51 protein-coding genes (1 of these 51 cut by a window edge) are annotated in these 57,671 nt (G+C 43.3%); 29 read left to right on the top strand and 22 right to left on the bottom strand.

All coding sequences use genetic code 11. The features are described from left to right. The 5 genes in view from NBH07_RS09075 to NBH07_RS09055 are tightly spaced (at most 21 nt apart) and all read right to left on the bottom strand, a layout consistent with a single transcriptional unit that may run on beyond the window. On the bottom strand, positions 1-419 hold the 5' portion of the coding sequence (locus tag NBH07_RS09075; RefSeq protein WP_005860469.1) for an MBL fold metallo-hydrolase. The gene continues 412 nt to the left of window position 1, outside the view; only the first 419 of its 831 coding nucleotides appear in the window; it begins with the start codon at positions 417-419; its stop codon lies off the left edge, out of view. 21 nt (positions 420-440) lie between these two features. After that, complete coding sequence (locus NBH07_RS09070) at positions 441-1,043, bottom strand: LOG family protein (protein WP_005860467.1); 603 nt, start codon at positions 1,041-1,043, stop codon at positions 441-443. 6 nt (positions 1,044-1,049) lie between these two features. Beyond that, positions 1,050-1,796: a TIGR02757 family protein gene (locus tag NBH07_RS09065; protein WP_005860465.1), complete on the bottom strand. Its 747-nt coding sequence runs from the start codon at positions 1,794-1,796 to the stop codon at positions 1,050-1,052. A 1-nt stretch (position 1,797) separates the two neighbouring features. Continuing rightward, positions 1,798-2,505, bottom strand: coding sequence for a DNA alkylation repair protein (locus NBH07_RS09060; RefSeq protein WP_005860462.1), 708 nt, complete (start codon positions 2,503-2,505; stop codon positions 1,798-1,800). Next, complete coding sequence (locus NBH07_RS09055; protein WP_005860460.1) at positions 2,502-3,461, bottom strand: 2-hydroxyacid dehydrogenase family protein; 960 nt, start codon at positions 3,459-3,461, stop codon at positions 2,502-2,504. Before NBH07_RS09055 ends, NBH07_RS09060 begins: the two co-directional genes overlap by 4 nt. Before the next feature lie 84 nt (positions 3,462-3,545). On the opposite strand from NBH07_RS09055, the gene NBH07_RS09050 reads away from it, so the two are divergent. The 4 genes from NBH07_RS09050 (at position 3,546) to NBH07_RS09035 (ending at position 6,348) form a co-directional block, all read left to right on the top strand. After that, on the top strand, positions 3,546-4,775 hold the full coding sequence (locus NBH07_RS09050) for a spore maturation protein (protein ID WP_250833501.1): 1,230 nt from the start codon (positions 3,546-3,548) through the stop codon (positions 4,773-4,775). A 90-nt stretch (positions 4,776-4,865) separates the two neighbouring features. Then, complete coding sequence (gene ybeY, locus NBH07_RS09045; RefSeq protein WP_005860456.1) at positions 4,866-5,294, top strand: rRNA maturation RNase YbeY; 429 nt, start codon at positions 4,866-4,868, stop codon at positions 5,292-5,294. A gap of 53 nt (positions 5,295-5,347) precedes the next feature. Beyond that, positions 5,348-6,154 (top strand): KilA-N domain-containing protein, encoded by an 807-nt coding sequence (locus tag NBH07_RS09040; protein ID WP_005860454.1) that lies wholly within the window; start codon positions 5,348-5,350, stop codon positions 6,152-6,154. Positions 6,155-6,174: 20 nt separating this feature from the next. Next, positions 6,175-6,348, top strand: a complete 174-nt coding sequence (locus NBH07_RS09035; protein WP_009275490.1) for a hypothetical protein — start codon at positions 6,175-6,177, stop codon at positions 6,346-6,348. Here NBH07_RS09035 and NBH07_RS09030 read toward each other — a convergent pair. Together NBH07_RS09030 and NBH07_RS09025 are read right to left on the bottom strand one after the other, a co-directional pair. Then, positions 6,321-6,959, bottom strand: coding sequence for a porin family protein (locus NBH07_RS09030; protein ID WP_008778909.1), 639 nt, complete (start codon positions 6,957-6,959; stop codon positions 6,321-6,323). The two genes, NBH07_RS09035 and NBH07_RS09030, sit on opposite strands and share 28 nt — an antisense overlap. Before the next feature lie 145 nt (positions 6,960-7,104). Continuing rightward, a complete protein-coding gene (locus tag NBH07_RS09025; RefSeq protein WP_156682763.1) occupies positions 7,105-8,253 on the bottom strand; it encodes a metallophosphoesterase in 1,149 nt (382 codons plus the stop codon). Positions 8,254-8,371: 118 nt separating this feature from the next. On the opposite strand from NBH07_RS09025, the gene mnmG reads away from it, so the two are divergent. Genes mnmG through deoC form a run of 6 tightly spaced genes read left to right on the top strand, consistent with a single transcriptional unit; the run spans position 8,372 to position 15,510 of the window. Continuing rightward, positions 8,372-10,249 (top strand): tRNA uridine-5-carboxymethylaminomethyl(34) synthesis enzyme MnmG, encoded by a 1,878-nt coding sequence (mnmG, locus tag NBH07_RS09020; RefSeq protein WP_009016523.1) that lies wholly within the window; start codon positions 8,372-8,374, stop codon positions 10,247-10,249. Between the two features lie 44 nt (positions 10,250-10,293). Next, positions 10,294-11,931, top strand: a complete 1,638-nt coding sequence (gene ade, locus NBH07_RS09015) for an adenine deaminase (protein ID WP_005860444.1) — start codon at positions 10,294-10,296, stop codon at positions 11,929-11,931. Further along, complete coding sequence (uvrC, locus tag NBH07_RS09010) at positions 11,928-13,763, top strand: excinuclease ABC subunit UvrC (RefSeq protein ID WP_005860442.1); 1,836 nt, start codon at positions 11,928-11,930, stop codon at positions 13,761-13,763. The genes ade and uvrC overlap by 4 nt, the downstream gene beginning before the upstream one ends. 16 nt (positions 13,764-13,779) lie before the next feature. After that, positions 13,780-14,232 (top strand): D-aminoacyl-tRNA deacylase, encoded by a 453-nt coding sequence (gene dtd, locus NBH07_RS09005; protein WP_005860440.1) that lies wholly within the window; start codon positions 13,780-13,782, stop codon positions 14,230-14,232. Positions 14,233-14,234: 2 nt separating this feature from the next. Continuing rightward, a complete protein-coding gene (locus NBH07_RS09000; protein WP_008778912.1) occupies positions 14,235-14,567 on the top strand; it encodes a nucleotide pyrophosphohydrolase in 333 nt (110 codons plus the stop codon). A 4-nt stretch (positions 14,568-14,571) separates the two neighbouring features. Continuing rightward, positions 14,572-15,510, top strand: coding sequence for a deoxyribose-phosphate aldolase (gene deoC / locus NBH07_RS08995; protein WP_008778913.1), 939 nt, complete (start codon positions 14,572-14,574; stop codon positions 15,508-15,510). A gap of 191 nt (positions 15,511-15,701) precedes the next feature. Here the strand turns inward: deoC and NBH07_RS08990 are convergent, their stop codons facing one another. Further along, a complete protein-coding gene (locus tag NBH07_RS08990) occupies positions 15,702-16,676 on the bottom strand; it encodes a polyprenyl synthetase family protein (protein WP_009016525.1) in 975 nt (324 codons plus the stop codon). Between the two features lie 101 nt (positions 16,677-16,777). Here NBH07_RS08990 and polA point away from each other — a divergent pair, with 101 nt between their 5' ends. From polA to NBH07_RS08970, 4 genes are all read left to right on the top strand, one after another. After that, a complete protein-coding gene (gene polA / locus NBH07_RS08985; RefSeq protein WP_039848501.1) occupies positions 16,778-19,543 on the top strand; it encodes a DNA polymerase I in 2,766 nt (921 codons plus the stop codon). 210 nt (positions 19,544-19,753) lie between these two features. Then, on the top strand, positions 19,754-20,902 hold the full coding sequence (araJ, locus tag NBH07_RS08980) for an MFS transporter AraJ (RefSeq protein ID WP_005860430.1): 1,149 nt from the start codon (positions 19,754-19,756) through the stop codon (positions 20,900-20,902). Between the two features lie 206 nt (positions 20,903-21,108). Then, on the top strand, positions 21,109-22,212 hold the full coding sequence (ychF, locus tag NBH07_RS08975) for a redox-regulated ATPase YchF (RefSeq protein ID WP_005860429.1): 1,104 nt from the start codon (positions 21,109-21,111) through the stop codon (positions 22,210-22,212). A gap of 95 nt (positions 22,213-22,307) precedes the next feature. After that, positions 22,308-23,222: a TolB family protein gene (locus NBH07_RS08970; protein WP_005860427.1), complete on the top strand. Its 915-nt coding sequence runs from the start codon at positions 22,308-22,310 to the stop codon at positions 23,220-23,222. Here the strand turns inward: NBH07_RS08970 and NBH07_RS08965 are convergent. Beyond that, positions 23,214-24,359: an AraC family transcriptional regulator gene (locus tag NBH07_RS08965; protein WP_005860425.1), complete on the bottom strand. Its 1,146-nt coding sequence runs from the start codon at positions 24,357-24,359 to the stop codon at positions 23,214-23,216. The two genes, NBH07_RS08970 and NBH07_RS08965, sit on opposite strands and share 9 nt — an antisense overlap. 204 nt (positions 24,360-24,563) lie before the next feature. On the opposite strand from NBH07_RS08965, the gene NBH07_RS08960 reads away from it, so the two are divergent. From NBH07_RS08960 to NBH07_RS08930, 7 genes are all read left to right on the top strand, one after another. Beyond that, positions 24,564-25,532, top strand: a complete 969-nt coding sequence (locus NBH07_RS08960; RefSeq protein ID WP_005860423.1) for a fimbrillin family protein — start codon at positions 24,564-24,566, stop codon at positions 25,530-25,532. A 502-nt stretch (positions 25,533-26,034) separates the two neighbouring features. Further along, a complete protein-coding gene (locus NBH07_RS08955) occupies positions 26,035-26,982 on the top strand; it encodes a fimbrillin family protein (protein ID WP_008778918.1) in 948 nt (315 codons plus the stop codon). A 211-nt stretch (positions 26,983-27,193) separates the two neighbouring features. Then, the gene (locus NBH07_RS08950; RefSeq protein WP_029257165.1) at positions 27,194-27,649 is read left to right on the top strand and encodes a DUF4252 domain-containing protein; all 456 of its coding nucleotides are present in this window, start codon (positions 27,194-27,196) and stop codon (positions 27,647-27,649) included. An 11-nt stretch (positions 27,650-27,660) separates the two neighbouring features. Further along, positions 27,661-28,173, top strand: coding sequence for a GFO_1088 family ECF-type sigma factor (locus tag NBH07_RS08945; RefSeq protein ID WP_005860415.1), 513 nt, complete (start codon positions 27,661-27,663; stop codon positions 28,171-28,173). Continuing rightward, complete coding sequence (locus NBH07_RS08940) at positions 28,166-28,558, top strand: diguanylate cyclase family protein (protein ID WP_005860413.1); 393 nt, start codon at positions 28,166-28,168, stop codon at positions 28,556-28,558. The genes NBH07_RS08945 and NBH07_RS08940 overlap by 8 nt, the downstream gene beginning before the upstream one ends. A 4-nt stretch (positions 28,559-28,562) precedes the next feature. Further along, a complete protein-coding gene (locus NBH07_RS08935) occupies positions 28,563-29,027 on the top strand; it encodes a DUF4252 domain-containing protein (protein ID WP_005860412.1) in 465 nt (154 codons plus the stop codon). 75 nt (positions 29,028-29,102) lie between these two features. Continuing rightward, positions 29,103-30,269: a DUF4934 domain-containing protein gene (locus tag NBH07_RS08930; protein ID WP_009016530.1), complete on the top strand. Its 1,167-nt coding sequence runs from the start codon at positions 29,103-29,105 to the stop codon at positions 30,267-30,269. A gap of 35 nt (positions 30,270-30,304) precedes the next feature. Here NBH07_RS08930 and mutS read toward each other — a convergent pair whose 3' ends face one another. The 9 genes from mutS to NBH07_RS08890 form a co-directional block, all read right to left on the bottom strand. Then, a complete protein-coding gene (gene mutS / locus NBH07_RS08925; protein ID WP_154397964.1) occupies positions 30,305-32,890 on the bottom strand; it encodes a DNA mismatch repair protein MutS in 2,586 nt (861 codons plus the stop codon). Positions 32,891-32,975: 85 nt separating this feature from the next. Then, positions 32,976-33,632, bottom strand: coding sequence for a fructose-6-phosphate aldolase (gene fsa, locus NBH07_RS08920; protein WP_005860406.1), 657 nt, complete (start codon positions 33,630-33,632; stop codon positions 32,976-32,978). A gap of 203 nt (positions 33,633-33,835) precedes the next feature. Continuing rightward, a complete protein-coding gene (locus NBH07_RS08915; protein WP_009016532.1) occupies positions 33,836-34,987 on the bottom strand; it encodes a hypothetical protein in 1,152 nt (383 codons plus the stop codon). 1 nt (position 34,988) lies between these two features. Then, positions 34,989-36,260: a DNA cytosine methyltransferase gene (locus NBH07_RS08910; protein ID WP_009275478.1), complete on the bottom strand. Its 1,272-nt coding sequence runs from the start codon at positions 36,258-36,260 to the stop codon at positions 34,989-34,991. Positions 36,261-36,596: 336 nt separating this feature from the next. Continuing rightward, positions 36,597-37,223, bottom strand: coding sequence for a hypothetical protein (locus NBH07_RS08905; RefSeq protein ID WP_005860400.1), 627 nt, complete (start codon positions 37,221-37,223; stop codon positions 36,597-36,599). A 6-nt stretch (positions 37,224-37,229) separates the two neighbouring features. Beyond that, the gene (locus NBH07_RS08900) at positions 37,230-38,165 is read right to left on the bottom strand and encodes a DUF4848 domain-containing protein (RefSeq protein ID WP_259021457.1); all 936 of its coding nucleotides are present in this window, start codon (positions 38,163-38,165) and stop codon (positions 37,230-37,232) included. Positions 38,166-38,177: 12 nt separating this feature from the next. Further along, positions 38,178-38,303, bottom strand: coding sequence for a hypothetical protein (locus NBH07_RS22465; RefSeq protein ID WP_259021370.1), 126 nt, complete (start codon positions 38,301-38,303; stop codon positions 38,178-38,180). Between the two features lie 20 nt (positions 38,304-38,323). Continuing rightward, positions 38,324-38,686, bottom strand: a complete 363-nt coding sequence (locus NBH07_RS08895; protein WP_005860396.1) for a DUF3244 domain-containing protein — start codon at positions 38,684-38,686, stop codon at positions 38,324-38,326. A gap of 182 nt (positions 38,687-38,868) precedes the next feature. Continuing rightward, complete coding sequence (locus NBH07_RS08890; RefSeq protein WP_005860394.1) at positions 38,869-40,578, bottom strand: tetratricopeptide repeat protein; 1,710 nt, start codon at positions 40,576-40,578, stop codon at positions 38,869-38,871. Between the two features lie 406 nt (positions 40,579-40,984). On the opposite strand from NBH07_RS08890, the gene NBH07_RS08885 reads away from it, so the two are divergent. The 8 genes from NBH07_RS08885 (at position 40,985) to NBH07_RS08850 (ending at position 50,581) form a co-directional block, all read left to right on the top strand. After that, complete coding sequence (locus tag NBH07_RS08885) at positions 40,985-41,548, top strand: ORF6N domain-containing protein (RefSeq protein WP_009016534.1); 564 nt, start codon at positions 40,985-40,987, stop codon at positions 41,546-41,548. Positions 41,549-41,572: 24 nt separating this feature from the next. Further along, the gene (locus NBH07_RS08880) at positions 41,573-42,136 is read left to right on the top strand and encodes an ORF6N domain-containing protein (protein ID WP_009016535.1); all 564 of its coding nucleotides are present in this window, start codon (positions 41,573-41,575) and stop codon (positions 42,134-42,136) included. Positions 42,137-42,160: 24 nt separating this feature from the next. After that, on the top strand, positions 42,161-42,718 hold the full coding sequence (locus tag NBH07_RS08875) for an ORF6N domain-containing protein (protein ID WP_008773200.1): 558 nt from the start codon (positions 42,161-42,163) through the stop codon (positions 42,716-42,718). A gap of 89 nt (positions 42,719-42,807) precedes the next feature. Next, the gene (leuS, locus tag NBH07_RS08870) at positions 42,808-45,648 is read left to right on the top strand and encodes a leucine--tRNA ligase (RefSeq protein WP_005860388.1); all 2,841 of its coding nucleotides are present in this window, start codon (positions 42,808-42,810) and stop codon (positions 45,646-45,648) included. Next, on the top strand, positions 45,645-46,523 hold the full coding sequence (locus NBH07_RS08865) for a YitT family protein (RefSeq protein ID WP_005860386.1): 879 nt from the start codon (positions 45,645-45,647) through the stop codon (positions 46,521-46,523). Before leuS ends, NBH07_RS08865 begins: the two co-directional genes overlap by 4 nt. Positions 46,524-46,610: 87 nt before the next feature. Beyond that, positions 46,611-47,192, top strand: a complete 582-nt coding sequence (locus NBH07_RS08860; RefSeq protein WP_009016536.1) for a non-canonical purine NTP diphosphatase — start codon at positions 46,611-46,613, stop codon at positions 47,190-47,192. 1 nt (position 47,193) lies between these two features. Further along, positions 47,194-49,524, top strand: coding sequence for a type IX secretion system anionic LPS delivery protein PorZ (gene porZ / locus NBH07_RS08855; protein ID WP_005860382.1), 2,331 nt, complete (start codon positions 47,194-47,196; stop codon positions 49,522-49,524). Between the two features lie 4 nt (positions 49,525-49,528). Then, positions 49,529-50,581 (top strand): acyltransferase family protein, encoded by a 1,053-nt coding sequence (locus NBH07_RS08850; protein WP_009016537.1) that lies wholly within the window; start codon positions 49,529-49,531, stop codon positions 50,579-50,581. Here the strand turns inward: NBH07_RS08850 and NBH07_RS08845 are convergent. The 4 genes from NBH07_RS08845 to nadA form a co-directional block, all read right to left on the bottom strand. After that, positions 50,565-51,524 carry a hypothetical protein gene (locus tag NBH07_RS08845; protein ID WP_224201859.1) on the bottom strand — a complete coding sequence of 320 codons (960 nt, stop codon included), beginning with the start codon at positions 51,522-51,524 and terminating at the stop codon, positions 50,565-50,567. The two genes, NBH07_RS08850 and NBH07_RS08845, sit on opposite strands and share 17 nt — an antisense overlap. Positions 51,525-51,559: 35 nt before the next feature. Then, a complete protein-coding gene (locus tag NBH07_RS08840) occupies positions 51,560-53,002 on the bottom strand; it encodes an MBOAT family O-acyltransferase (protein WP_250833499.1) in 1,443 nt (480 codons plus the stop codon). A gap of 21 nt (positions 53,003-53,023) precedes the next feature. Next, positions 53,024-55,444, bottom strand: coding sequence for a TonB-dependent receptor (locus tag NBH07_RS08835; protein WP_009275473.1), 2,421 nt, complete (start codon positions 55,442-55,444; stop codon positions 53,024-53,026). Between the two features lie 581 nt (positions 55,445-56,025). Continuing rightward, positions 56,026-57,012 (bottom strand): quinolinate synthase NadA, encoded by a 987-nt coding sequence (gene nadA, locus NBH07_RS08830; RefSeq protein WP_008773192.1) that lies wholly within the window; start codon positions 57,010-57,012, stop codon positions 56,026-56,028. Positions 57,013-57,671 lie beyond the last annotated feature (659 nt).

Genomic DNA, 57,671 nt, shown 5'->3' with positions numbered 1-57,671 from the left:
GTGAGGAAACAGACCTTGCCTTTATAATTCGGCATAAATTCCGGTATACCTATCGTATCAGCCGGATTGATATAAATCTCCGGGAAATAATCGATAGCCGAGCCTGTATGGTCCGGATGCACATGCGTGGCGACCAGCGTAACCGGCTTGTCCGTGATGGAAGCCACTAGCTTATCCAAATCCTTGATCTTTGTTCCTGCATCAATCAAGATCGCTTTCGTTTCTCCCTCGACCAGATACAGGCTCTCGTTCGCCATTAAATGACCTGTTCCAAACCATGTATGCTCATCAATCTGATGGAAAATCACATCTTCATTCCTAAGCACTTCCTTCTCCTCGATACCCGCCGTCTGTGCCTGGCAGAACAAAGCGATCCTTGACAGGAGCAACAACATCATTAATAAACCTAGTTTTTTCATTATCATATTCATTTTTAAGATTTAAATCGCCGCGATCTTCCGAAGGCTTGCGTCCCATTTCGGCTCGGCGTAGATGAGACGGATAGCTTCTTCCGGCGTGTCGGCTACCGCCCACATCTTGGCGTGCTGGGGACGCATGAAATTCTCGTTCATGGCGTTCCTCAAAAGTTCCAACAAGGGATCATAGTAATGATTAATATTGAGGATTACGATCGGATTGAGGTAGAGACCGAGTTGTTTCCAAGTGATGATCTCCAGAAGTTCCTCTAATGTACCGCATCCACCGGGAAGGGCGATCACCGCATCCGAGAGGTTTGCCATGAGCTGTTTACGCTCGTGCATCGTCTCGACCTCAATCAACTCGGTCAAGCCTTTATGATACCAATCCTGCTCCACCATAAAATGGGGGATAACGCCCGTTACCGTTCCACCAGCCGCTAACGCAGCGTCGGAGACAGTGCACATCAAACCGATATTCCCGGCACCATTGACTACCCGTAGTTTTCGCTCTCCCAAAAGACACCCCAATTCCTTGGCGGCGTCAAAATAAATCGGGGGAATCTTCGTGCTGGACGCGCAATACACGCAAACAGACGAGATGTTATTTATCTTCTTTTCTTCCATATCTTTTTATTCTTGATTTATATCGTAGCCAAATAAGGCGAAATCCCCCAGACAAGGATCATCGGGGAAGACTTTCGCCAATGCGTCCGTTATCTCACGGGCCGTACGAAGGGTAGCGGTTTTTTGGCCTGTCAAGCCCAAGCGCAAGGAGATCTGGTGCACATGCGTATCCAACGGGATGATTAATTGGCGGGGATGCACGGCTGTTCTCCAGATACCGAGATCGACGATACCATCCGTACGCACCATCCAACGCAAGAACATCGCCAGACGCTTACAAGCGGAAGTCCCGTGCAAGACCGGAATGCCATTGAGATCAGCAAAAAGTTGTTGCAACCGCAAGATAGGATCTTCGCAAGGACCGGCGGCGGCCATAGCGTCTTCCATACAGTCGTAGGTATCGTATATATCCTTTAGGCGACAACAAAGGAGATGCAGATCATGATAGGTATAAAAACGGTAAAAGGTATCCCGCCTGCGAACCGGGCGGTTCCGTAGGGGAGCGAAAGAAGTCTCTCCGGTACGGATAAACTCGTAAGGACTTTCGCCCATCAGCCGGTGTAGCTCTTCCGCTTTTTGGAGAATATGCGCCCTGCGACCGTAAGAGATCCACGCCGTCAGGAAAGCCGATATCTCAATATCCCGTTTCTCCGTAAACCGATGGGGGAATCGAACCGGATCATCCTTGATAAACGATTCCGTATTGTACGTTTTCGCCCATTCACGAAGTAAAGAGATGGTCTTTGTATCCATGTTATTTCTTCTTTAGAAAATATTGCCGCTCGGGTTCCGGATAATGCTCGATAGCGTAACGAAGCGCCGTACGAGGAAGACGAGTAGCGTTGCGTTCCAAGAAATCGGTAAGCGTCTGCCGCTCCTTTTTGCCGACCTCACGCAGCATCCACCCAACCGCCTTATGCATCAAATCGTGTTTATGACCGATCAACCGTTCGGATAACTCCAAGGTATCCCCAAAATCATTCCGACGGATAAATGCCCACGTAGAGACGATCGAGATCCGTTGTTCCCATAAATTCTCGCTTTCCGCCAAACGGTAGAGGAGGGAACGATCTTTGTCCACCAAATATTCGCCGACGATATCCCGACAGGTCAAATCTACCAAATCCCAGTTATTGCAACGCCGCATATTCTTCAGATAGAATCGGAAGATGGCTTCCCGCTCTTCCGGCATCGCTTTCCGATCCTGGAAACGATAGACCAAAATCAGCAAGGCACATAGACGTGCCTCATGCCACGGACTATCCAGCAACAGCTGCAGCTCATCGAAAGGAGTCGCCTTATTAGCCTTCGCTATGCTGCGGGTTTGCGGGACAACCACTCCGAGAAACTGATCGCCCTCGCCATATTGACCGGGACCAGTCTTGAAAAAGCGGCTCAAATGAACCGCCTTCTCGGGTGTACCGACCGACTGTAGCTCGGATAGGATAAACGCCGCCGTCATGGCCGGAGTACCCGTGATACGGGACGGTCGCCCTCCAAGAAACCGATCACGTTGTTGCATACCGTGCGTGCCATAATGATACGGGTTTCCATCGTCTGGGTGCCGATATGAGGGGTTAATACCACGTTGTCCATTTCCAATAACTCGGGGAGAGGATAGTCTCCAAACTCGAATACATCCAAACCGGCACCATGAATCGTACCTTCTCGCAAGGCTTTTACCAAGGCATGCTCGTCCACCAACGGGCCACGGGCCGTGTTGATCAGGATGGCGGAAGGCTTCATCTGCTTGAACTCTTCCTCGCCGAGGATATGGTAAGTATCGGGGGTATAAGGGGCGTTCAAGGATACGAAATCGGCTTTCGCCAGAAGCTCTTCCTTGGAGACGTAGGTAACATTCAATTTGGTCTCGTCCTCGATGCAAAGCTGACGGCGATTGTGGTAGATCACATCCATGCCCAAAGCATTCGCCCGTTTCGCCAAGGCCTTGCCGATACGTCCCATACCGATAATGCCCAAGGTCTGTCCGGTAACCGGCATACCGAGGTTCTCCAGTACACCGACCTTCATGTCCTTACCAAGCGTACGCAGCTTACGATCACATTCCGTGATACGCCGGGCGGTATCCAGCATCAAGCCTAAAGCGATATTGGCGGTAGGGGCCGTGACAGGATCAGGCGTATTCGCCACCGTCAAGCCTTTCTCGAGGGCGTAGGCCACATCGATATTATTATAACCAACGGCGTAGTTAGCGATCAGCCGCAATTTCGACGCATGGTCGATCAACTCTTTGTTTACCGGGAAATCGAACATGGAGCAGAGCACATCGTACTCCGGTATCATCTCGAAAACCTCCTCATACGTAAAATCTCTTCCTTCGGGAAAGGTTACCTCGTACTTACTTTCCAACTCGGTAAATCCCTCGCGGAACATGTCGTATGTCACTAATATCTTCATCTTGGATCTATTTGTTATTCAAAAAGCAAAAATACAAATCAATTGGCAATTAATTCCTAAATTTGTGACCAATATATATTTATTATGGTACTAAACTATATTTTGATCGCTTTCTTCTTGATCGCTTTCGTCGTGGCCGTAGGTAAACTGGTCATTGGTGGGGATACCGCCGTTTTTACCGAGATTATCAACGCTTCTTTCGCTTCGGCCAAGACGGGTTTCGAGATTTCGTTAGGATTAACGGGGATCTTGTCGCTTTGGCTGGGCATCATGAAGATCGGTGAGAAGGGGGGGGTGATACAAGCGTTCGCACGATTGGCGGCTCCCGTATTCAGCAAGCTTTTTCCGGATATCCCAAGAGACCATCCCGTGACCGGTTCTATCTTCATGAACCTATCGGCAAATTTACTGGGACTGGATAATGCCGCCACGCCAATGGGATTGAAAGCCATGCAACAGTTACAGGAATTAAACCCGAATAAAGAATCCGCCAGCAACTCCATGGTGATGTTCTTATGCATCAATGCCTCGGGACTGACCTTGATCCCGATCACCATCATGATGTACCGGGCGCAGTTAGGAGCGGCGAATCCATCAGACGTATTCCTGCCGATCATGCTCGCTACATTCACATCAACCTTAGTCGCTATTTTAGCGGTTTGCGTACGGCAGAAGATCAATATCCTCCAACGGAACCTAGTCCTGTTTTTCGGGGGACTGGGATTATTTATCGGAGGCCTGGTATGGCTATTTAACTCGATGGAACAGGAGCAAGTTTCCTTGTATTCGACTTTATTCGCCAACACGCTTCTTTTTACCATTATCTGCGGATTTATCATCAGCGGCATGCGTAAAAAGATCAATGTATATGATGCTTTTATAGAAGGGGCGAAAGAAGGTTTCCAGACTGCTATAACGATTATTCCTTATCTGGTAGCTATCCTAGTAGGTATCGGTGTCTTCCGGGCTTCCGGAGCGATGGATTTCATCATACAAGGCGTTCGTTTCGGCATTGCTTCGATAGGGCTCAACACGGATTTCGTGGAAGCGCTACCTACCATGTTGATGAAACCGTTAAGCGGGAGCGGGGCTAGGGGCATGATGCTGGACGCCATGAACACGTATGGAGCGGACTCTTTCGTCGGTCGCCTGTCATCCATCGTTCAGGGCTCTTGCGATACGACATTCTATGTAGTTGCTCTTTACTACGGTAGCGTAGGTATCCGTAATACCCGCTATACGGTGCAATGCGCCTTGTTAGCGGATCTGGCCGGGGCGATAGCGGCGATAGCGATGGCTTACCTGTTCTTTTAACATTCTATACAATCAATAGATTTGAAATGAATCTATTTAAAATCTATTGATTACATTTGTAACGAAATTTCAATACGATAAATAGACCTTATGGCAATAGCATATTACGCCGAGGATATCCAGCTCCCGGCAATCAAGAAAAAAGCGGTCAGCGGATGGATCAAGGCGGTAGCCGAGACCTACGGGAAGAAGACAGGCGATATCAGTTACATCTTCTGCTCGGACGAGAAGATCTTGGAGGTAAACCGCCAATATCTCCAACACGATTATTACACGGATATCATCACCTTTGATTATACGGAAGGAAATAAGATCTCGGGTGACCTGTTCATCAGCCTCGATACGGTCAGGACAAACGCCGAGACATTCCACACGGATTATAACGAGGAACTCCACCGTACCATCATCCACGGCATCCTGCACCTTTGCGGTATCAACGACAAAGGCCCCGGCGAGCGGGAGATCATGGAGGAGAACGAGAACAGAGCGTTAGCGATCTTGCCGGAGGAATGTCGGTAAAGAGATGTTAACCAGAAACAAATTTATACTACAAATCTTATCTGAAGAAAATTATGGAGAAAATCACAGTCCAAAATACAAGTGTCATGATCATATCTATAAATAAGAATGACTATATCTCACTTACCGACATCGCAAAGTACAAAAGCGATGATCCGACAGCAGTAATTGGCAATTGGATGCGTAATCGTAATACCATTGAATATTTAGGTATATGGGAAAGTTTATATAATCCTAATTTTAAACCCCTCGAATTCGAGGGGTTTAAAAAGGAAGCAGGGTTAAATGCTTTTACCCTTTCTCCACAAAAATGGATAAATACAACAGCGGCAATTGGTATTATCTCCAAATCCGGAAGATATGGAGGCACCTTTGCTCATAAGGATATAGCTTTCAAATTCGCAAGTTGGATCTCTGTTGAATTTGAATTATATATCGTTAAAGAGTTTCAACGCCTAAAAGAAGAGGAACAGAAACAAATCGGCTGGACTGCCAAACGAGAACTCTCCAAAATAAACTATCACATCCATACCGACGCTATCAAGCATAATCTCATCCCCATAGAGTTAACCCCGCAACAGGTAAGCTTTATATACGCAAACGAAGCCGATATTCTTAATGTCGCTCTATTCGGCACAACCGCTAAACAATGGCGGGAAGCCAATCCCGAATTAAAAGGTAACATTCGTGACTATGCGACTATTAATGAACTTATCTGTTTATCGAATATGGAAAGCCTGAATGCTGTATTTATTGATGAAGGACTTACCCAGCGTGAACGACTAATAAAGCTTAATCAAATAGCGATCCAGCAAATGAAGATATTAGAGGCGGTTGAGAGCAGACTATTGTTGAAATAAATAAAAATAATACAGACAACATGAAAACAGAAGACATACCTTACGATTACACGTATTGCTACGCCACGGACGAGCAATGCCCGAAAGCAGTCCATTGCCTGTGTAGCCATGCCGCAAGGCTGAACGAGGAACAAGCGATCTCTCTTAATTCACGATTTACTGGAGATCAGAAACGCCATCCTAGATTGAATTGAATAACCCCATTATGATCTTTTCCCCTAAAATGATTGCTTCCACCGAATGAGTATTCCGGCTCCTTAAAGAAATGAGTACATCCTAAATTATAATTGGCGGAGATAACTAATCCCATGTCAAAGGTATAGCCAAGCCCCATCGAAACAGAGAAATCACAATTTCGGATCTCTTCTTTTTTATCACCGGAAAAATCGTACTCGCTCTGGTGCACCGGAGTAGGAGCCGAGACGAAAATATAATTCGAAGCTTTCGCCCTTACATTAAAGCCAACTTGTGGGCCCGCGAAAAGATGGAATCCCCGATACAAATAAAATTTAGCGTAAACAGGAATATTTAAATAATCCGCCTTTAGCCGGGCTGTCTCGCCTTTAGCGTTTTCCTGTTGATAACCTTGCATAGAATAATAAACACCCGGTTCTAAAGCAAACAGTTTACTAAAACGTATTTCCTCCGCCACACCAATATTTAACCCCGGACGCATATCCGCAAAACTTTCCGGATAAGTATTTGCCAAATTCAAGCCAATCCTAGGAATAAAATGGAACTCTTGAGCATCGGCTTGCGACAAAGAGAAAACAAACAAGATAAACAGTAATACAACTTTTTTCATAACTCCTACATTTAAAACATATCTATATTTATAGATGATTTAAGATACATAAAAGTTGCACTCCCTATCTCATTACTTCACATTAGGGGAGGCACTTCTTCCTCCACCATGATGGTAGCAGCCGTGACAGCTCAAGCACCAAATATTACTCGGTTAATAACGGCTCTTGTTTTCCGGAATCATATACGACAAACATAGAACCGTCTTTCTCGATCATGACACCACGGCCTCGTTCCTTCTCCTTGTTTTCTTGATTATCGACATTCACGGCAATCACTTTATAATGATAGAAAGTCGTGATATCATCGAAAATAGTATGACCTACAAAGATGCGGTTCACATTATATTTCTCTAATATTTTCCGCAAATCATCCCGATCTAACGGGTGATACTTATCTGCGCCACGTACCATACCCCGATACCAGATCGGTCCATACGTAGCGAACATAAAAGAAAGATCGGAGCCTTTATCTGCATTACGTTCTTTTTTCGTTAAGAAGAGGCCATCGCTCACGATCTCATTCACGGTAGGGATATCGTAATTCCGGTCTAAAAACTCCTTGCTCAACCCAGCATGGACAAACAGGTTATCTCCGACCACCTGTATCGAGTTACGAGTTTTCAACCAATGTCCTAACTCGCTTTTCTGCCAAAGCTCCGGATAGGTCATTCCTAAAGTATCCGCCAATTGAGTATATTTCTTCTTCGTATATCGCAAATCATTTCCCAGAACCATAGTCTCATGATTTCCGATTAAGAAAGTCACTTTTCCACCGGCATCTTCCGCTTCTTTCTCCAACTTGTAGATCAACCAATAGATAGGGAGTACATCCACGCCCCGGTCAAAGACGTCACCGATTATCACCAATTGGTTAGTCCCAAAAATCCAATTATAGTCCGCATCGATCACTTTTCCCGCCTTTAACAGGGAGGCGAAACAAGACCAGTTCGCATGTGGATCTGAAAGAACAAACGTCTTCTCCGGTTGCACATCTTTCCATTTCGGACGAGAGACGGAGTGTATGGTTACCGGAAACAATCTCTCTCCGTTATCGGAAAACACCTCGAAGGAAAAGGAGGTAGGTATACTTTTATAATGCTTATCCAATAACCGGCCTTTCCCATCTACAGATATCGCACGCATACTACCATCATCGGCTTTCAATAGATAGGGACCATCGATCGATAACTTCTCGATCGCTTGACGAGGTTTCTTATCTTTCCCACAAACCGGACTGAAGCAAGAGGTCAGTAAAACCAGAAAAACAAGGATACGGCATTGAATAGAATTCATAGCAGCTTAAATCTTTAGTTCATTAAACCTGAAAACAATGTATGTATTTATTATACAAATATAAACGAATTCTTTCACGAACACTCACTATCTTCGCGTAAAATAAAAGGGAATAAAAATGACTTTCAATTACGACGTAATAGTAGTAGGCGCAGGACATGCCGGCTGTGAAGCCGCCGCCGCCGCGGCGAATCTAGGATCAAAGACGCTTTTGATCACGATGGACATGAACAAGATCGCCCAGATGAGTTGTAACCCGGCAGTCGGGGGAATCGCCAAAGGACAGATCGTACGAGAGATCGATGCGCTAGGCGGATATATGGGAATCGTGACCGACCAGACCGCTATCCAATTCCGTATGTTAAACCGTAGCAAAGGACCGGCCATGTGGAGCCCGCGTGCCCAAAGCGACCGTGCCCGTTTTATCGATTGCTGGCGGGGCATACTGGAGAATATGCTGAATCTATCCATCTGGCAGGATATGGTTCAAGAACTGATTATCGAGCATGGACAAGTCTGCGGCGTCCGTACGGGAATGAATGTCGTATTCCGTGCCGGAGCGGTGGTGCTTACGAACGGGACCTTCCTAAACGGCCTGCTTCATATCGGAAGAACCCAGATACGGGGCGGACGTATCGCCGAGCCTGCGGCGACCGGACTTACCGAGCAACTTGTCTCTTTAGGTATCCAAACAGATCGCATGAAAACCGGAACACCGGTCCGTATCGATGGCCGGAGCGTTCACTTCGATGAAATGGAGGAACAACCGGGGGAAAACGATTTCCATAAGTTCTCTTACATGGATACCAGTCATCGTAAATTAAAACAATTGAGTTGCTGGACTACCTTTACGAACGAGGCTTGCCACGATATATTACGGGAAGGTCTCCCCGACTCTCCTCTTTATAATGGACAGATCAAAAGTATCGGTCCCCGTTATTGTCCCAGCATCGAAACGAAAATCGTGACGTTCGCCGACAAGACGCAGCATCAACTATTCCTAGAGCCGGAAGGCGAGGCCACGCAAGAATATTACCTAAATGGCTTCTCCTCTTCCCTACCCTTGGATATCCAGCTTCGTGCGCTCCAAGCGATCCCCGCTTTCCGTGACGTGCAAATCTATCGTCCCGGATATGCGATTGAATACGATTTCTTCGACCCGACTCAGCTAAGACATAATTTGGAGACCAAACAAATCCGTAATCTTTTCTTTGCCGGACAGATCAACGGAACTACCGGATACGAGGAAGCCGGCGGACAAGGTTTGGTAGCGGGTATCAACGCCCACATCAATTGCCACGGCGGACAACCTTTTATCCTCGGAAGAGACGAGGCTTATATCGGTGTCCTTATCGACGATTTGGTAACCAAAGGCGTGGACGAGCCTTATCGTATGTTCACCTCTCGTGCGGAATACCGCATCTTACTACGCCAAGACGACGCGGATATGCGACTCACCGAGAAATCCTACCAAATGGGATTGGCCAAACAAGACCGCTACGATTTACTGCGAGAGAAAAAAGAGAGCCGTGACGCTATCATTCGTTTTGCGGAGACCTACTCCGTAAAGCCTCAATATATAAACAGCGGTTTGGAGAAACTGGGTACAGCCCCCCTATCCCATGGTTGCAAATTATTCGATGTCGTACTCCGTCCGCAGACTACATTGGAAAACCTCGCAGATCTAGTTCCGGCCCTTCGTGCGGAGCTGGACAAAGTCCCGGCCTCCCGTAAGGAAGAGATCATCGAGGCCGCTGAGATATTGATTAAGTATAGCGGCTACATCAAGCGAGAACAAATCATAGCGGATAAGATAAACCGTTTAGAGAATATCCGGATCAAGGGTAAATTCGATTACAACTCGATCCAGTCTTTATCTACGGAAGCCCGCCAGAAATTGACCCGGATAGATCCCGACACGATCGCTCAAGCGAGCCGCATCCCGGGTATTTCCCCTAGCGACATCAACATCCTTTTGGTACTACTCGGAAGATAAAACACGAAATGTTCCACGTGAAACATATTAAAGGAGATATTCAAATGAATGAAGCTAAAACACTGGTTATACGAGGAAATCTGGTAGATATAATCAACAGGCGCACCTTCGGGGCAGAGATTTCAATCCTAAACGGGCATATCGGAAAGGTAACCCCTACCGGACAAGATGAGGGATATTACCTCCTCCCCGGTTTTATTGACGCACATGTCCATATAGAGAGTAGCATGGTAACCCCTACGGCATTCATTCACGCAGCCGTACGCCATGGCAGTATCGGTGCCGTGGCGGACCCTCATGAGATAGCGAATGTAATGGGTACCGAAGGAGTCGAATATATGCTCGACAACGCGAAAGGGATTCCTTTCTACACATGGTTCGGTGTCCCATCTTGCGTACCGGCTACGATTATGGAAACCTCCGGTGCGATCATAGACGCAGACGAAACCGCTCGTTTGTTGGAACGAGAGGATCTACACTTCTTGGCAGAGATGATGAATTACCCCGGAGTCTTAAATAAAGATCCGGAAGTTATGCGCAAAATAGAAGCCGCGAAACAAGCGGGTAAACCCATAGACGGACATTATCCCCTAGCGACAGGTCCCAAGCTAAAGGCATATATCGAGTCTGGTATTTCCACCGATCATGAAACCATCTATCTAGAAAAAGGCCGTGAGAAATGTGAGCTTGGGATGCATGTTCTTATTCGGGAAGGAAGCGCGGCGAAAAACTTTGACGCACTTCATCCGCTATTGAAAGAGTATCCCGAACAAATCATGTTCTGTACAGATGACGCACATCCTTCGTTTTTAAACAAAGGACACATAAATAGGATGGTAAAAAAATCGCTGGATTTAGGATATGATCTATATGATGTATTACGGGCCGCTTCCTATAATCCGGCCATGCACTATAAAATCCCCGCAGGTTTCTTACGAGAGGGAGACTCCGCCGATTTTATCCAAGTAAACAATTTAAAGGATCTAACCATACAGGCAACCTATATACAAGGAACCTGTGTATACGATGGAGAGAAATGCACGCTTCCACTCCAAAAGCCTATACATCGTAATAATTTCCACACGAAACCGATCACATTAGAAAAGCTAGCGGTAAAAGCGAAAGGGGAACAGATGCGTGTCATTGTTTGCGAAGACAGCGAATTAATCACGAAAGAAGAACTATATCCTGTACATACATTCGATGGATTTGTAGAATCAGATACAGAACGAGACATTTTAAAACTCGTTATTCTAAATCGCTATCAAACGGCTCCTCCCGCTATTACCTTTATAAAAGGAACAGGGCTCAAGCTCGGTGCCATCGCTCAAAGTATCTCCCACGATAGCCATAACATCATCGCTATAGGCGTAACCGATTTCGAGCTTATGCAAGCGATCAATGTGGTCATAAAAGCGAAAGGAGGAATCGCCGTGAGCTGCATGGACGAAGTCACTCTCCTGTCCTTGCCGGTAGCGGGATTGATGAGCGACGAATCATTGGAAGAGACGAGCCGCCGTTACGAAGAGATCGAGGAAAAGATCAAGCGATTAAAATCCCCGATGGATTCATTACAAATGACGCTTTCTTTTATGGGATTGCTGGCGATCCCATCCTTAAAACTTAGCAACAAAGGTTTGTTCAATAGCGAGACATTCCAATTTACTTCCCTATTCGTATGATAGCCGATAAAGACGAACATATCAAGACGATCCTATCGGTCATTCCGGAAAAGCCGGGATGCTACCAGTATTTCGATGAAAACGGAACGATTATATACGTCGGCAAGGCGAAGAACCTAAAACGACGGGTATCCTCTTATTTCAACAAGGTACATGACAGCAATAAGACCCGTGTGTTAGTCAAGCAAATCCGGGATATCAAATATATAGTCGTCGATACGGAAGAAGACGCGTTACTACTGGAAAACAACCTCATCAAACAGTATCGTCCCCGCTATAACGTATTATTGAAGGACGACAAAACCTACCCTTCCATCGTGGTAAAGAACGAGTACTTTCCCCGGGTTTTCCAAACCCGGAACATCGTTCGGGACGGATCACAATATTACGGTCCTTATCCCTCTTTGTTCACGGCGAAAGTGATGCTACAAATGCTAAAGGAACTTTACCCTTTACGCACTTGTAAATATCCCCTCACTCCCGAATCCATCGCACAAGGACGCTATAAGGTTTGTCTGGAATACCATATCAAGCGTTGTAAAGGGCCTTGTGAAGGCTTGCAATCATTGGAAGAATACCAGCAAAATATTTCCGAGATCAAAGAGATTCTGCGAGGCAACATCTCGCAAATCAGCAAACACCTCTATGAGGAGATGCAATCGCTCGCTGCCGAGCTCAAGTTTGAGGAAGCACAAAAGATCAAGGAAAAATACGAAGTCATCGAGAACTACCGTTCTAAATCTACGGTCGTAACCCCGATGCTACATAATATAGATGTATTCACGATCATAGAGAATGACCATTCCGCTTATGTGAACTTTATGCATATCGGAAACGGGGCGATCGTACAAGCCTATACATTCGAGTATAAAAAACGATTGGACGAGAGTAAGGAGGAATTGTTAAGCCTCGGTATTATCGAGATGCGGAATCGTTTTAAAAGCACCGCCCGGGAGATTATCGTGCCTTTCAAGCTGGATATGCAACTAGAGAATGTCACCTTCACCATTCCCCAAAGAGGGGATAAAAAGAAACTGCTCGATTTATCCGAGATGAACGTCAAGCAGTTTAAGGTTGACCGCTTGAAGCAAGCGGAAAAGTTGAATCCGGAACAACGGAATACCCGTATCTTGAAAGAGATCCAAGAGGCCTTGCATCTGGAGAAATTGCCTGCTCATATCGAATGTTTCGATAATTCAAACATACAGGGAAGCGATGCGGTAGCGGCTTGCGTGGTATTCAAGATGGGAAAACCGTCCAAGCAGGAGTATCGTAAATACAATATAAAGACCGTAGTCGGTCCGGATGATTACGCCTCTATGAAAGAAGTTGTCCGTAGGCGTTACGGGCGGGCAATCGAGGAGCGATCTCCCCTACCCGACTTAATTATAACAGACGGTGGAAAGGGGCAAATGGAAGTGGTTCGCTCGGTGGTAGAAGATGAATTAGGCTTGTCCATTCCAATCGCCGGACTAGCGAAAGATGGTAAGCACCGGACCTCGGAGTTATTATTCGGGTTCCCACCCGTAACCGTTGGCATGCGTTTGGACAGTCCGCTATTCCATCTGCTTACCCGGATACAAGACGAGGTACACCGTTTCGCCATCACTTTCCACAAGGATAAACGAAGTAAGACCCAGACAAAATCCGAATTAGACACCATTAAGGGTATCGGTGAAAAGACAAAAGTATTACTTTTACGTCACTTTAAAAGCGTAAAACGAATCAAGGAAGCAAGCTTCGAGGAACTGAAATCCGTGATTGGCGAGGCGAAAGCCAAGGCACTACAAGAGGGACTGGATGGAAAGCGAACAGAAAGCGAACAAAAATAGAACAAAAGCGAACAAGATGAGAACAGTTACACAACGTGTGCAGCACGCTTCCGTCACGATAGACGGACAGCTTAAGTCCAAAATTGGAAAGGGGCTATTGGTATTAGTCGGTATCGAGGACAAGGATACGCAAGAAGACATTGAATGGTTGGCAAAAAAGATCACCAACCTACGCATATTTGACGATGAAAACGGGGTCATGAACCGCTCGGTTATCGAAGCGGGAGGCGAGATCATGGTTGTCAGCCAATTTACCTTACACGCCTCTACGAAAAAAGGGAACCGCCCCTCCTACTTAAAAGCGTCTAAACCGGATATCGCCATTCCGATGTATAAAGCTTTTTGCGAAGAGGTAGGGCTTCAACTCGGAAAACCTGTACAAACCGGAACATTCGGAGCTGATATGAAAATTGAACTTTTAAACGACGGGCCGGTTACTATTATTATCGACTCTCAAAATAAAGAATAAGTATGGCAGATATAACTTTACAACAAGCCCAGCAAATGGTAGACGCTTGGATCAAGACCTATGGGGTCCGTTATTTCAATGAGCTTACCAATATGACCATCCTCACCGAGGAAGTGGGCGAGCTAGCCCGGATCATGGCACGTACCTACGGTGAGCAGTCTTTCAAGGAAAGTGACAAACACCGGGATTTAGGCGATGAAATGGCAGATGTCTTATGGGTACTGCTTTGCCTCGCCAACCAGACCGGAGTAGATCTTACCGCCGCTTTCGAGAAGAATCTCCAAAAGAAAACAGACCGAGATAAAGAACGACATATAAACAATCAAAAACTATAAGCATATGGCACATCATCACGATTGCGAATGTGGACATGATCATCATCATGAACATGAACACGAATCAAATTCCGTACAGATAGACCGTTATCATGAAGCTTTCAATAAGTTTGAGCCGGCCCTGCCGGATACCCAGACCACCGAGACTGTAAACGCTCTTTTAGAGAAACATTTCCAAGAAAACTTTACACCGGAAGTATTGAAAACGATTCATGGCTGCATCGACTTGACCTCATTGACCAGTCTGGATACCAAAGAAAACATCTGGAAGATGGTCGACACGGTAAATGATTTCGAGGGAACTCGTCCGGATGTCCCGAACGTAGCCGCTATTTGCGTCTATCCCCTATTCGTGGAAACGGTTAAGCAGGCACTTACTGCGCAAGAGGTTAAGATTGCGTCGGTTGCCGGAGGTTTTCCTTCCTCACAGACATTTACGGAAGTCAAGATCGCCGAAACGGCCATGGCAGTCATGCAAGGAGCCGATGAAATCGACGTTGTCATGAACCTAGGCTATTTCATGGAAGACAATTTCGAGGAATTGACCGAGGAATTGCAAGAGATCAAGGAGAGCTGTCGCCACGCCCATTTAAAGGTAATCTTAGAGACCGGAGCTTTAGTCACAACGGAGAACATCCAAAAAGCATCCATCCTAGCCATGTATTCCGGCGCGGACTTCATCAAGACCTCTACCGGCAAAGGATACCCGGGAGCCACTTTCGAGGCCGCCTATACCATGTGCAAGGCCATCAAAACCTACCATTCCATCACCGGAAACAAGGTTGGCATCAAGATCTCCGGAGGCGTACGCACGGCGGAAGACGCAGTTCGATATTATACGATCGTAAAGGAGATACTAGGCGATGAATGGCTTAACAAAGATTTGTTCCGTATAGGAGCGAGCAGTCTGGTCGGTGATATAGAAAAACGACTCGGGAAATAGTCCATTCTAATAAACCGGGCTCAGATGGCTTAGAATCCTGTGTCCGGTAAGCACTCTCAAAGTCAGTTAACTTACCTTGGCATCGAAGTTAACTGACTTCGTCAAGTAAGTTAACTTCATTGGCTATTGAAGCATACTTACTTTTTTACGAACAAGAGCCATCTCTCTACAACTAATAGATAAAGGAATTTCTATTTGGAGCGAGTCATGATATAATCGGCCAGCTGGATCAAGGATGTCCGTGCCTCAGACTCTGGCAATCTCAAAAGAACATCGACCGCCTTATCATGATATTCCTTCATGCGGGCCTCGGCATATTCGATTCCACCGTTCGCCTTGGCGAACTCGATCAAAGAATCGACATTCTCCGCCCCGAAATCCTTCCGCAAGATCATATCCAGATAACGGGCGGCCTCCTCTTCCCTACCCTGCCGCAAGGCATATAATAATGGAAGCGTAACCTTACCCTCACGAATGTCATTTCCCGTCGGCTTACCGATATTCGCCTCCTTGAAATAATCAAAGATATCATCCTTGATCTGGAAGCAATACCCCAGATACTCGCCAAACTCACGGCAAAGAGCGATCACCTCCGCGGAGGCGCCCGATGAAATGGCCCCGATCTCCGTGCAAGCGGAAAGCAAGGTAGCCGTCTTCTTCTTGATCACTTGCAGATAGCAATTCTCGTCTAGGATACTCTCCTCGGCGGTCTCCAATTGCTTGATCTCACCTTCGGACAAGTCCCTGCCCAGATTGGAGATAATCCCGACGATCCGCAAATCGCCGGTTTGTATGGAACGGATCAAAGCGGTAGAAAGCACGTAATCGCCTACCAACACGGAAATACGGTTATCGAAGATAGCGTTCAATGAGGGAACGCCACGACGTTGCTTCGTCTCATCGATCACGTCATCGTGAATCAACGTGGCGGTATGCAAAAGCTCCAGCAAGACAGCGGAATTGATCGTGTTATCCGTAACCTGTCCACAGACCTTGGCGGTAAGGAGCACCAATAACGGACGCACATGCTTCCCGGTAGAATTCAGTATAACGTCGATAGCCGATTGTAACCGGGTCGTCTCGCTGCGTAGAGATGCCTCGAAATCCTTATTGAAACGTTCAAATTCAGCGGAAACCGGTTCTTCTATTTTCCTTCTTTCATCCATAATTCCATGCAAAGATTCGCAAAAGTAACAAAAACTATCGAGTAAGCGAGTTTTTTCGTACATTTACCCAGATTTTGTCCCACTAAAACGTGTTAAAAGTAATGAAGTTATTCCTTATAGATGCGTATGCGTTAATTTATCGCTCCTATTACGCCTTCATCAAGAATCCGCGTATCAACTCCAAGGGTGTGAATACCTCCGCCATTTTCGGTTTTATCAACAGTCTGGAGGATGTATTAAAACGTGAGAACCCGACTCATATAGCGGTGGCCTTTGACCCGAAGGGACCGACCTTCCGCCATGAGGCCTTCGAGCAATACAAGGCACAACGGGAAGAGACGCCGGAAGTGATCCGTCAATCCGTCCCTATCATTAAAGAAATCATAGAGGCTTACAATATTCCGATTCTGGAAGTACCCCGCTACGAGGCGGACGATGTGATCGGCACCGTGTCCAAACAGGCGGAGAAGGAAGGCTTCGAGGTGTACATGATGACGCCGGATAAAGATTACGGCCAATTGGTGTCCGAACATATATTTATGTATCGTCCGAAATTCGGAGGCGATTACGAGATCATGGGCGTGCCCGAGGTCTTAAACAAGTACGGCCTCACGAGTACGGAGCAAGTGATCGACTTGCTGGGACTGATGGGCGACGCTTCCGATAATATCCCCGGCTGTCCGGGTGTCGGCGAGAAGACCGCTCAAAAACTACTGACCGAATTCGGAAGCATCGAGAACCTGTTAGCGAACACTGATAAGTTGAAAGGCGCGCAAAAGAAGAAGGTAGAGGAGAACGTCGAGCAAATCCGTTTCTCCAAATTCTTGGCGACGATCAAGACGGATGTCCCTATCGGGTTCGATGCCGCCCGTTGCGTTCGTGAAAAGCCAAACGAAGAGCGGCTGACTGAGATTTACACAGAATTGGAATTTAGAACATTTATTAACAAACTAAGTTCTGAGCCGGTCAAAGCCGCTCCGAAAGGTCCCGTTCAAGGCGATTTGTTCGCGATTTTTACGCCCGAGAGTACGGAAGAGCCCAAAAAATCGATTCTCACGGACTTAAAGTCCACCCCCCATAACTATTATTTAACTGATACAGAGGAAAAACAAGCCGATTTAGCCCGCTTTTTATTGGGTCAAGAATTTTTCGCTTTTGACACGGAAACCGATGGCATCGATCCCTTGAAAGCCGGATTGGTCGGAATGTCGTTCGCCGTGAAAGAAAACGAGGCTTGGTATGTCCCTGTTCCCGCCAACTCAGTAGAGGCGGCGAAAGTAGTGGAACGCTTCTCCCCTGCCCTGCAAAATCCGAAATCATTAAAGATCGGGCAAAACATCAAATTCGATATTTTGGTACTTCGTAAATACAACGTGAAGGTAGCCGGTCCTCTGTTCGATACGATGATCGCCCATTACCTGCTGAATCCGGAATTACGGCACGGAATGGATTACCTAGCGGAGACCTACCTCAAGTACCAGACCGTCCACATCGAGGAACTGATCGGCCCAAAAGGAAAGAACCAGTTATCGATGCGAAACGTACCCGTGGAGCAAATCGCCGAATACGCCGCCGAGGACGCAGACGTCACGCTCAAGCTAAAGAATTATTTCGCGCCCGAGTTGAAGAAAGAAGGACTGGAATCCCTCTTCACCACGATCGAGATGCCATTAATATATGTATTAGCGGAAATGGAGGCCACCGGCGTCACGCTGGATACGGTAGCGCTTAAGCAATCTTCGGGGGAACTTACCGCCTCCATGAACAAGCTGGAGCAAGAGGTTTACGAGCTGGCCGGTGCGGAATTCAACATCAACTCCACGAAACAGGTCGGCGAAATCCTTTTCGACCGCTTGAAGCTGGACGAGAAAGCGAAGAAGACCAAAACTGGCGGTTACAGTACCAGCGAGGATGTATTGGAGAAACTTCGCAACAAGCATCCCATCATCGGCAAGCTTCTTGAATACCGCGGACTTAAAAAGTTATTAAGTACCTATATCGACGCTCTACCCGAGTTGATCAATCCGCAGACCGGAAAGATACATACCTCTTTCAACCAAGCGGTAACATCTACCGGACGCCTCAGCTCTACCAATCCGAACCTGCAAAACATTCCGGTACGGGACGATCTGGGTCGTGAGATCCGTAAGGCATTTATCCCGGACAATACGGATTGCCTCTTCTTCTCGGCCGACTACTCCCAGATCGAACTTCGTATCATGGCCCACCTGAGCGGTGACCCGCATATGATCGAGGCTTTCCAAAGCGGAGCGGATATTCACGCCGCTACCGCCGCCAAGATCTACGGAATCCCGGTAGAAGAAGTAACCAGCGATATGCGCCGGAAGGCGAAAACCGCCAACTTCGGTATCATCTACGGCATCTCCGTCTTCGGGCTCGCCGAGCGTCTGGGCATCCCTCGTTCTGAGTCCAAGGAACTGATAGACGGTTATTTCAGCACCTACCCCCGCATCAAGGAATACATGGAGGAGAGCGTCAAAGTAGCCAAGGAAAAAGGATACGTAGAGACCATTTTCAAGCGCAAGCGTTTCCTTCCGGATATCAACTCACACAACGCCGTCGTACGCGGCTATGCCGAGCGAAACGCGATCAATGCCCCTATCCAAGGGAGCGCCGCCGATATCATCAAACTAGCGATGGTACGCATTTACGAACGCTTTGAGGAAGAGGGATTGAAAAGCAAGATGATCCTCCAAGTACACGATGAGTTAAACTTCAATGTCTACAAAGAGGAAGCCGAGGTGGTAAAGAAAATCGTGCTGGAGGAAATGGAAAACGTCATGAAACTACAAGTCCCCTTAATCGCCGATTGCGGCGAGGGAGAGAACTGGTTGGAGGCGCATTAAAATAATGCCGGAATTCCCCTTAAAAAAACATGTACGTGTTTTCCTGAAAACACGTACGACTTTTTCTTGAAAGACGTACATGTTTTTTTAAGACCCTAACAGCCCATCACGAAACGCAAAACTTTCCCCTAAAAACATTCCGAAAAGCAAATAATAATGTATACTATACACTATATTTGCGCTCGAAAAGATTGTTGAGCATTTTAGGTTATGAAAAAAAGTTTGATCGCTTTAGCTTTCGGTACCCTTGGGCTGGGGATTGCCGAGTTCGTAATGATGGGTATCCTACCCGACATCGCGAAAGATTTACACATCAGCATTGCTACAGCCGGGCATCTGATCTCAGCTTATGCACTAGGGGTTTGCGTAGGCGCTCCCATGTTGATTATCGCCCGTAGATATCCATTAAAACACATTTTGCTTGTTTTAGTAGGGATTATGATGATCGGTAATTTATGCGCCGCATTAGCGTCTAATTACTGGGTATTGATGATAGCCCGCTTCATCTCTGGATTGCCTCACGGAGCTTACTTCGGTGTTGGCTCCATCGTAGCCGAAAAGCTTGCTGATAAAGGAAGAGGCTCCGAGGCTGTCTCTATCATGATAGCGGGGATGACGATCGCCAACCTATTCGGTGTCCCGTTGGGGACGGCCCTCAGCACCATGCTCTCGTGGCGTCTGACTTTCTTACTGGTTGGTTGCTGGGGCATAGCCATCTTATATTACATCTGGAGATGGGTACCTATGGTAGAGAACCTTCCGGATACTGGCTTTAAAGGACAATTTCGTTTTCTTAAGACTCAAGCGCCATGGTTAATCCTAGGGGCGACAATGCTAGGTAACGGAGGTGTATTTTGCTGGTATAGCTATATCAGCCCGCTATTGACACAAGTATCCGGCTTCTCGGCCGAAAGCCTTACTGTTCTAATGGTATTGGCAGGTTTCGGTATGGTAGCGGGCAACTTGATCAGTGGCCGCCTATCCGATAAATATATGCCCGGACGGGTAGCGGCCATAGCGCAAGGCATGATTTGCGTAGCCCTACTGCTCGTCTTCTTCTTGGCACAAATATCTTGGTTAAATGTCTTGCTGATGTGTCTGTGTACGGCGGGATTATTCGCCGTCTCAAGCCCTCAACAAGTATTATTGATCCGTTACTCCAAAGGTGGAGAGATGCTGGGAGCCGCCAGCGTACAAGTTGCGTTCAATTTAGGAAATGCTATCGGAGCTTATTGTGGTGGGTTACCATTGGAGGTCGGCCTTGGTTATAAATATCCGGCCTTGATAGGTTCCGGATTCGCTTTTATCGGATTCTTGTTATTGACTTTCTTTTACCGGAAATATGAGAGAACAACCTAAGTAAAAAATAACATTAATAAAGAAGCCTATGAACAAACTCGTTAAAACATTATTAAACAAACAATCGATGAGGCAACCGGTTAAGCATGAAGAGAAAGCCTAAGAAAATAACCGTATCAGCCTAAAATTGATTATCTTTGCGAACTCAAAACAAGTCGCTTGGAGCGACTATATAACAGATTGATAATAAAAAATACGATAATAATATGGCATTACAATGTGGCATTGTGGGACTTCCGAACGTAGGAAAGTCTACCCTTTTCAATTGCCTATCCAACGCGAAGGCACAATCAGCGAACTTTCCGTTCTGTACGATCGAACCGAATGTAGGCGTGATCACCGTACCCGACGAGCGACTGAATAAACTAGCGGAAATCGAACATCCGCAGCGAGTGATCCCCACCACCGTAGAGATCGTGGATATCGCCGGATTGGTGAAAGGAGCGAGTAAAGGCGAGGGATTAGGCAATAAGTTCTTGGCTAATATCCGTGAGACAGACGCTATCTTGCACGTATTGCGTTGCTTCGACGACGATAATATCGTGCACGTGGACGGACGTGTAGACCCGGTCCGTGATAAGGAGATCATTGACTATGAGCTTCAGATCAAGGATTTGGAAACGATAGACAGCCGTATCGCCAAGGTGCAAAAACAAGCGCAAACCGGAGGTGATAAGCAAGCCAAGATCGCTTACGAGGTACTTTGTAAATACAAAGAGGCTTTAGAACAAGGAAAAAGCGCACGTACCGTTTCTTTTGATACGAAAGACGAGGAACGCATTGCCCACGATTTATTCTTGCTGACGGATAAACCTGTCATGTATGTTTGTAACGTGGATGAGGCTAGCGCCGTAAACGGCAATAAATATGTAGATGCCGTACGCGAGGCGGTTAAAGACGAGGATGCCCAGATTCTAGTAGTCGCCGCTAAGATCGAGAGCGAGATCGCTGAGTTCGATACCTATGAGGAACGCCAGATGTTCTTACAAGAGATCGGATTGGAAGAGTCTGGCGTAAGCCGTTTGATTAAATCGGCTTACAAATTATTGAATCTGCAAACCTTCTTGACCGCCGGATCGGACGAATGTCGTGCGTGGACGTTCCATAAAGGCTGGAAAGCTCCTCAATGCGCCGGTGTTATCCATACGGACTTCGAAAAAGGATTTATCCGTGCCGAGGTGATCAAGTACGAGGATTATATCGCTTATGGCTCCGAGGCTGCTGTTAAAGAGGCCGGAAAGATGAGCGTTGAAGGTAAGGAATATGTTGTGCAAGATGGAGATATCATGCATTTCCGTTTCAATGTATAAGGAGTAATCGAAATAAATTATATCTTTGAAACCGGGTAAAATAGCGTAAAGCTAATTTTACCCGGTTTTCTTATATCCTTTAAATCTATATGTATATGAAACGTTTTCTCAATTCTGTACTTTGTATGTGTATCGCTGTTTTTTGTACGCATGCCCAAAAAAAGAATGTGACTAGTGTGCTGGAAGTGATGGACATTACGACCGGGCAACGTTCCGTTGTCAAGGAATTCCCTTTTTTGATCGAGGCACCTAACTGGACTCCGGATGGTAATTGGCTTGTATATAATAGTGGAGGAAAATTATATAAGCTCTCTCCGGAATCTCCGGGAGAGCCGCAATTAATCAATAGCGACTACGCGACCCGTTGCAACAACGACCATGTGATCTCCGCGGATGGGAAGCAAATAGCGATCAGTAACGGAACGAAAGAAGATGGCCGGTCGCGTATCTATACCCTGCCTTTCGAAGGAGGTGTTCCCCGATTGATTACCCCACTCGGTCCTAGCTACCTACACGGGTGGAGCCCCGACGGAAAACAACTCGCTTATTGCGCCGAGAGAAACGGTAATTTTGATGTTTACGTCATTCCTGCCCTAGGCGGAGAAGAAAAACGTCTTACGACAGCCGAAGGTTTGGACGATGGCCCCGAATACTCACCTTGCGGACAATATATCTGGTTCAACTCCGTACGTACCGGGCTTATGCAAGTCTGGCGCATGAAGGCGGATGGTTCCGAACAAACCCAGATGACATTCGATGAGACCCGAAATTCTTGGTTTCCCCACATCTCTCCGGATGGAAAACAAATCGTTTTCATCACCTATACAAAAGGTGATCTGGAACCCGGACAACACCTCGCCAATAAAAACGTAGAGTTACGCCTTATGCCAGCCGAGGGCGGAGAACCTAAGACTTTAGTCAAACTATTCGGCGGGCAAGGTACGATAAACGTAAACTCTTGGGCACCCGATAGCAAGCGATTCGCTTTCGTCAGTTACCGGTTAAATTGACTCGTTCCCGTCTCTCCTGTATTCGGAAGGAATAACCCCTGTCTGCTTAATAAACGCACGACGGAACGTACTGATAGAATGGAAGCCCGAACGTTCGGCTATCTCTTGTATACTGGCCAGAGGTTCGGCTTCCAATAAACGTTTGCTTTCCTCTACCCTGAAATGGTTTACGTAATCCGAGAAGGAACAACCTAATTCTTTATTAAACAATTGGGATAGATAAGAGCGGCTCATCGGGAAGATCCGCTGTAAATCCGTTAAGCGTAAATCTTCCCGTAGATAGGGCTTTTCACGTTCAAACCACGCCTGTACTTCCTCAACATACCTTTGGCGTATGATGCCTTTCTGTTCCTCACTACCTTGATCATCATCCGTATCCTCCTCCAAATCGGGTAATCCCCATCCGCTCTCGAATGTGTGATCCAAATGGATAACCTTTAGGAACAAGGCCTTATAAAAGAAATAGTACCATAAAACCAATAAAAACGTTTTGTCGATTACATATAGGCTAACCCGATCCGTAAACAACAATACCAAATAAAAAATATACATAGAAGAAAGGATCAGCATGGTCTTTTTCAACCAGTCCAGATCATAATCTTCCGGGTCCGATACATTTTCCCTTAAATACACCTTAAATCCCTCACTATAGCGCAAGATCAGATAAATAGGAACGATCATATACAGAAGCGTGAAAAATAAAATCAAAAGCCTTATAACCACATCCAGATTCAAGGTATCGAATACCTCGCCAAAAGAGTTATAACGATGAATATTTCCACCGGATAGCCGGTAAATCAAAAAAGAAATACCCAATACCCATATCGGACTGGTAAAAATAAAGAAACGGCGAACGGTCATATAGCAAGGTCGTAACACTTCTATCACGTAACAAGCTAATGTAGCTACCACAATACATCCCATAATCAGCACATCCGGATGAAATATCTCTTTTGAATCCTCTAAATACAGGTTAACCGATACTCGTACCGCCGCTAAAAACGCCCATAATAACATACTCCACCCCAAAATCTGTTTTGCCCTATTCTCACGGGCCCGTAGTAGCAGGGTAATACCACCAAAAACACAAAAGCCTAATATCTGTAAGCTTAGTAGAAACTGAATTTTATCCAACATAATAACACTACCTCCTATCTATTAAACAATACGCCCCCCCGAATGTTCTTTTTGACCCCTCAGTTAACAATATGAACGCCTTAGACAATTTGAACGATCTAATTTTATACGATTTCACCGACGTTTTAGACCGTATGCACCTCCCTTTCCCCTTAACCACCCGATATTTGCATCCAGAAGTTTCACACAAAAATAAGTAAAATAATGAGAAATTTAGTACTCTTTACCAGTATGATTTTAAGCTTTTGGGGTTGCTCCAACGACAAAGACTTCGGAGGTCTTGAGAATATCGGCTGGAATGAAAAACCACTCCAAATAACGACTCGTATCCTAACTACAAAATCCACCAATTTTATACAAGAATTTAAAGAAGGCTCTATGCTCGGACTACAAATCACGTCCGGTACAGTCGACGATTTATACAATGGCATATCCACTTATAAAAACGTAAGCGTAAAAGCTTATAGAGTGAATGGAAAAATCCGGTGGCAACAGAGTCCGGAAGTGATCCTTGACTCTAATGAAGCTACGATATACGCATATTATCCATATCAAGAAGATATAAATTTTAACGCCCGGCAGATACCTGTTAAACTGGCCCCGAACGCATTGGAGACCGATGATTATATGTATGGAACCCATGCGATCGGACAAAAAGCGGTCAACAGTACCTCGCCACTTGTATTACTCAGCATGAATCATGCCCTATCGCTTATATCTTTCCAGCTGAACCTAAGCAAAGGCAAGACAGGTGCCTTTATTATAAGTTCCGTTCAAGTAGGAAATAAGCCCGGTGGAACAACTTTAGTCAGCGAAGGAACCCTCGATATCACGACGGGCGATATCATCGGTTCTACCGCCCGTAGCACGTCCGCATCCACGGTATTATCCTTGACGAATCCGGTTACCCTCATCAACGAGAAATATTGTGATCCTATGCGGCTCATGGTAATTCCACCTTCCGGCACGATCGGAACCGGAGACGTGGAGACCTTATTCACGATCAACGGAGAAACCTACAAATTTGACATACCCGCTAACACCCAATGGGAAAAAGGGAAAAAATATTTATATAAGCTAAGCTTTAACGGAAGGTCGTTACAATTGCGAGACGTCTCTATCACAGACTGGTTACCGGGTAACGACGAAGGATTGATCGGCAATATCATGTAAGTTTTTTATGTTGTGGTTATTAAGGTGTAATGCCGTGGCAAGCTTTGATCCGTTTGCCACCGGCAACTACACTGAAAATAACAATTGGCTCTATCATTCCGGCGAATTAGACCATCGGGGTCACTACCCGTACGATGTGTTTTTCATTCAGCCGACTCTATATATTCTCTCAATAAGAGAAACAACGGGTCTCGTCCAAATACCCTTTTACATTCAAGGGTTATCATTCCCTCTCAACTTATCGCCAAAAACACTCTTCTATTTGACTATTACAAGGACGAGACCCGTTTAATAATAACTTTATATCTCTTGGATATATTGATTATTATAGTATACAATAAAGCAGATTACTTTGCGTATTAAGAGGATAAAACAATCGTTACTATATAATATATAAAAATATCATTTTATAACAGGAATAATAATTAATAGTAATAGAATAATAAACTATATTGGCTCAAATGTTTATTGTTTGAAAGGTTCCATTAAAACATTAGACAAAATGAACAAATTATTATTAATTACGATCTTGTTAATCATCTTTACCGGATGTCATGAAAATCAGCAGTGGATGTCCAAAGAGAAATCAACCGCACGAAAGTCAGTTCTTGAAATGACCACCCGGTCCTATACGGCAGGTTCTTCAGTATTCACCGAAATTCTGCCCGAAGGGTCCGAAATAGGATTATTTATAACCTATGGTAATCAAGACAGTTTATATAAAGGCGCATCTCTTTATAAAAACGTAAAATCAAAGGCTGTAGGCTCATCAAAAGGTTCTTTAAAATGGAAACAAACACCGCAGGTATTCCTTAGATCTAATCGACCAGTCATGATCTACGCTTACTCACCTTATAAAGTACAAATACCGTTAGATCCTACCTCCATACCGATCAAAATATCCCCAATCGCGGCGGAACCCCCCTCTTATGAATATGGGAGGCTCTCGCAAGGCCAAAAAGAGGTCAACCGTAAATCTCCGCTCGCGAAACTCTCCATGAATTATGCATTATCACTTCTCTCATTCGAAATATATCAAGATTCGGACATCAACGGGCTATTCAAGCTAACCTCCATACAGATCGGTAACCGTGCGGGAGGTAATACCTTGCAATATACCGGGACAATGGATATCGTAACCGGAAATATCAAAGGAACTCCCGGGGCATATAAAGCCACTTTACTTACAATAGATCCATCCGTAACTTTACGACACGCGAAAGCGGAGGAGCAAAATATCCGTATAGTCCCTACCTACTCTCCTATCCGGGAAAAAGAAGTTGAGGCGATCTTTACTATCAATGGAAGAACTTACAAATACATCATTCCGGAAGGCACCTGCTGGAATAAAGGATATAAATATTCCTATAAGTTATATTTCGATGGTAAAGATATCAGGTTACACGATTCCGTCGCCTATATATGGACACCTAAACTGAAGAAAAAATAATCAGTATATAAAATAAGAGTACTAATCTATGGAACTTTTCATTCTTACCGTAAAGCCTATCGAGAATAAATACGCCCGGACTCTAATCTTTTTTGCCTATTTTTGTAACAAACAAATCCCTTATCCCGTCTTCTTTGTGAAAGCCCCCACTCTAAGGCGCACGGACGAAGGGCGATCCAAAAACATAGTATTAACGAAAAAGTCAATTACAATGAAAAGATTACTAGTGTTACTGGCCATCCTCCTTATCAGCCAAGTAGGATACGGGCAGCAGAAGATGGATCAATTATTCAATGCTTTCCGGGGTGAAAGCGATGTTACTTCCGTAAATATCGGAAACATAACGATGAAGCTAGCCAGCCTGTTCACCGAGACAATGGGAGTAAACGGTATAGAGATCCTTGAATTTGATAATTGTGCCCAAGAGGTGAAAGACCGACTGTCTACCGCCATACGGAACCTGAGAGATCCTGATTATGAGACGATGGTCACGGCAAATGAAAGGGACAGTCGCACGAAAGTTCTTGTCAAAATAAAAGAGGATATGATCCGTGAACTGGTCATATTCACGACAGGAAGCGACAATGCGTTAATCCGTATCAAAGGAAAGATCAGCCCGTCCGATCTAGACCGGGTAATCAATGAGCACAAAACTGGAAATTATTAAGGGCGATACTGATGGACGTTGATGTTTTTAAACAACGGTTCCTACCCTTTCATCCTAAACTCTATCGGATCGCTTATGCCTTATTAGACAATAAAGCGGATGCGGAAGACATACTTCAAGATGCCTATTGCAAATTATGGAATAAAAGGGATGAGCTGGGAGATATCCAGAATCCGGAAGCATTTTCCATAACATTGGTCAAAAATCTTTGTCTGGATTTCCTGCGCTCGCCCAAAGCAAGCCGAAGAGACAACGAAGAGGCATTGGAGACCGTTCTATTAACGACCGACTCCTCGCCGGAAAAGGAATTGGAAGAAAAAGAGGATATCCGGCGTATACAAGAACTGATAGAACAGCTCCCCGAGAACCAGAGGCAGGTAATCCGCCTGCGTGGTATTGAGGATTGTTCCTATGAGGACATTGAACAGATTACAGGGCTTAGCTCCTCTAATATAAGAACATTACTTTCCCGGGCACGCAAATTGATCCGGGAGAAACTAGAAAAAGCAAGTTGTCATGGATGATAAAAAGATAGATGAACTAATAAACAAGGCACTCCAAGAGGATTTAGCCTTACCGGAGGGACTTTCCGAAAGGCTGGAACGACAAATCGACTTCCTAGCCCAAGAAGAGATATCTCCCCGAGTCTCACGAAGACGTTCCTTCTATTGGATAAGCGGAATCGCCGCCGCTATTCTTGGCGCCCTATTCCTCATCTTCACGGAGACAAATCGTCCGGCTCCCGTTATGGCCGATACCTTTACCGATCCTGAAGAGGCAGCTGTCGTAGCCCAAAATGCCTTGGCGTTCATGTCTAGGAATTTAAACAAAGGTCTCGGGCAGGTCAATGAAGCCAGTCAAGAGATCACAAAAATAAACAAGATCGTAAATAAACATTTAAATGATTAATACAATGAGACTCAAACAACTATATACAATACTGCTTCTCTGCTGCGTGAATATCTGTTTTGCCCAGAACAAGCTTTTCGACAAATATGCGGATATGGACGATGTTACTTCCGTATATATCTCCAAAAAGATGTTTCAGATGATGCCGGTCATGGAAACCGCCGGACTCAACCTTGCCAACCTGAAAGGGAAAATAGAATCCCTGCAAATACTCACCACCCAAAAAGCGGATTTAAGGGAACGAATGCGAGGTGAGTTCAAAGCCTTGATCGGAAAGGATCATGAAGAACTCATGCGAGTAAAAGATGGAAAGACCAAAGCCAATTTCTACGTCAAGCAACAAGGAGAACTGATACAGGAGTTGATCATGATAGCCGACATGGACGACGGGAGCTTCAGCGTCATGCAATTGTTAGGGCGTTTTACGCTCCAAGATGTGCAGGAAATTACCAGTGAGATCAACAAATAATAGGATAATTTCGTGAAAACCATCGGCTTTTTATAGTATCTTCACCACCATAAGTTAAACAAAAATCATACGCGTATGAAAAGATTCATTTTTACAGGGATAATCATCCTGTTTGTAATGGCTGGATGTGGAGGCGACCATTCATCGACCGATGGTCTTATAACCGTGGATGTAAACGATAGTTATTCAACCAAAAAAGAGTTGGTCCTTCAAGACTTCATGGATATGGAGTATATTCCGCTGGAAACAAACGATGAGTTTATCAATCGGGCATGCGTGCAGGCGGTTGGCGAGAAATACATAATCGTGACAAACTTTTACGATGATGGCAATATTTTCGTATATGGCCGGAACGGAAAAGCTATTCGCAAAATAAATCGCAAGGGACAAGGTGGAGAAGAATACGTGTCTATGAGATCGGTTTCGTTAGATGAAGAAAACGAAGAGATTTTCGTAAATGATTTTCATGCGAAAAAGATAAGGGTCTATGATTTGGAAGGAAATTTCAAACGAAGTCTGAATCAAAGAAGCGAGAAAAGTTCGTTTTACGTGGAAATGCTTGATTATGACAAGGACAACTTGATTTGCTATGATAAGTTTAATTTTGAGGTACCGTTCTTGCTTGTGTCGAAGCAAGATGGAAGTATAACGAAAGAAATCACGGTTCCATATAAAGAGAAGCAATTATTCCATATCGTTGAAAGACTTTATGATAAAGGAGAAACAAGAGCAGCTGGACCAGGTCCGTATAACAGTATAATTCCTTTTAAGGGTAATTGGATTCTATTTGAGGCCTCTTCAGATACGGTATACACCTTAATGCCTGATTACAGTTTGCGCCCGCTTATCGCACGAACACCCCCTATCCACACCATGGATCCGGGCGTTTTCGTCGTCTTAAGATTGATTTCCGATCGTTATTATTTCATGGAAAGCGTAACGAATATATATGATTTTAACACCGGAGAAGGTTTCCCGAGAAAGTACTTCGCATACGATACGCAAGAAAAGAAATTTTTCAACTATATCACATACAACGATGATTATTCTTATAAGAAAGAAATCTATATGGTGACATTTCCTCCCATCAATTCAAAAGGCGAATTGTGCTCTACCATCAATGCTTCCGAACTTTGCCAGGACTATAAAAGGGGAAAGCTGAAAGGCAAACTAAAAGAGGTGGCCGCGACATTGGAAGAGGATGACAACCGGGTGGTAGTGTTGGTGAGACCTAAAAAGTAAACGATTACCAATCATCGGTAATACGATCAAGCGGATTATTTCCCCGTAATAATCCGCTTAATCTCACTCAGTTTGTTCAAGGCTTCCAAGGGGGTAAGATTATTCACGTCCAAGTTCTTGATCTCATCCCGTACTTGGCTCAACACCGGATCATCCAACTGGAAGAAACTCAGCTGATACCCCTCGGCGGCAGAGGCGATCGCTTTTACAGGCTTACCCGTAATACCCTCCTGACGATTCTCGGACTCCAACTGCTTCAAGATCTCATTCGAACGCTTCACGATGCTTTTAGGCATACCGGCCATTTTCGCCACGTGGATACCAAAGCTATGCTCGCTTCCTCCCGGTATCAACTTACGCAAAAATATCACCTTATTCCCTACTTCCTTGACCGATACGTTATAGTTCTTGATCCGCTTAAAGGCACGCTCCATCTCGTTCAGCTCGTGGTAATGGGTAGCGAACAGCGTTTTCGCCTTCGCATTCGGGTGCTCATGAATATATTCCACGATCGCCCAAGCGATTGATATGCCATCGTAGGTACTGGTACCCCGCCCTAACTCGTCGAAAAGCACCAAGCTCCGGGAAGTCATATTATTTAATATATCGGAAGCCTCATTCATCTCGACCATAAAAGTAGACTCACCCACCGAGATATTATCCGAGGCGCCTACACGGGTAAATATCTTATCCACGATACCGATATGGGCGCTCTCGGCCGGAACAAAGCAACCGATTTGCGCCATGAGCGTAATCAAGGCTGTCTGACGCAATAAGGCAGACTTACCGGCCATATTCGGACCCGTGATAATGATGATCTGTTGTTTCTCGTCATCCAGATAGACATCATTGGCGATATAAGGTTCTCCCAAGGGCAGTTGTTTCTCGATTACCGGGTGGCGACCTCCCTTTATGTCGATCTTGTCGGAATCACTCACGACCGGACGGATATACTTATTCGCCTCCGCGGCCTTGGCGAAAGATAAAAGGCAATCGATACGCCCGATCAAGTTCGCGTTCATCTGGATAGGCGGAATATACTCCGTCAAGGCCAATACCAGCTCATTGAAAAGGCGGGTCTCCAGAGCAAGGATCTTTTCTTCCGCCCCTAATATCTTCTCCTCGTATTCCTTCAACTCCTCGGTAATATAGCGCTCGGCGTTCACCAAGGTCTGTTTACGGATCCAATTCGCCGGGACTTTATCCTTATGGGTATTACGTACCTCTATATAATAGCCGAAGACGTTGTTGAAAGCGATCTTCAAGCTTGGGATACCCGTCAATTCGATCTCGCGCTGCTGTACCTTCAACAAATAATCCTTGCCGGAATAAGCGATGGCACGCAAGTCATCCAATTCCTCGTTGACACCCTTCGCTATAATTCCTCCCTTATTGACCAACGAAGGGGGATCGTTATTAATCTCTTTCTCAATCCGGTCGCGGATCAAGGCGCAAGCGTTTAATTGCTCCCCGATCCGGCATAAGCTGGGTTCCCCGCTCGCCATACATGCCTCCTTGATCGGCTCGATCGCACGAAGCGCGACCTTTAGCTGAACCACCTCACGAGGAGATACACGGCCGACAGCCACCTTGGAGATAATACGTTCCAAATCGCCGATCTGCTCCAACTGCGTATCCAGCAACTCCTTTGTCTCCGGTTCACGGAAGAAATAATCCACGACCTCTTGGCGTTCTTGGATCGGTTTTACATCCTTTAGCGGGAATAGTATCCACCGGCGAAGCATACGAGAGCCCATCGGCGAGATCGTCTTATCGATCACGTCCAACAAGCTTGTTCCCTCATCGTTCATCGTACCCACCAGTTCCAAGCTGCGTACCGTAAACTTATCCAAGCGGACGTATCGATCCTCCTCGATACGGGATAAAGCGGTGATATGGGAAATATGCGTATGCTGGGTCTGGTCCAGATAATACAGAATCGCCCCGGAAGCGATAATACCTAATTTCAAGTGTTGTACGCCAAAACCCTTCAAGTTCTTCGTCTCGAAATGCTTCAACAGGCGATCCTCGGCGGCCGAGGTCGTAAAGATCCAGTCATCCAGCTCAAAGATAAAGAAACGAGGACCGAAAGCCTCCTCGAAACGCTTCTTGTTTCCCCGTTCGATCAACACTTCCTTCGGGGAAAAATTATTGAGTAATTTGTCGATATAATCGATGGAACCCTCCGCTGTCATGAACTCGCCGGTAGAGATATCCAAGAAAGAAATACCACATACCTCCTTGGCGAAATGGATAGAGGCCAAGAAATTATTCTCTTTATGATTCAGTATATTATCATTGATGGAAACACCGGGAGTCACCAATTCCGTAATACCCCGCTTCACCAGTTTCTTCGTCAACTTAGGGTCTTCCAGCTGGTCGCAAATAGCCACACGCTTTCCGGCCCGCACCAACTTCGGCAGATAAGAATCCAAGGCATGATGTGGAAATCCCGCCATCTCAACATGCTGCCCTACGCCATTCGCACGTTTGGTCTGTACGATACCCAGTATTTCCGCGCCAATCACGGCGTCCTCGCCATACATCTCGTAAAAGTCTCCAACCCGGAATAAAAGGATAGCGTCCGGATGTTTCGCTTTTATATCGAAATACTGCTTCATCAAAGGGGTTTCCACAACTTTTGCCACGATAGTAATCTTTTAAATGCGTTTACGAATTAATCCGCACAAAGGTACTATTTTTTTTCTATCCGTTTACTTTCTTATAATCCGCTAGAAAAGTAGCTAGCCCACTATCCGTTAACGGGTGTTTCAATAAGCCTTTAATGGCGGACAAAGGACAAGTAGCCACATCCGCCCCGGCCTCCACGCATTGGATGATATGCTGGGTGCTACGGATAGAAGCCGCTAAAACTTGGGTATCATAATCATAATAATCATACATTTCCACGATCTTACGTACCAGCTCTATCCCGTCGCTGGCAATATCATCCAAACGCCCGACAAAGGGCGATACATACGTAGCCCCGGCCTTAGCCGCCAATAACGCCTGACCGACAGAGAAAACCAGCGTACAATTCGTACGGATGCCTTTTCTGGTGAAATATTTTATCGCTTTAATCCCCGCTTCGATACAAGGTACTTTAACGACTATATTAGGATGTAAAGCTGCCAACTCCTCCCCTTCTTTTATCATGCCCTCTAAGTCGGTAGCGATTACCTCGGCGCTTACATCCCCGCCCACGATCTCGCAAATTTCCAAATAGTGTTTCCGTTGATTTTCCACCCCCCGGATTCCCTCTTTCGCCATTAAGGACGGATTAGTCGTCACGCCATCCAATACTCCCAATTCATTCGCTTCCCGGATCTGGTCCAGATTCGCCGTGTCAATAAAAAACTTCATAGCTTTAAACTTTAATGTTACGTATTTGTATAACCCTTCTGATTCGCTATTAGTTCTAAATCAACCGTCTCAATCCCCTACTAATTCCATATACAAGTCGTTAAGCCGTTTGTGGAGATATAAAACAGCGTATTTTTCCGGGATAGGTATGCTTCTTGATACGATCTATGATCTTAGGGAGACGATCGAGAAGAAGATATATTTTATTTTACAGACAAAGTATATTTCCTATCGATCCATTCGGCCAATGAAATACCGCCCAATTCTTCGATAGTCTCTTTCCTTTTATAAGGTTTTAGTTGATGAATACGTTTCCAAATATCATTAAGCCAGACCTCATATCGGTTAGGCAACATAAGTTCTGGACGGAATTCCGATATATCTAAGTCTAAATCATCACTATTAAGAAGATAGTTCTTTATTAAAGTCGCAGATTCTAACAACTCACCAACCACATGCGGTAAAGGAAAAGGCAGAAGTTCATCATTCAGTTTCAATTGTTGGCCCCCTGCGGAAAAAGTGTCCCGCATATGAAAATTAACAACAGACCGGCGCGTACATAACCATAAGGCAGCATTCTCATAATTCCCACTCACTACTTCCGGGAATAAAATAAATATCTCCGCTTTTAGTCTCTTATTCCTTTCCGGATCCGCATATTCTCCATTATCCACCCACAGGCTTATATTCATATCCGTATGCTCCTCCAAACTTTCCTCAGCGGAAGTGCCCAACCACCAAGGCATAGCTTTCTTTTTGGCTTTAATGGCTTTTTCCCTATAATATTTTCGAACGATCTCTATAGAATCCGGAGCATTCCTTAATTGATCATAAGCAACTCCCATCTTACTAAAAATAGTCTGCTCTTTCGTTAATTCCATATTAATCAAATAACGGGGAGAATGGGTAACAGCTATATCGGAGAGACAATCCTCATAAGGACGGCACTTAAACTCCGCCGTCTTACCTCCCAGTTTGCCGAAGAGCATATAGATATTTTCTACATTCTTATCACGTGTAGACTCCACGATGCTACTTCCCGTAGATGTCCAATGGTTCTCTTTTGTAGATTTTACCTCAACCCCATAATATTTCTCCGCGATAATATCTGGAAAATATTGGGCGGAAACCAAGCGTATCTCCTCCACACGGAAAGGAGTTCTACCGCAAAGTTCTTTCATCACGTTCACTACTACATTTTCCAGTTCCTTACTCTTACAATCGCAATACGTACCCGGAATAGCAGCTGCTTTTTCATTCAAGTATGATTCCAGCATAAACATAAAATCCGCAAAAGCCTCATCCGCTTTTTGAAGATTTCTATTACGCACAGTAATAATATTCTCCTCTTCCATATTATCTCTTTTTAAAATACAACGGCCATAAAGTCTGTATGCGATTCGCTATATGATACGCTAATACTGGAGGAACCGCGTTACCGATCACCTTATAAGCGCCTGAGGCACTTAACTCAAAACGTGTACTGTTCTTTTTATGGGAGACAAACGTATAATCCGGCGGAAACGTCTGTATCAAAGCACATTCTCGAGGAGTTAAGCGACGTTCTTGTAAACCGGCGTCTAATTCTTCCGTAATAACGCCCCCATGCTCCCGGGATAAACGACGGTATTCTATATTTCCATGATGCTCGGAACGAATCGTCGGGCCAATATTATCCAGCGCGATCTCCTTTTGACCTTGACAATGAGCTCCCATATATTTCGCCTGTGAATAATACCGCTGGGATGGATCTTCTGTCCTATCCGGTTCCTCCAATCCTACAAATACATCCCGACAAACCACCGGTGGCAATAGTTTCTTATCTTCCACGGTGCAAGCATGTGTCGGACTCGGATAAGGATCGTAAGCTTTGGGTATCTTCTCCTCTTGAAGCGCTCTTAAAGCCTTAACCTTTAACGCGGACTTACGTATCCCGATAAAAATCACACGCTCTCTAGACTCCGGAACCCCATAATTGCCCGCATGTAAAACTTGAGGATCTAAAACAATATATCCATCCCCAGCCGCATGGGCGAAGTCTCTCTGAATAATACTTTTCACGTCTCCCAGATTCACCAGTCCCTTCACGTTCTCCGCGATAAATATCTTGGGTCTCGTAATATCGATCACCTGCTTCATCCAATAGTAAAGTTTACCCCTCGTCTCTTCCGAGGCCTCATCGTCCTCACGCAATTTCCCGGTATGATCCTTATTCGACTCAAATCCCAGACGTTTACCAGAGACACTGAAATCCTGGCAAGGAAAACCTCCCGTGACGACATCTATATTTTTAGGGAAAACTTTTTTCCCCGCTCGATGCTCTTTCACCAAGTCTACGATACTCTTTGTATTATAAACGTTTTTATCATATCCGAATCGATCCATATATTGAAGCCAAGCGGTTTGTGCCTCTTTCAATATATCATTCGCAAAGACCGTTCGAAAACGATTCTTCTGTAAACGAACCCAGTGTTCATCGATAACCTCTTGAACCCAGGTACTTTGAGGAGATATAGACTTACGATGACATATAAAATCCCCCTCGAATCCTAAATCCATGCCCCCACATCCAGAGAACAGGGACAAGACCCGTAGTTCATTTGATGTATCAACCTCCTTTTCACTCATTTTCATATTCGATCCTTACTATAAGATATGCTTAAAGAACCACAAATTTACGAAGAATTTCAATTTTTTTGTTTTCATAGTCAATTGATTTTGATTCGGCATCCACTATTGGATAGTTTGTCAAAGATAGTTCTTAATCACGAGAGAGACAATATCGCAAACAAAAAATGCCTCAATAATTCTTGAGAATCTATATACATTATACAAGCAAAAGCCATGCATAGAATTATCTCTCTACACATGGCTCTTTTCACGTACTCTTTTCTTATAGGCAGTTATTCATCTTTGTTTTGGTTCCAAATAAAACATTATGTGTTTCTATACTTTATTATTCTATCATTTCAAAACAAAAGGAACATATACAGAGAGCATCAAATCCGAAAGATGTCCACGACGGCCATTAGCCGGTCCGTTATTGAAATGCTTCAAGGTATTGAAACAGCCATACTGATAAGAAAGGCCGAACTCACAATGCTTGCTTAAACGATATCCCACCTTCGCCATCACGGACAGGTCAAACACGGCTTGTGGCTGTACATAAAGCGTAGGAGCGATACCGACACCTAAATGGAATTTCTTGGTAAAACGCCAATTCCAACTAGCGGCTACGGAGATAGGCATCACAAACTCATCGAAAACATCAGCTTTCTTAGAAACATATATACCATCCTCTATACTTTCATAATAAGGAAAATACTTCGTCGTTTCCATCTTCTGAAATCCCATCGTAATATCCAAATCATAAAAGAATTTCTGTTCCGGAAGGAATCGAAAGCGATAACCGATCATACTATTTAACTTATAATCGTGCCGATAAGACCAATTTGATTCATCACCCCAAGTAGTTCGTTTCCAACTATCTTGTAAAGGAAATCCAACACCGGCACCTACTAATAAGCCATGCTCAATTTGGGCGAAAGTAGAAGTAGAAACCAATAACAGTAAAAATAAAATTTTTTTCATAAATTATCACCAGTCTTCTTTTAAACTTATTTTTGCAGTCCCTTTATTACTTTCAGGCATTTCATCTGACCAAATTTCCATTCGTCCAGAAAACTCAAATCGAGGAGGAGTTACGATTGTAACTGAGTTTCTTGGATTTTCACCAACATGCCCTAACATACCTCCTTGATCCTTAGCTAAAAGTTTATTATATACATCTGTATGTAAAAGAATTGTTACCCCATTTTTATTCTGATAATTTTTAATTGAAACATTATATACTTCAAAACCACTTCCTGACCCTGAAGCTGTAAGACGTAGTATAATCATTGTACGGTGTTTTTTCCATAAAACTTTCTTTTTTTGACTAAGATAATCAAAGCCCAATGACAAATAATTTTTATTTTCAATAGTTTGTAACTCTATAAATCTTGGAATAGCTCGAACCTTTACATAATCACCACCTGGTATTTGATATTTACTTTCAGCTAGGTTTATATCATTCTTTTCATTTGTAGCTTCATTATTACCATACAATGATATCCCTGATCCGAAATATTCCTCTAAAGCCTTATATACAGGAGCATGTGCTACACTATCTCCTATCAAAAACACCCCCCTTCTATTCACAAAAGAACTATATGTAGAACCTTTTAATTTATAATGCGCAATAAAATCTGTAGAATCATAAGGTTCAAACATGAAAACATCATCATATTTTTGTTTGAATTCTTTGATTTGATGAGCAGGCCAAGGTTGGCTAAGATCTTTCTCATAATTGTCTACAATAAGCTCCTGTTCTTGATCTGCTTCTTGCATAAGTTGCCATTGACTTACGAAACCTGCCCCCGAGAAAATATTATTTCTCTCTTCTTCTGACATATCATTCATCTCCCAAAGCATCGCATTAAAGACGGAATCATTCTTGAACTGAATACATTTATCTCCCGCATAATCTACAATTTGGAAATCTGCTTAACCAACAAAAGCCTTTGTTTGTAATCCTGTCGTTTCAGCAACATTAATCAATTCCGCATCATTACTACATGATATCATCAATAAAGTACATGCAGATGCTAAAAGCACTGTCTTTTTGTCCATACTTCTAAAATTTGAATTATTTATAAATTAAAAAAACCTTCTGCGTAGTTTTCTGAATCTGATATATAAAGTCCATAAGATCCAGAAGTACATTCATCTAATGAGATAATACTAGAAGAAACATCTTGTGTATCCACTATCTCCTCATAAACGATATTTCCATTCGCATCCACAACAGATACTCGTACCTCTCCTATATATTCTAAAAACTCCAAAGACAAAACTTTTGAAGTTTCATCTATGTCTGCTTTTATAGGTACATCCAAATTTACAGATCGCTGTTTTTTCTTAAGATGACCATGTAAAGGCACATGACCTGCAAAAGATGGAATACAAATTGAAAAAATAAACAACACTGTTAGTAGCCATTTTACATTTTTCATAATCTCTCTTTTTTTGTTATGTTTCGGTTGCAAATCTAGAGATTATATATGATCTAAAGGGGTTAAATTATGTAATCCACATAGACAAAGAAAAAAACGTAAACACTTGACAATCAAATACTATAAAAACAAATACATAGACAAACAATCGTAGAGCCCCTTAAATGAAGGTTTATTACATACTAAATATTAACAAGAGATTCATACAATCCTTGTTTACCTTCCCAATTTAATTTCTTTCGTACTCGCAAACGTGTACGATCGACGGAAGTAGGAATAATATTTAAAAGGATAGATATAGCTGTTGAATCAAGTTTAAATAATGTAAGGAAACAAAGATGCATCTCCGATGGTGACAAGCCTGCATCCTTCAGTACCTTTATAACACTAGGGTAAACTTCCATCATCAAAACTTCAATATCAATCCACATTTTTTCGGAAACGGGTGCTTCAGAATGATTAGGCTGCACAGTTTGAGATATTTTCTTTATTTTTTTAGCTAAATTACTATTGAGAATTTTAGATTCTCTTAATTCGAATAATCGAGATCTCAAGCTATCTACCTCTTTCTGTACATTTTCATATTCCACTTGCATTTTCACCGAAGAATACTGAGTATTTTGCAATTGGATTAGTTCATCACTCTTTCTCCGAAGTTCTGCATATAATTGATATATGCTTTGATTCAAAGTATTAATTTTTTCTTGTTGTTTTAAAAGTGAACGATTCTTTCTTCTTATCGTAGCTAAATAGACAATAATGAGTAAAGCACATAAAAATAACAATATCAATATAAAAGTATAATTCCTTTGCCCCTTTAATAGTAATCTTATATTTTCATTATGCAATTTCAAATGTTCATATTTTTGTTCTGTATCATATATATCGACAGATTTACTTATATTCATAAGGGAATCCTCTGCTGCTACATATTCTTCATAAAAAGACAAAGCTCTTTTATAATCATCTCTTTCTTTATTTATTTTATAATAATGATAAGCAATAGTAGCCGGTACAAAATCATTATCTATGGATACACTATTAGCCTTTTGAAGATAATTTTCCGCTTGTTCTAAATTTCCACGCTTTTGCTCAAGATCTGATAAGGTCAAATAATCCGAAGCAGTATCACTCGAATCCTCTTTTATGCTCTTCAATAAATATTTTTCAGCTAAATCATATTTTTCCAAAACATTAAATATATTACCTAGACCATTGTATACATAATTTCTAACCTCATCTACTCTCAAGGAATCTATTATCACTTCTGCTCGCTTCAATATAGTTAAAGCTAAATAATTAGAATCAACATCCATATAACTCCTTCCCTCATTCACAAACGAACGCACATAGCTTTTCATATTACCGGCCAATCGAAAATACCGTCCGCTCTCCTTATATTTTTTTGCAGCTAACACATAACGATCATCCAGTTCATACAAATCCCCCATATAACTACAAATATACCCGGCACGATTATAGTTCTTAATCGCCAACGCTACCTCCAGCGCATCGGAGTAAGCCCTCATTGCCTTCTCGTACTCCTTATCCTCCACATACGAACGCCCCAGATAAAGGCCGATCTCAGCCTCCTCTTCCCGCATCTTTTTCTTTTGATAGTATTTCAAGGCGATCTCAAGCTGGTTCGTATAAGGCATTTCGTCCTCTATTTTATCGGCGGCACGTGCGTACAACATACACCAACGGGCTATCAGACGGGGACTCATCTCTTCCGGGAGCGGAATGGAATCCAATGTAGTGATTACGCTATCCGGATAGGCATCAAACAGGCGTTCCGCCTGATTGATCAAACGGATTTCCTCAGATTCATTTTGGCATCCTACCACAAGGAAAGTCAAGGAAGTTAATAGTATATATATAAATGACTTCATCCTTTATTATAGATAAGCAAAATTAAATATTTTTAATTCATAAACAAACGATAGAACAACAAAATAACAAATACAAGAAGAAAAAACACACAATAAGTCCATGCAAAGGTATCAAGTTATATATACATGAATATCAGTGATATAAAAACATCATCATGTTTTCCGGAAAACACGTACATGTTTTTCCGAAAAGTCGTACGTGTTTTTCATAAATCACGTACGTGTTTTTCCCGGAAATCTTATAAGGAAAATAAGAACACATAAAAAATAGACAATAAGCCGGATCAGCAATAACTCATTGTACAACTTACAAATGCAACCAATCATTAATATCCAACTAGCTTATTGCTTATCTCAATTATTTTACAAACCTTTGCGAACATAATATTAAACTAAAATCTTTACTATGGAATTACAAACGATACAAAACAAGATTCACGAGATCAGAGGGCAAAAAGTCATGCTGGATTTTGATCTGGCGGAAATGTATGGAATAGAGACAAGGGTACTTAAACAGGCAGTCAGGCGTAATCCTAAACGATTCGAGGGAAATGATTTTATGTTTGAATTGACCAAGGAGGAACTTTCAAGATCACAATTTGTGACCTTGAATAAAGGTAGAGGTAATAACTTTAAATATATGCCATTCGCTTTCACGGAACTAGGAGTCGCAATGCTAAGTAGTGTGCTGAACTCAGACATTGCGATCGAAATCAACAGAAACATTATGAGAGCCTTTGTCGCTATCCGGAATTATACCTTACAAGCTACCACTAGTTCCATCGAAATTAAAGAGCTACAAGAACGTATCAAATCTCTTGAAATGGCTAATGAGGAAACCCTTTGCGCTATCAATGATCTCAGTGAAGACACCCAAAAGTCTTTGGATGATATTTACATAGCTCTTTCCGAACTGGCTACAAAGAAAAAGAACAATGCTAAAAGGCCTAAAATTGGTTATATCAAATAAAGTAAACTAATAAGTTCTTATACTATGGAATTACAAGCGATACAAAACAAGATTTATGAGATCAGAGGGCAAAAAGTCATGCTGGATTTTGATCTGGCGGAAATGTATGGAACGGAAACTGCCCAATTGAAACGTGCGGTCAGACGTAATATAGAACGCTTTGAAGGAGATGATTTCATGTTTGAGTTAACCAAGGAGGAACTTTCAAGATGCCAATTTGGTATCTTGAACAAAGGAAGAGGTAGTAATTTCAAATATAAGCCTTTTGCTTTCACGGAATTAGGGGTGGCTATGCTTAGTAGTGTGCTAAATTCTAAAACTGCCATAGAAATCAACAGAAACATTATGAGAGCCTTTGTCGCTATCCGGAATTATACCTTACAAACTATCACTAGTTCCATCGAAATTAAAGAACTACAAGAACGTATCAAATCTCTTGAAATGGCTAATGAGGAAACCCTTTGCGCTATCAATGATCTCAGTGAAGACACCCAAAAGTCTTTGGATAATATTTACATAGCTCTTTCCGAACTGGCTACAAAGAAAAAGAACAATGCTAAAAAGCCTAAAATTGGTTATATCAAATAAAGTAAACTAATAAGTTCTTATACTATGGAATTACAAGCGATACAAAACAAGATTTATGAGATCAGAGGGCAAAAAGTCATGCTGGATTTTGATCTGGCGGAAATGTATGGAACGGAAACCGCCCAATTGAAACGTGCGGTCAGACGAAACATAGAACGCTTTCCTGATGATTTTATGTTCACATTAACAATTCAAGAATTTAACAACTTGAAAAACAATATGGTATGCCAAATTGGCATCTCAAAGAAAGGAGGTAACCAATATGCTCCATTCGCTTTCACGGAGCAAGGTATAGCAATGCTTTCTTCTGTACTCAGATCCGATACAGCCATTAAAGTCAATATCTCTATCATGCGTGCTTTCGTCGGTATACGACAAATAATAAGTTCTTCCTCCCCTTTGCTTGAACTCCAACAAGAAGTAAAGGAACTCAAAGCGTATATCGAAGAAGCATTTGCCGATTACAACGACATCAACGAAGATACCCGTACGCAACTTGAGCTAATCAATCTGTCACTCGCTGAGTTACAAGCGAAAAGAACCGAGAATCAATCTCGCCCCCGGATTGGTTACGTGAAATAAACAGTTCATGTAAATAACTCATATAAAATAAATAAATTCACTAACTTTGTGGCCTTAAATAGAAAACGATACAAAAACGATAAACGATCATGGAGTACAATTTCAGAGAGATTGAGAAGAAGTGGCACGACTACTGGATTGCCGAAAAGGTTTATAAAGTCGAAAAGGACACGAATAAGCCTAAATACTATGTATTGGACATGTTCCCCTATCCTTCCGGTGCGGGATTGCACGTTGGCCACCCGCTCGGTTATATAGCTTCTGATATTTATTCGCGTTTCAAACGTTTGCAAGGTTTTAACGTATTGCACCCGATGGGTTACGACGCTTACGGATTGCCCGCGGAGCAATACGCCATCCAGACCGGCCAACATCCGGAGATCACGACAAAGAATAATATAGCCCGTTATCGGGAGCAATTGGAAAAGATCGGTTTCTGCTACGATTGGAGCCGTGAGATCCGTACCTGTGATCCCGAATATTACAAATGGACGCAATGGGCCTTCATCCGGATGTTCAACAGCTACTACTGCAACGACGAGAAGCAAGCCCGCCCGATCAGCGAGTTGATACAGGCTTTCGAGACCAGTGGTACGGAAGGTCTGAACGTAGCTTGCGGAGAGGAACTTAGTTTCACCGCCGAGGAATGGAAAGCCAAGAGCGATAAAGAAAAACAAGAGATATTACTCAACTACCGGATCGCTTATCGTGGAGAGACCATGGTAAACTGGTGTGCCGCCTTGGGTACCGTATTAGCGAACGATGAGGTCGTGAACGGTGTTTCCGAGCGTGGAGGCTATCCGGTGGAACAAAAGATCATGCGCCAATGGTGCTTACGTGTATCCGCTTACGCGCAACGCCTGTTGGACGGATTGGATACGATCGACTGGACGGATTCCTTGAAAGAGACCCAAAAGAACTGGATCGGACGCAGCGAAGGTGCCGAGGTTCGCTTCAAGGTAAAAGACAGCGACAGGGAATTCACGATCTTTACGACCCGTGCCGATACGATGTTTGGTGTTACCTTCATGGTATTAGCTCCGGAAAGCGAATTGGTTCAACAATTAACTACGGCAGACCAAAAAGCGGAAGTAGACGCTTACCTAGATCGTACCAAGAAACGTACCGAGCGCGAGCGCATCGCCGACCGTCAGGTAACCGGTGTATTCAGTGGTTCCTACGCTATTAACCCGTTTACGGGCGAGGCAGTTCCCATCTGGATCAGCGACTATGTATTGGCCGGCTACGGTACGGGAGCAATTATGGCGGTTCCGGCGCACGATAGCCGCGACTACGCTTTCGCGAAGCATTTCGGACTGGAAATCCGCCCCTTGGTGGAAGGTTGCGACGTAAGCGAGGAAAGTTTCGATGCCAAGGAAGGTATCGTATGCAATTCTCCGAGAGCCGGCGTTACTCCTTATTGCGATCTTTCCTTGAACGGACTGACGATCAAGGAAGCGATAGCCGCTACCAAGAAATACGTAAAAGATCACGATTTGGGACGTGTGAAGATAAACTACCGCTTGCGCGACGCTATTTTCAGCCGCCAGCGTTATTGGGGCGAACCGTTCCCGGTATATTACGACGCCGATGGTATGCCTCAAATGTTGCCGGAAGAATGTCTGCCCTTGTTGCTGCCGGAAGTAGATAAATTCTTGCCTACCGAGACGGGCGAGCCTCCATTAGGACACGCCGTTAAATGGGCTTGGGACACGGTAAACCAAAAAGTCACCGAGGTATCGAAGATCGATAACCAGACGATCTTCCCGCTGGAGCTTTGTACGATGCCGGGCTTCGCCGGTTCTTCCGCTTATTATTTGCGCTATATGGACCCGCGTAATGATAAAGCCTTGGTAGCTAAAGACGTGGATGAATATTGGAGAAACGTGGATTTATATATCGGTGGTACGGAACACGCTACCGGCCACTTGATTTACAGCCGTTTCTGGAATAAGTTCTTGTTCGACTTGGGTATCGTTTGCGAGGAAGAGCCGTTCAAGAAATTGATCAACCAAGGTATGATCCAAGGACGCTCGAACTTCGTGTACCGCATCAACGGAACCAATAAATTCGTTTCCTTGAACTTGAAAGACCAATACGAGGTCACCCCTATCCATGTAGACGTAAATATCGTATCTAACGATCTGTTGGATATAGAGGCTTTCAAGAACTGGCGTCCGGAATACAACGACGCGGAGTTCGTATTGGAAGATGGTAAATATATCTGCGGATGGGCAGTCGAGAAGATGTCCAAATCCATGTTCAACGTAGTGAACCCGGATATGATCGTTGAGAAATATGGTGCCGATACCCTACGTTTGTACGAGATGTTCCTAGGCCCGCTGGAGCAATCCAAGCCTTGGGATACGAACGGTATCGACGGCGTACACCGTTTCTTAAAGAAGCTTTGGGGCTTGTTCTTCGGCAATACGGATACCCTACAAGTTACCGATGCCGAGCCTACGGCCGACGAATTGAAATCCTTGCATAAGCTGATCAAGAAAGTAACGTTCGACATCGAGCATTTCTCATACAACACGTCCATTAGCGCCTTCATGATTTGCGTGAACGAGTTAACGAGCTTAAAATGCAGCAAGCGCGCCATCTTGGAGCCACTGATCACCTTATTGGCTCCGTTCGCTCCCCACATCACGGAAGAGCTATGGCATCAATTAGGACATGATACGACCATCTGCGATGCCCAGTGGCCGGAACATAACGAAGAGTATCTGGTAGAAAAATCAGTTACCTACGTCATCTCATTCAATGGTAAAGCCCGTTTCAACCTCGAACTTCCGGCAGATATCTCCCGTGAAGACGCTGAGAAGGCGGCCTTGAGCCATGAGAACTCAGCGAAGTGGATGGAAGGCAAGGCCGTTAAGAAGGTTATTGTCGTTCCCGGCAAAATCGTTAATATCGTAGTGGGATGAACTTAAAACTCACAAAAATCTATTTTTCCGTACAGGATTATCTAATGATCCTGTTCGGAACTTTATTATACGGATTCGGATTCAACGCCTTTATCCTTTCCAACGAGATCGTGACAGGTGGGGTAAGTGGTATCTGCGCGTTGATCTTCTTTGCCTCCAATGGATTGATCCCGGTATCCGTATCTTATTTTGTCATCAACGTAGCCTTGTTGGTGGTAGCCTTAAAGATCCTTGGTCTAAAATTCTTGATAAAAACTATTTTCGGAGTTTTCTCACTCTCGGCTTCTCTCTCTCTCTTCGAGTGGCTGCTGAAAGGACAACCTATACTGCACGACCAGCCGTTTATGGCTATCATAATCGGAGCGTTTATGTGTGGTGCCGGACTAGGATTGGTATTCTCGGCGAACGGTAGTACCGGAGGTACGGATATTATCGGTGCGGTAATCAATAAATATAAGAATATATCGATCGGACGTATCCTTCTGTTTTGCGATTTCTTCATCATCAGTTCCTCTTTCTTCCTGTTCCATAACGTGGACAAGATCGTTTTCGGTTTCGTGGAGATGGTCATAAGCAATTACGTTCTCGACATGGTATTGAACGGTAACCGCCAATCCGTACAATTCCTCATCTTCTCCCAGAAGTACGACGAGATAGCGGATCGCATCATCCATGACTTAGGCCGTGGCTGTACGATACTGGACGGCGAGGGCGGTTATTCCCGCAAACCCGTCAAGGTAGTCGTACTACTCGCCAAGAAATCCGAATCCGTCTCCATCTTCCGGATCGTGAAACGGATAGACCACCAAGCGTTCATCTCCCAAAGCATTGTCCGAGGGGTATATGGTGAGGGGTTCGATCAGATAAAGACTTAAAAAAGAATATACAAACAATTTAAAGCATTTCCATACGTTATATATCTACCGTATAGAAATGCTTTCTTATTTAATAGATTACGAAATATGAAACTTGTATTCGCGACAAATAATCAACACAAACTGGACGAGGTCCGCAAGATAACCGCCGGATACGCGGAAATCATAAGTTTATCCGATATAGATTGCCATGACGATATCCCCGAGACGGCAGATACCTTAGAGGGAAATGCTTTGCTAAAAGCCCGCTATATCAAGGAGAAATTCGGATATGATTGTTTCGCTGACGACACGGGATTAGAAGTCGAGGTATTGAATAATGCTCCGGGAGTCTATTCGGCTCGTTACGCAGGAACAGGGCACGACTCGGAAGCTAATATGAACAAGCTGTTGTCCGAAATGAATCATAAAGAAAACAGAAAAGCACGTTTCCGCACGGTCATAGCTCTAGTCCTTGACGGAAAAGAATATACCTTCGACGGTATCGTGAATGGCTCTATCACTACCGAAAAACGCGGAGATAGCGGATTTGGATACGATCCTATATTCATGCCTGATACCTATACACAAACTTTCGCCGAGATGGGTAACGATACAAAAAACCAGATCAGCCATCGTGCGAAAGCCGTCATGAAGTTAACATCATTTTTATCTGATTACAATTGTTAATATGAGACATATACTTACTATCATTCTATTTTCATTTTTTTCATTCACTGTATTAGCCGCTAATTTTAATACAACCGGATGGAAAACGTATCTTTCTTACAATAACACAAACAGCGTAGAGGAATCGAACGACCAAGTATTTGTGGTAGCGGAAGGATCTCTTTATACGTATGGAAAAGATGATAATAGTATTAAGCAATATTATAAAGGAAACGGATTAAATGATAATACGATTTCTTTGATCCGCTATAATAAACAAACAAAATCACTCCTTATTATCTATGATAATTCAAATATAGATATACTTGAGGGAGGAGTGGCGACAAATCTACCTTATCTGTCGACCAGTACGTCCATAAGAGACAAACAAATCAATTCAGTATTGGTACATGATGAATATGCCTATTTATCGACAGCATTTGGTATCGTCGTGGTCAATATGGCCAAAAAGGAAATAAAGGATACCTACAAGCTTTCCTTAAATATAACATCGTGTGCCATACAGAATGGCAATATATATGCCTCTACAACCAATAAAGCAGAAGTATCTTCGGGGATTATATACGCCTCATTAAAAGAGAACCTACTGGATAAGGCAAACTGGAAGCCCTATGGATTATCAAACCTTTCCGATAGTCATACGATCTCAGCTATCGCTTCATTCAAGAATACCTTGTTCTACTTGGTCAGTCAGCAAGGTATCTTCTATGAAAACAATGGAGAGCTTTCCCGAATAATAAATAGCTCAACCCTAAAATACATGAAAGTAATAGGCGAAAAATTAGCATGTATAGATAACTCAAGGGTTTTCATCGTATCCGATACACAAAAGTTTGACCAAATAAACTTAAGTATCAATGACATCAGTACCTATCAAACAGACAAATATTGGATAGCGGAAGGAAGCAAAGGGCTACGTTCCATCCAACGGAAAGGCTCAAATAGTTTTGAGGCTCTTAATGAACCTATCATTTTAGACGGACCTTACAGCAATAGCGCATTCGATATTGTTTGTAAAAATGATAAAGTATATATGATCATAGGAGGTAAAGACCTCCTAAATGGTAAGCGCTTCGACAAAGGAGGTTATATTCTTACATACGATTATGATAAATGGTCTTTTATCGATCCTAAAGAAGCCCAAAAGAAACTCAATTTACCAAGAAATCCACGAGACTATACAAGTATAGCCGTAACGACCGACGATTCTAATGATGAGATCGTATACGCCTCTTCCATGGGTGATGGCGTTATCCAATATAAGAATGGAACTCCCGTCCAGTCATACAATGAAAAGAATGCCTTTAAAGAAACCGCGGGAGGTTATGGGTCCGGTTATTGTTATATAGATGGACTGGCCTTTGATAAAAATGGAAATTTGTGGATGACAAGCTCAGAAGTTAACCATGCGGTACTTGTTCTTGACAAAGCAGGAGCATGGCATCGTTTGGATATCGAGCAACTTAGAGGAGTTTATACAATAAACGATATACTTATAACCTCCACGAACGACAAATGGATTTATGTGCCTCGTAACACACCTAAACTTGTAATGATACCGAATAGCGAGTCTTTAGATGAAGTTTCCTCGTATGAGTTTACTACACTTATTGATACCGACGGAAAAGAATTGACTCCTAGTAATTATACATGCGTAGCCGAGGATAAGGATGGATATATCTGGGTTGGTACGAATCGGGGGGCCGTATATTTCACTAAACCTAGGATCTCTTCCGCTGAGGATAAAGCCGCTACACGTTGTACAAGGGTAAAATATACCAATGAGGAAACTGGTAATCTCGCTTATTTCTTAGATAACGTTGTTGTCACGACCCTAAAAGTAGACGCAGGTAATCGAAAATGGATTGGAACCAAAGGAAATGGCGTCTATGTTCTAGATAATGATAATGAGACAATCGTTTATCAATTTAATACGACCAATAGCCCGCTCCTTTCCGATAACATATACGATATAGAGATAAACGATAAGACCGGTGAGGTTTTTATCGGTACCGATAAAGGACTAAATTCCTATCAAGGAGAAGCTTCGGAGGGTAAATCTGATTACTCGGAGATCTACGCATATCCTAATCCGGTACGTCCCGAACATATGGATAAAGTAACGATTGTAGGATTAATGGATAATTCGAATGTAAAAATCACGGATTTAAACGGAAATATTATTTATCAAACTAAATCCTTGGGGGGGCAAGCTATCTGGAATTGCCGGAACGCAAGCGGATCACGTGTAGCGACAGGCGTATATCTTGTACTAGCTTCCACAGAGGAAGCCTCAGAGAGCGTTGTAACAAAAATCATTGTAGTCAAATAGAACAATGAATCAGTCAGAGAAAGTTTTACTCAACTCCAGATTAATAAATCAAGTAAAAGAAGCGAATAATTTTGATTTTATTCGCTTCTTTCTTGCGTATTCTGTCATGTTCAACCATTTCAGCACACTGACAGATACTGATCCTTTTTGGTTTGTTAGCGGAGGATTTCGAGTGAAAGGTTTCTTTATTATTAGTGGATTTCTTGTTATGTTTAGCTTCTTACGTACGCCTAATACCCGGATTTTTTTCCGTAAACGTATTCAACGTATTATGCCCGCCTACAGCTTGACTATTTTATTATGTGCCTTAATCGGATTATTCCTTACTTCCTTATCCTGCAGGGAATACCTCACCTCTTCTAGCTTATACACCTATCTTATCTGTAATTTACTTACATTTAACTTTTTATCGCCGGATTTACCCGGCGTATTCGATACCAATCCTTTACAAGCGATGAATGGGTCTTTATGGACTATCAAGGTTGAATTCATGCTATATATCACCATACCCATTATCTATTGGTTACTGAAAAGATATAACAAATTAGTATGCCTACTTCTTATTTATATCTTATCTTTCATCTACTCGACAACGTGTAATTATTTAGATGATATGACACACAACCCTATTTATGAATTCATGAAAAGACAATTCCCCGGACAAATGATGTACTTTTGTTCTGGTATTATCATACTTGCCTATTTCCCTATTTTTCGAAAATATATGAGATATTTGTTCCCTGTCAGCCTATTTCTTTTATTGGGTAGAGAGTATCTGTTGCTGAGTATTTTCGAGCCTATCGCTCTAGCCTCTATCATTATCACGGTAGCTTATGGATTCAAGTGGTTACATGTATTCAATCGGATGGGAAATTTCTCGTATGGTATCTTCTTGATTCATTTCCCGATCATCCAGATATTCATTCATTACGGACTTGATCAATATAGCTTTATATTGACATTGGCTCTTACCACTATCCTTAGCACCGGATTGGGTATGTTATCCTGGAAATACATAGAGAAACCTTGTTTATATCATCCTAAAAAGAAAGCCTAGAAGAACGCAATGACCGGATGATCTGATCTGTTATCTTCTCCGCTCCTTTCCGGTTCGGATGGATAGCGTCATAAAAATCCGACGTATCCAATAGATCCATACAGTCGACGATAAGGATAGAATCAAACATTTGAGTAAACATTCGCAAAGCTCGTTGTTTCTCCGCTACTGTAAAAGCTGTTATATCCGGGTTATACGGCATGACAACCAGACAATAAATAATACCCCTATCCCTAAAATAAACGGAAGAACGCTCTATTAACCTTTTCCATTCAGGAGTGATTTGATATGCCTCGAATTTATTTTCTTCATTCTGTTCTTCTACTTTCCGTTTATAGACAGATTCATTTCTATCAGACATCGTAGAGTTTGGATAACGTAAATCAGAGGTTATAATTCCGGGGATAACATCATCATCCAACTTATTACGCAGATAAGTAGTCAAGCCGGAGAATAAACAATTTCGAGCCACATAATTATAGTATAAATTCGGTTCACTTAAAGTTTTTTCTAAAGCAGGAAGTAATTCACAGGTAAAACCATCCATTTTATATCCATACATATGTAGAGCTACCCGGTTGGGATCATCCAATTCGATCGGGCCACGTAATTGATCTAAATCCACACACTGTACAACTACTTGAACAGAAGATGGTAAATAGGAATAATACAAGGCACTCTCACTCAATCTCTGACCGGTAGAGGTAAGATTATATACACAGGGATTTCCTCGTAACTCTGCTTCTAACTTGTATCCGTTCACACCACTCATACCGCGGCTATTACCTAAAATGACAAGATCCGGACGCTCTTCCGGATTATTTAACGTACTCCATATAAGTCGTGTTCGTACGTAGTCGTTAGGCAATAATCGATAGAGATAGGGAGTGATCTGATTGAACAAAAACAACAAGATCCCCAGAAACAACAGGAATCTTATCATACTCTTTATTTGTTTATGCGTTGGTTTCATACTTGCTAGAATTGAAAATAAATAAAGCTAGAAGCGTTATTTCCGAAGAAATATATACAAAATAAGAGGATCGCATATAAAGTATATCGTATATATATACTTCGTATTTTCTTAATATCAAATCCAAACGGTCGTTCCCGGTTCATCCATTCGACCACCAGCATACAAGCAATAAAAATAAGCGATAATAAAGCAGAAACATTATTGGCCCCACTTACCTTAGGCACACGGAATAAAGAAGAGGAGAACAGATCATATATATAATCGAATGCCATTGATATATTCTCAGCCCTAAATAGAATCCATCCGATCACCACGAAGCCAAATGTAACCAACATAGACACAACGTTTGATGGTATCAACCTTATCTTTACATATTTCTTTAGTATCAACAATGCTATACATAGCAAACCATGATAAACACCCCAAGCCACAAATGTCCAGTTCGCTCCATGCCAAAGACCGCTCAAGAAAAATATGATCAAGATATTCCGAATATGTCTAAAGAAACCATTATGGCTACCTCCCAAGGGAATATATACATAATCTACGAACCAAGTATTCAACGAGATATGCCAACGTCTCCAAAACTCGGCTATATCTAAAGAAAAATAGGGATACCGGAAATTTTGCCTCAACTGTATCCCAAACAACTTGGCTGTACCTATAGCGATATCTGAATATCCGGAAAAATCTCCATAAATCTGGAATGAGAACAAAACGGCTCCCAATAGCAAAGTACTAGCCGGGTAATTTCCATAGTTCCCGAATATGTCATCTACGACCAAGGCACAATTATCGGCTATCAGGATTTTATTGAAAAACCCCCACATCATTTGTCGTATCCCATCTACAGCGTCGTTATACTCGAAGCTGCGAGGTCTCTCAAATTGTATCAACAGGTTAGTAGCCCGTTCGATAGGACCGGCCACCAACTGAGGGAAAAAACTAACAAATGCGAAAAAGGAAACGATATCTCTTGTTACCGGTAATTTACCTCTATACACGTCAATCGTATAACTTAAGGCTTGGAATGTATAAAAACTAATCCCGACCGGTAATAAGAGAGAAAGCGTAGAAATGTGCAATGAAATCCCTATATAAGAGAAAGCATCTATCAAACTATCCACAAAAAAGTCGTAATACTTGAAGAAAGAGAGTATCAGTAAGTTAAATATGACATTCGCAGCCACGATACCTTTATCGAACCAGCGAGGTATCTTCCCTGCCCTCGTACGTACTTCCTCTATTCCTATCCCACTCAGCCAACTACAGAAAGAGGTAAGGGCTATCAATACCAAGAACCGGTAATCCCACCACCCGTAAAAAAGATAACTAACTACGACTACAAATAAATTCTGTAGTCGCAGTCGCTTTCCGAAGACAAGCCAATACAGTAAAAATACGATTGGCAAATAAATCAAATATTCAATCGAATTAAATAGCATAATAACCGCGAAGATATAATACTAATGCTTTATACCCTCGAACATCTCCGAGCGATCTTCTTTCGCTTGGGTGGATTTAGCCTTGAAACTATTAAATGTCCAACTCAACGTCAACGTGATTTGTGGATATTTGGGTTTGATACGTGTCAGGGAGCGTAAATCTGCCGTTTGGATATCGCTGATATATTTGGCGGAACGGAAAATATCCCGGAAAGCTAAGGTGGCGGTTAGTTTTCGGTTACATAGTTGCTGACGGACGGCTACGTTCGCGTACCAATAAGCGTCCGTACGGCCCTGCGTCGTTACGGAAGGGCCTACAAAACTACCATCCAATTGGATACGTGTGTATTTCCCCAGATTAAACAGGTTATTCCATAGGATATCGTAATTGGTGCTAGAGGTCGTATTTCCACCGGCGGCCTGTTCGTTCTTCACCTTATAGTGATAAACGTTTCCATTGACCGTGGTATTCCACCAGCGCACCGGATGCAGGCTGACGCTTAGCTCGATACCCGTCGAGTAATCATGTCCTACATTCGCCATCGAATCCAAGGTTACACCAGCTGAATAGGGAACACGCAACCGCTCGATCTTATCCTTCCGATACCGATGAAAGGCGGTGGCGGATACCGTGTTTTCCCCGAAACTCTTCCGGTAGTTCAATTCAAAGGAGTTGATGTACTCCGGACGTATATCCGGATTACCGATCTCGGCCGTATAAAAGTCGCGATACGTGATATAAGGCTCCATATAGAAAAGCTGCGGACGTGTGGTACGACGGGAATAGGAAGCCAACAAACGATGTTCATTCGGGAACGTATAGCCCAAATGCACCGATGGGAAAAACTCAAAACGATTCTTCGTACGATCCGCTCCCTCCACGGAACTTCGCAAGACCGTATGCGTATGCTCTCCCCGAACGCCGGCTTGCGCCTCTAAATTCTTCCACGTATGGGAAAGAATCGTATAGATAGAATTCACCCCTTCTTGAAAATAAAACGTGTTGTAGATATCGTCACGCCAAAAGAACGTTTGTCCCTTGGGGTCCCACCATTCCATATTGTAATCGCCGTCTTCCAGATAAGAATAATATTGGTAACCCGCCTCTAGCTTACCTCCTTTTCCGAAAGGCAAGGCGTAATCCAGATTGATACGCATCGTTTCCCGGTGCTCGGCCTCATAAGCACGGTGCCCCTGTTGGCGTTGCCCTTCCAAGGACATCAAGTCGTTAAAGAAATATTCCAAGGCATGGCCGCCATATTTGTAATAAGCACTACCGGAAAGCTCGTGTCCCTTATCGTTGAACTTATGCTGTACCGCCAGACTTCCCAAACCTATATTCTCATCATTATCATAATCATCTATGCTTCGATAATCTTCCGTCACCGGAGAGCCGCCCGCTACCGAACGGGTTTCCTTATAGTTCATTTCTCCCTTACGCTTATTTCCGCCATAGCCGCCCTCCAGATCCAACGCGATGGTTGTCTTGGGAAGATTCAGGCTCCAACCGCCTTTCATCGTATAATGATAGCTGTTTCCCGTACGAGGCCCGACGGAATGCGAGGTAGTGGTCTGATCGCCCACCACCGTCATCTTCTCTTGGTCGAAATCACTCTTGCGCAACCGGTCTGTCCACTGTCCGCCGATGTACCAACGGGAACGCTGATGTTGCTGTGCCAACAAGAAATCGACATGGCGGGAAAGCCACGTACTTCCCGAGAGATTCACCATCCCGCTCAATCCCCGCTGGGAATGCTTCTTCGTGATAATATTAATGATACCCACGTCGCCTTCCGTATCATGCTTGGCGGAGGGTGTCGTGATAATCTCTATATTCTCTATATGCCCGGCCGGGACTTGCTCCAAAGCCTGTGTACCCGAGAAGACACTCGGTTTACCATCTATGTAAACCAAAAAGCCGCTGCTTCCACGAAAAGTAACATCGCCTTCCGCATCTACCCGTATGGAAGGCGTATTCTCTAATATATCCACGGCGGAACCGCCTCCTCCCATCATATTGGAAGAGGCCTCGACCACTTTCTTATCCAGCTTATAAACCAATTGGCGTTTCTCGGCGACTACCTCCACTTCGGCGATACCTACCTCTAAGGGACTCATCATCAACTTACCTAAATCCACCGGAGACGAGGCATCCAAGATGATATCATTCTTTGTAAACACATCATATCCCATCAGACGGACCATGACCACATAATTACCCGGAGCCACCTTAGTAAACGAGAAACGTCCTTGATCGTCCGGAAAAGTCTGTTGCAAAGGTTTTTCACTTCCCATCGTAAACAGAAAGATATCCGCATAATTAATCACTTGATTCGTAGAGGCATCTATTAACTGCCCCTTAATACGGGCATCCGGAGAAGAAGCCCACGAGAGCGCACAAATCACCCATAATAAGGCCAACATTAGTCCTATCTTTTTCATGATATTGAGAATTACAATTAGATTTCTACGCAAAAGTAACTAAATTCAGAATGTTACGGTAATTAATAGCGATCATTCTTGATATATTCTTTCCCGGGATCGTCCGAGTTCGAGTAGCGAAGCAAATGGTTTCTTCCTAGGGAAACAAAAGTTTCTATATGGGAAAACAGAAGTTTTTTCAGTACAAAACTTTAGTTTTCTTCTATGAAAACAAATGTTTTCTATGTGTAAAACTTTTGTTTTATACCATAAAAAACCACAAATACTTATATATTAATATTTTATCTATATAAAGAAAGGAAGAAAAACGGACTGATTATATACGTAGAGTGTAGAAAATTCCTTTGACGGCATGGCAAAGACACTTACTAAAAGCGGGAAATGATGGTAGATAAAGACTTACTATTGTAGATGTTTTCCTATCTACAACAATAGGATAAATATTTTAAATTCAAATGATTATAAGGATAGTTGTAGATATTGTAGATAATTTTGATTATTTACATATAATAGACCGGGCTTAGCTTTTATATCACTCAAGTCCGGCCTATCGGTTGAGACCTATCCCGTATTTGTCCGGATCAGAGCCCCAGCTTCTCAGAGATCTCCAACATCTTCTTGATCGGTTTGATGGCCTTCTTCTGTACCTCCTCGTCCACGAATATCTCCGGCATCTCGAACTTCAAGCAATTATATAGCTTCTCCATCGTGTTCAAGCGCATGAAATTACATTCGTTGCAAGCGCAAGTACTGTCGTTCGGAGGAGCCGGGATGAATTCCTTATCCGGACTCTGCTTGCGCATCTCGTGAATAACGCCACTTTCCGTCGCTACAATGAATTGTTTCGCGTCGGACTTAATGGTATGCTTCAGCAAAGCCGCGGTCGATCCTACGAAGTCTGAGACCTGTATAACCGGCTGCTTGCATTCCGGATGGGTGATCACTTCCGCATTCGGGTACTGTTTCTTCAAAGATAAGATCTTCTCCAATGAGAATTGCTCATGCACGTGGCAAGCGCCATCCCAAAGCAACATATTACGTCCCGTGATGCTATTGATATAATTACCTAAGTTACGATCCGGACCGAAAATCATCGGTGTACCTTCCGGGAAGCTCTCCACGATCTGGCGGGCGTTCGTGGAAGTAACCACCACATCCGTGACCGCTTTCACGGCGGCGGTCGTATTCACGTAAGAGATTACCGTATGACCGGGATGTTGCTTGACGAACTCGGCGAACTCCGGAGCCGGACAACTATCCGCCAAGGAACAACCGGCATTCAAGTCCGGTACCAGCACTTTCTTATCCGGACAGAGGATCTTCGCCGTCTCTCCCATAAAGTGAACCCCACAAAGCACGATGATATCCGCCTTCGTCTTAGCCGCCCATTGTGCCAAGGCCAGACTGTCTCCCACATAGTCCGCTATATCTTGTATATCGCCTGTTTGATAGTAATGCGCCAAAATAATCGCATTCTTCTCTTTACGTAACTTGTCGATCGCTTCCTTAAGGTCTAAATCCTTAGGAACGGGCGCATCCATGTACCCGATTGATTGGTTTGTCAACATAGCCTTATATATTAATGATTCCTGTTTCTACTGCTTCCAATAGGCTTTTCACTATATATAAACAATATTATCCACAGAAAGTATTACTGATAATCTTCATCTTATCTAGTTTATCAACCTATTGTTCACAAAGCACAAAGGTATAAACTTTCTGCATTTATAGAAATAACAAGAAAGATTCTTATCTTTGCCATCGATGGATGAGCTGTCGTGAACCATCAAGAGTTATCCACAATCATTATATTATATTCTTATTAATCTTTAATTTTAAAAATAAATATGATGAATATGATAGGCTGTTGAAATGGTTAATACATTTTTGTTACAATCTTTGGTTATTGACTTATTAAAGTCTGTGAACGGTTTATCAAAAGGATACCAACAGCATGGATGTCTATCTATAGATTGTAATTCTTATAGTTATAGACTTTATGAATATTTAGTTGTTTATTGTTGATAACCTTGATTGTGAAAAAATAGATCCTCCAGCAAGGCTGTCAATAGTGTATAAGGGCTGTTGATAGCGCGTAATAAATAAGTGGCTTATTCATTTGCTAATTTAAGAAAGGGGGGTGTATGGACAAGTATTTGAATAAAGCAAGAAATATTTTTCATTTTATGTCCACTACTTATTAATAGCTTTTCAACGGCATATCCAC

It is taken from the genome of Parabacteroides sp. B2-S-102, from assembly GCF_023656665.1.
Taxonomy (GTDB): domain Bacteria; phylum Bacteroidota; class Bacteroidia; order Bacteroidales; family Tannerellaceae; genus Parabacteroides; species Parabacteroides distasonis.
The sequence above is the reverse complement of the archived record's forward strand: the minus strand, read 5'-3'. Positions and strand labels throughout refer to the sequence as shown.

Coding starts and splice junctions, on each gene's coding strand:
- NBH07_RS08890 (WP_005860394.1), bottom strand. CDS start 40,578: ATGAAGTCATTTATATATATACTATTAACTTCCTTGACTTTCCTTGTG.
- NBH07_RS09040 (WP_005860454.1), top strand. CDS start 5,348: ATGGAGAAAATCACAGTCCAAAATACAAGTGTCATGATCATATCTATA.
- NBH07_RS08880 (WP_009016535.1), top strand. CDS start 41,573: ATGGAATTACAAGCGATACAAAACAAGATTTATGAGATCAGAGGGCAA.
- NBH07_RS09000 (WP_008778912.1), top strand. CDS start 14,235: ATGGCAGATATAACTTTACAACAAGCCCAGCAAATGGTAGACGCTTGG.
- mnmG (WP_009016523.1), top strand. CDS start 8,372: ATGACTTTCAATTACGACGTAATAGTAGTAGGCGCAGGACATGCCGGC.
- NBH07_RS08960 (WP_005860423.1), top strand. CDS start 24,564: ATGAGAAATTTAGTACTCTTTACCAGTATGATTTTAAGCTTTTGGGGT.
- NBH07_RS09035 (WP_009275490.1), top strand. CDS start 6,175: ATGAAAACAGAAGACATACCTTACGATTACACGTATTGCTACGCCACG.
- NBH07_RS08895 (WP_005860396.1), bottom strand. CDS start 38,686: ATGAAAAATGTAAAATGGCTACTAACAGTGTTGTTTATTTTTTCAATT.
- NBH07_RS08850 (WP_009016537.1), top strand. CDS start 49,529: ATGAATCAGTCAGAGAAAGTTTTACTCAACTCCAGATTAATAAATCAA.
- dtd (WP_005860440.1), top strand. CDS start 13,780: ATGAGAACAGTTACACAACGTGTGCAGCACGCTTCCGTCACGATAGAC.
- ychF (WP_005860429.1), top strand. CDS start 21,109: ATGGCATTACAATGTGGCATTGTGGGACTTCCGAACGTAGGAAAGTCT.
- NBH07_RS08990 (WP_009016525.1), bottom strand. CDS start 16,676: ATGGATGAAAGAAGGAAAATAGAAGAACCGGTTTCCGCTGAATTTGAA.
- NBH07_RS08955 (WP_008778918.1), top strand. CDS start 26,035: ATGAACAAATTATTATTAATTACGATCTTGTTAATCATCTTTACCGGA.
- NBH07_RS08935 (WP_005860412.1), top strand. CDS start 28,563: ATGAGACTCAAACAACTATATACAATACTGCTTCTCTGCTGCGTGAAT.
- NBH07_RS08865 (WP_005860386.1), top strand. CDS start 45,645: ATGAACTTAAAACTCACAAAAATCTATTTTTCCGTACAGGATTATCTA.
- NBH07_RS08930 (WP_009016530.1), top strand. CDS start 29,103: ATGAAAAGATTCATTTTTACAGGGATAATCATCCTGTTTGTAATGGCT.
- deoC (WP_008778913.1), top strand. CDS start 14,572: ATGGCACATCATCACGATTGCGAATGTGGACATGATCATCATCATGAA.
- ybeY (WP_005860456.1), top strand. CDS start 4,866: ATGGCAATAGCATATTACGCCGAGGATATCCAGCTCCCGGCAATCAAG.
- NBH07_RS09070 (WP_005860467.1), bottom strand. CDS start 1,043: ATGGAAGAAAAGAAGATAAATAACATCTCGTCTGTTTGCGTGTATTGC.
- araJ (WP_005860430.1), top strand. CDS start 19,754: ATGAAAAAAAGTTTGATCGCTTTAGCTTTCGGTACCCTTGGGCTGGGG.
- NBH07_RS08940 (WP_005860413.1), top strand. CDS start 28,166: ATGGATGATAAAAAGATAGATGAACTAATAAACAAGGCACTCCAAGAG.
- NBH07_RS08885 (WP_009016534.1), top strand. CDS start 40,985: ATGGAATTACAAACGATACAAAACAAGATTCACGAGATCAGAGGGCAA.
- NBH07_RS08915 (WP_009016532.1), bottom strand. CDS start 34,987: ATGGAAGAGGAGAATATTATTACTGTGCGTAATAGAAATCTTCAAAAA.
- mutS (WP_154397964.1), bottom strand. CDS start 32,890: ATGAAGCAGTATTTCGATATAAAAGCGAAACATCCGGACGCTATCCTT.
- NBH07_RS08875 (WP_008773200.1), top strand. CDS start 42,161: ATGGAATTACAAGCGATACAAAACAAGATTTATGAGATCAGAGGGCAA.
- NBH07_RS08945 (WP_005860415.1), top strand. CDS start 27,661: ATGGACGTTGATGTTTTTAAACAACGGTTCCTACCCTTTCATCCTAAA.
- NBH07_RS08965 (WP_005860425.1), bottom strand. CDS start 24,359: ATGTTGGATAAAATTCAGTTTCTACTAAGCTTACAGATATTAGGCTTT.
- uvrC (WP_005860442.1), top strand. CDS start 11,928: ATGATAGCCGATAAAGACGAACATATCAAGACGATCCTATCGGTCATT.
- NBH07_RS08970 (WP_005860427.1), top strand. CDS start 22,308: ATGAAACGTTTTCTCAATTCTGTACTTTGTATGTGTATCGCTGTTTTT.
- nadA (WP_008773192.1), bottom strand. CDS start 57,012: ATGTTGACAAACCAATCAATCGGGTACATGGATGCGCCCGTTCCTAAG.
- NBH07_RS09055 (WP_005860460.1), bottom strand. CDS start 3,461: ATGAAGATATTAGTGACATACGACATGTTCCGCGAGGGATTTACCGAG.
- NBH07_RS09060 (WP_005860462.1), bottom strand. CDS start 2,505: ATGACGGCGGCGTTTATCCTATCCGAGCTACAGTCGGTCGGTACACCC.
- polA (WP_039848501.1), top strand. CDS start 16,778: ATGAAGTTATTCCTTATAGATGCGTATGCGTTAATTTATCGCTCCTAT.
- porZ (WP_005860382.1), top strand. CDS start 47,194: ATGAGACATATACTTACTATCATTCTATTTTCATTTTTTTCATTCACT.
- NBH07_RS09025 (WP_156682763.1), bottom strand. CDS start 8,253: ATGAATTCTATTCAATGCCGTATCCTTGTTTTTCTGGTTTTACTGACC.
- NBH07_RS09050 (WP_250833501.1), top strand. CDS start 3,546: ATGGTACTAAACTATATTTTGATCGCTTTCTTCTTGATCGCTTTCGTC.
- NBH07_RS09030 (WP_008778909.1), bottom strand. CDS start 6,959: ATGAAAAAAGTTGTATTACTGTTTATCTTGTTTGTTTTCTCTTTGTCG.
- NBH07_RS09065 (WP_005860465.1), bottom strand. CDS start 1,796: ATGGATACAAAGACCATCTCTTTACTTCGTGAATGGGCGAAAACGTAC.
- NBH07_RS08905 (WP_005860400.1), bottom strand. CDS start 37,223: ATGAAAAAAATTTTATTTTTACTGTTATTGGTTTCTACTTCTACTTTC.
- NBH07_RS08950 (WP_029257165.1), top strand. CDS start 27,194: ATGAAAAGATTACTAGTGTTACTGGCCATCCTCCTTATCAGCCAAGTA.
- NBH07_RS08845 (WP_224201859.1), bottom strand. CDS start 51,524: ATGATAAGATTCCTGTTGTTTCTGGGGATCTTGTTGTTTTTGTTCAAT.
- NBH07_RS08840 (WP_250833499.1), bottom strand. CDS start 53,002: ATGCTATTTAATTCGATTGAATATTTGATTTATTTGCCAATCGTATTT.
- NBH07_RS08860 (WP_009016536.1), top strand. CDS start 46,611: ATGAAACTTGTATTCGCGACAAATAATCAACACAAACTGGACGAGGTC.
- ade (WP_005860444.1), top strand. CDS start 10,294: ATGAATGAAGCTAAAACACTGGTTATACGAGGAAATCTGGTAGATATA.
- NBH07_RS08910 (WP_009275478.1), bottom strand. CDS start 36,260: ATGAGTGAAAAGGAGGTTGATACATCAAATGAACTACGGGTCTTGTCC.
- fsa (WP_005860406.1), bottom strand. CDS start 33,632: ATGAAGTTTTTTATTGACACGGCGAATCTGGACCAGATCCGGGAAGCG.
- leuS (WP_005860388.1), top strand. CDS start 42,808: ATGGAGTACAATTTCAGAGAGATTGAGAAGAAGTGGCACGACTACTGG.
- NBH07_RS22465 (WP_259021370.1), bottom strand. CDS start 38,303: ATGGACAAAAAGACAGTGCTTTTAGCATCTGCATGTACTTTATTGATG.
- NBH07_RS08835 (WP_009275473.1), bottom strand. CDS start 55,444: ATGAAAAAGATAGGACTAATGTTGGCCTTATTATGGGTGATTTGTGCG.